Below are 56,117 nucleotides of genomic sequence, written 5' to 3'. Positions count from 1 at the left end.
CGTGTGGCCCGTGCCGCGGCGCGGGCGGGGGCGAGGCGCTTCATCTATGTCAGCAGCATCAAGGCGGTGGCCGAGATCGATCCCGGGCGTCCGCTGCGCGAGAGCGATACGCCGGCGCCGGCCGATCCCTATGGGATATCGAAGCGGGAAGCGGAGCAAGCGCTGGCCGAGCTGTGCCGGGATCACGGAATGGAATGGACCGTCGTGCGTCCGCCGCTGGTCTACGGCCCGGGGGTCAGCGCGAACTTCCGCAGCCTGCTTGGCGCGGTGGCGCGCGGCGTACCGCTCCCGCTGGCATACGCCAATGCGCCGCGCAGCCTGGTCGCCGTCGACAATCTGGCCGATGCGCTGCTGGCCTGTGCGCGTCACCCCGCCGCCGCCGGCAAGATCTTCCATGTGTCCGATGGCGAAGACGTCACGGTGGCGCAACTGGCGCGGCTGATGGGGGAGGCGCTGGACCGGCCCGCCCGCCTGGTGCCGGTGCCGTTGGCACTGTTGAAGCTGGCGGGGGCGCTGACGGGCCGGCGCGATGCCGTCGCCCGGCTGGTCGAGCCACTGAGGGTCGACAGCGCCAGGATCGTCGGCGAACTGGGCTGGCGCCCGCCACTGACGCTGCGCGAGGCACTGAAGCAGACGGCGGACTGGTATCGGCAACGAACCGGGGGCGAGATCGCGCATGCCGTTCGCTAGTCTCCTGCTGCCTCCCGCGGCGCTCGCCTTCGTCGCCAACGCGGCACTGCTCTATCTGTTGCTTCGTACCGGCCTTGCATGGCGGCTGGCCCTTGACGTGCCGAACGCGCGCTCGCTGCATCAGCGTCCGACGCCGCGGGTCGGGGGCGTCGGCGTGACGCTTGTCAGCGCGATATCGATCGCCGTGTTCGCGCCCGCGTTGAGCGCACTGGCGGGGCTCGCGCTGGCGCTCGGCATGCTGTCGCTGGCCGATGATCGATGGGGCATGCCGGCGCGCTACCGCTTCGCCGCGCATTTGGCCGCCGCCGCCGCCTTGCTGTGGCTGCTGCCGCTGCCGTCCGGGCTCTGGATGCTAGCGCCGGTGCTGGTGGTTGCCGTCGTGTGGGCGGTGAACCTGTACAACTTCATGGACGGAGCGGATGGCCTGGCCGGGGGCATGGCCGTCATCGGCTTTGGCGCCTACGCCGTTTGCGCCGGTCCCGCACATGCCGACCTGGCGGTCGCCTCGATCACCGTGGCCGCCGCCGCCGCAGGGTTTCTGGTCTTCAACTATCCGCCGGCGCGCATGTTTCTCGGCGACGCGGGCTCGGTGCCGCTGGGCTTCCTGGCCGCGGCGCTTGGTTACTGGGGCTGGCAGGAACAGGCCTGGCCGTTCTGGTTTCCCGCGTTCGTGTTCGGGCCGTTCGTGGCCGATGCGACCGTCACCTTGTTGCGGCGGCTGCTCAATGGAGAGCGCTTCTGGGAAGCCCATCGGACGCACTACTATCAACGGATGGTGCAGATGTCCGCTGGCCATCGCAGCGTGGTGCTGCGGTGGTATGTCCTGATGCTGGTCGGTACAATTCTGGCCGTCATGTCGGTCGACATGCCCGGCTGGAAAGCAGGTGCGGTGATGGTGACATGGGGATTGCTGCTGATCGGTCTTGGCCTGACGATCGATCGTCGCTGGCGTCAATTCAAGTCCGGTTAGATTTACCGAGAGATGTCCAAGATGCCGATTCTCAAAGCCTCACGCGTGGGTGCGCGCTGGTTGTCGCTGGCCGCATTCGCCTTCGATGTCGGATCCGTGGCCGTCGCGTGGCTTCTGTGCTACGTGATCCGTTTCAATGGCATGCCGCCGGACGATTTCCGCGAAAGCGGATTGTTGGCGATCGCGTGGGTCGTGCCGGTGTACGCGGTGATGTTCCGCGTATTCGGCCTGTATCTCGGCATGTGGGTGTTTGCCAGCCTGCCGGATCTGTTCCGCATCGCCAAGGCGATCATCGCCGGTGCCATTGTCGTGACAGTCGCTTCCACGATGCTGCAGCCGTCGCCGCCGATTCCGCGATCAGTGCTGCTGCTGATGCCGGTGATGCTGTTCTTCATCATGGGCGGAAGCCGGGCCGCGTATCGCGCCACCAAGGAGTTCTACCGTTACGGTGGCTTGATCGGCCAAGGCAAGCCGGTGTTGCTGCTGGGGGCCGGGGAGGCCGGCGCCAGCCTGGCCCGGGAGTTGCGCCGATCGCCGCAATGGCGGCTGGTCGGCCTGCTCGATGACGACGAGCGCAAGCTCGGGCGGGAGATCCATGGCTACAAGGTGCTCGGCCGCATCAGCGATCTGAAGGAAGTGTCGGAGCGCCACAAGATCGAACACGTGATCATCGCGATGCCGTCGGCCCCCGCTCCGATTCATCGGCGCGTGGCGCGCCTGTGCGTACGCGCCAACGTCCGTGCGCTGGTGCTGCCGGCGCTGACGCCGCTGACCCAGGGCCAGCCGTTCATGTCGCGCGTGCGGCAGATCGACCTGGAGGACCTGCTGGGCCGCGAAGAGGTGACCATCGACACGCCGCACATCGCGCAGTTGCTCGAGGGCAGGGCCGTCATGGTCACCGGCGCGGGAGGTTCGATCGGGTCGGAATTGTGCCGTCAGATTGCACGGTTCCATCCGGCTACCCTGATCGCCTACGAGATCTCCGAATTTGCCAGTTATCGGCTGGCCGAGGAGTTGCACGAGCACTTCCCGCGGCTCAATGTGATTTCGGTGGTCGGGGACGTCAAGGACACGCTTCTGCTGGAGCAGACGATGCGGCGCTTCGCGCCCTACATCGTCTATCACGCTGCCGCGTACAAGCATGTTCCGATGATGGAGGAGCTCAACACCTGGCAGGCGGTGCGAAACAACACGCTGGGCACCTACCGGGTGGCGCGCGCGGCCATCGATCACGGCGTACGGCGCTTTGTGCTGATTTCCACCGACAAGGCCGTCAATCCGACCAACGTGATGGGTGCCTCCAAGCGCCTTGCGGAAATGGTTTGCCAGGCCCTGCAGCAGACGACCGCGACCACCCAGCTGGAAACCGTTCGTTTCGGCAACGTGCTCGGCAGCGCCGGCAGCGTGATTCCGAAATTCCAGCAGCAAATTGCGCGCGGCGGTCCCGTTACCGTCACGCACCCGGAAATCATCCGTTATTTCATGACGATTCCGGAGGCGGCCCAGCTGGTGCTGCAGGCGTCCAGCATGGGCGAGGGCGGGGAGATCTTCCTGCTCGACATGGGGCAACCGGTCAAGATCGCCGATCTGGCCCGCGACCTCATTCGCTTGTATGGCTTCGACGAGAACCAGATCCGGATCGTCTATACGGGCCTGCGGCCCGGCGAGAAGCTGTACGAAGAGTTGCTGATGGATGACGAGACCACGCGGCCGACGCCGCACGACAAGCTGCGGATCGCCCGGGCGCGCGAGGTGCCGGAGCATCTTCTCAGCGAGGTGCTGCCATGGCTGATGCAACGGCGCATCCCGTCCGACGACGAGGTGCGGCGCGACCTGCGCCGCTGGATCGTCGAATACACGCCGAGTGTGCGGCCGACACTGCAGCCGGTGCCCGAGCGGGCCTGGTCACGGACGGGCTGAACGCGCTACCCGCCTCGCGTGCCAGCGCCCGCGGCACGCAGGCGGCGGTGGCGTTAGCCGATATGCCACCCCTGGCGCCAAGGGCCGGCATTGTTCAGCGGGTCGCTGGCGCCCGCGATTGCCACGCGAAACGCCGTGCCGTGCAGTGGCGGGAGCGCGATAGAGAAACCGGTATGGCTGCTGCCATAGCCTGCGGCAGCGACATCCGGACGCGGCTCGCCAGTCGTGCCGGCCGCTACCATCTCGTTCCCGCTCCACACTTCGATGGAAACCGGTCGATCGGGGCGCGTCAGGTTGATCGCCCATCCGCTGACACTGTTCTCCCGTACCGCATCGACGAAGCCCTCGTAGATGTCAGCGGGGGCGGCGATGGATTGCTGGCTATGCTGGATATAGTCGCGGATCGGGGCAAGGTCGAAACTCTGCGCGATCTCCCGCAGCTTGCCCAGATGCGCGTGGTCGTAGCCGAAGATCATCGACGCATGCTCGTGCGGGTTCTCGACCTGGTTCAGTTCGGCCTGCACGGTCCGGACCAGGGCCAATGCCTTGTCGAACAGCTCGCCGCCGGCGGTCTTGTCGCGGTCGTTCGACTCGCGGACATCCCGATACAGCGCGTAGTCCCACGCATTGTCCGCGAGGAATTTTTCGCGCGCCGACTCGCTGAGCTGTTGCTTGCGGCTGCCCGAGATGTTGGTCACGTTGGTCTCAGCGTAGAAGGGCAGGCCAAAGCCTGTCCTTCCGCACAATCTCAATAGAAACGCACTCATGTCCTCGCACAGTCCGGCGACCGGGATATGGTGCCGCAGGTTATATCGGGCCAGGTCGAGGCTGTGCTCGTTCAATGCCGGATCGCCGCTGAGCATATGAACGTACAGATTTTTGCCGGCGTACGATCCGGCCACCCATTCGTCGAGCGAAATCTCGCCGCGCCGGACCATGGCTTCTACCGTCGATACGCTGGCGCCGCGTTCGACCTCGCCGTTCTTGCCATTGAAGGCATACCAGTAGTGCGAAATCTGCCGCGCCAGCGGATCGCGCAGAATGGTGCAATAGGCCAGCGGCCTTTTCAGGAACCGGTGCATGCCAAAGGAGTGATGGCCTCCGCCTACTCCCGTTTCCACCAATCTGCCCAAGCTGGTACGCCATTCCGGATCGCGATCCCATTCGAAATGAACAAACTGGCGTTCACCTCGATTCAGCTCGAAGAAGGAAATGACGGTGGAACCGCCGCTCTTGGGCGGATGAATGAAAAAGATGGGTGATTGCATGGTGGGCATCCACGGATTCGCGAAGGATTTATCCGCGACCGGTATTGGCGAATCTCGGCAAATCGGCAACGCCTTTCGTCATCGGCAGGCGTGGACGGACATTGGCTAGCGGGAAAGACGGCCGTCCAGGAACGCGGCGAGCACTTCGACGCATTCCTCGACCTTTGTGGTGGTGGTGTCGACGGTCAAGTCCGGGGCGACCGGAGGCTCATACGGTGCGCTGATGCCGGTGAATTGGGCAATGCTGCCGCTAGCGACCTTGCGATAGAGACCCTTGGGGTCGCGTTGCCGGCAGCGCTCCAGATCCGCGTGAACGTACACTTCGGCAAATCGGTCGGCACCGACGATCTGCCGCGCCGCTTCACGATCGCGCGCGGCAGGCGAGATCAACGAGGCCAGAACCAGCACACCTTGATCGTTCAGCAGCTTCGCCATATGCGCAGCGCGCCGGACATTGGCATGGCGCTCTTCTGCGGAAAATCCAAGATCGCTGGTCAGTCCGGCGCGCAGTTCGTCGCCGTCCACGCGCAAGGCAGTGATGCCACGGTCGTAGAGCCGCCGCTGCAGATTGCGCGCAAGCGTCGTCTTGCCGGCCCCGCTCAGACCGGTCAACCAGAGCGTGATCGGGTAGGAACGCGCGGGCGGAGGAGCATCGACCGCCTCGAGAGCGGACGATGGGGGAGCTTCTTTCGTCATCGTTGTATTGGCGCTGGCTGACCGGGATAAAACGGGCGAACCTGAGCAATGCGGACTGAGCGGATCGTTCTGCCAGCCGGAAAGTCAGGAGGTCGGATAAAACGCGCCGGACGGCCGCTCCATATTGCCGTGTTAATTGATGTGCAATGCAGATTTAAACAACTGCGTTGCAGAGGGACTCGATGCTGCTTATTTTCTGGACTCGAATGTTAGCACGCGAATATCAGGATTGAGGATTGACTCCGCTTTGATGCGCGCCCGCCATTTCGGATTGTTCGAGCAGCGGAAGCCAGGCAGCTGCAATCCGGTTTGCCTCGTAATATTTGGCCCGCTCGATCCCGAGGTGCGCCATGCGGGCCGTCATGTCCGGATCGGCGATGGTCCGACAAATCGCGTGCCCCAGCGCATCGGCGTCGTCAACGGGGACCAGCGCCGCGTGCGCCGCCGCTCCGAGTACCTCTCTCGGTCCCGTCTCGCAATCGGTCGCCACGACGGGCAGGCCATGGGCCATCGCCTCGATCAGTACCAGGCCGAAGCCTTCATAGCGGGACGACAGGCAGAACAACGATGCGCCGCGATACAGGTCGGACAAATCTCGGCGCGCAGGCAGTAGCCGAACGCTTGCCGACAAGCCAAGCTCGTTCCGCAAGGTCATCAGCGCATCGTGCAACTCCCCGTCGCCAACGATATCCAGCCGCCAATCCGGATGCTCGCGCGCGACTATCTTCCAGGCGTGCAACAGCACATCGAATCCCTTGGCATGCGTCAACCGCCCAACGGCGAGCGCGATCTTCGACGTTCTGTCCGATCGCTTCTCGGGCATCGCGAACGGCAACGCATTCGGAATCGCGACCACATTGCGTGCCCCCAGCGCTTGTTCCCATTTGTCCCGATCCCGCTGCGTCAGCACCACGATATGCTCGCAAGTCCGAACCGCGAGTCGCCGAGCGACCCGCCGCGCGCCCCGTCCGAGGTCCTGGTCGAAATTGCAGTGCTCCCACGCAATGCGGCGTACGCCGAGGCCCGCGCATGCCGACAGCGTAAACAACGTCAGCATCGTATCGACCTCGATCAGCACATCGATTCGGTGCCGATTCAGATACCGTCGTATCCCTATAACGGTCGATACGAAGCGCTTCTTGAACGAAGGCCGCTGCGCAAACAGCGCCTCGTGCCGTACCCTGGGTTCGAGGTCGAAACAACTGGCGGCGTCCCACAGGCTCAGGATATGCACCGTGTAGCCGCGCCGCGCCAGCTCGTTGGCGATCACCGCCGTCATGCGTTCGGCGCCGGCGAACGCATTCAGCGTTCCGGTCAAAAAGCAGAGGGTAGGCCTAGTGCTCATGGGCTGCCGTCGCCGTTTGAAGGGCGGTAGACGACCGCCAACGCCACCACAGCGCCAATCCGATGATCACCGCGAAGCCGTTGGCGAGCGCATAGCCCGCAACCGCTCCCCAGATGCCGTAACGCGGTACCGCGATCAGGTCGAATACCAGGATCATCGCCAGCGTGCCGGCCCATTTGAGTGCAACCCATTCGGGCTTGCGCAGATACACCGGCAGCAAGGTAAGGCCAACATCGACGAACAGCAGCGCGGTGGCGAATGCCGCGACGCGCAGCAGCCCGATGGCGGCGCTGAATTGCTCGCCATAGAGCAGGTGAATGATCCAGTCCGCCGCGCCTGCGATTACCGCCGCTCCCGCGAAGCCGACCGCACCGAGCATCAGCGCAAGAAGGCCAACGTTGCGGCGGGCGAGGGCGGCGTCGGCTTGCCCGTAGACATAGACCGGCGCAGCGCCTGCCGCGATGATGGTGGCCGCCGCGGCGTAGTTGTCGAGGATCTGCATCGTCGCGGCATAGGCGCCGAAGTCGGCGAGCGGTACCAGCGGCTGCAGGATCAGCTGATCGACGCGGCGCGCGGCCATCATCATCATGAAGCTGGCCCAGAACAGCGTGCCCCCGCGCAGCAGTTGACCCGCCAGCGCGGAATCGACCGCGATGCGCCGGTGCGGCACACGGCTCAGGTAATAGCCGGCGAGCAGCAGCGCGAGTACGATCGCCTCCACCGCGAAGGCGCTGGCGAAGGCCGGTGCGGCTCGGCTGCCGGCGGCAAACAGCAGCCCGACCATGCCGGCCTTGATGGTCAGCGAGATTAGGCTGAACACGGTGCCGGGCCGGTTGTTGGTATGCGCCTGCATCCAGGCCGCGACGACGCCGAACTGCTCGCGCAGCAGGATGGCGATGCCGAGCAGCAGCGCCACGGCCCAGACCTCCGCGGCGGCGCCTGCCACGGCCAGATAGCCGCACATCAGCGCATAACCGAGCAGGCCGCCAAATGCGCGCAGCACGAAGGCATGCGCGAGCAGGCGATGCTGGGCCGCGCTCGCCGCATCGGCAACCAGCCGCGGTACCACCACTTCGCTGCCGCAGATCAGCGCGACCGACGCGGCGATGGTGACCACGGCTTGGGCATACTGGAAATGCGCGAAGCCTTCGGGTCCGAGCGCGCGCGCCAGCATCGCGACGATCGCAATGCCGGTGACGACCTGCAGCCCGCGCTCGGTCAGCATCCACAGCAGGTTGCCGGCGACCCGTCTGCGCATCAGGCGGTTCCCATGCGTGAGTGGGCCTTTGCAGCGGCAAGCGCGGCGTAGCGCGCCAGCCATTGGTCCGCGATGGCCTCGAGGCCGAGCGAATCCGCGATATGGCGGTGCCTTGCCGCTTGCTGTGCGATGTCGCCGCGTCCGTCGCGCAGGGCGCGAGCGAGGGCGGCTGCCAGCGCGTCGGCATCGCCGCGCGGTACGACCTGGCCAAAGCCGTCGACCATCTGCGCGACACCGGCCGCATCGGTCGCCACCACGGGGCAGCCGCAGGCCATCGCTTCGCCGACGACCAGCGGCATGCCCTCGATATCGGACGACAGCGCAAACACGTCCGCCGCATTGAGCAGGGCCGGGATATCGGCGCGCGTGCCGAGCAGACGGACGAGGTCGCCGATCGAGAGGGCATCAATGCGGCGTTCCAGCGCGGCGCGTTCGGGGCCGTCGCCCGCGATCAGCAGTTGTGCGGAGGCAAGCGACGACGGCAGGCGGGCAAATGCTTCCAGCAGCAAAGCCTGGTTCTTCTCCGGGACGAGTCGTCCGACATGAAGCAGCAGCGATGTGGCCGCATCGAGGCCCAGCGCCGCGCGCGTCTGCGCCCGCGCCGTGCCATCGGGCCGGAACCGTGCCGTATCGATGCCGTTGGGCAGCACCACGATGCGCCCCGCCGGCACTGCACCAGCCGTGATCATTCTTTCCCGGCCCTCGGCGCTGACATGCGTCGTCAGGCCGGCCCAGCGATCGGTCAGCCGATAGGCCAGCATGCGCGCCGTGCCGCCTTCGCGTGCGCTGTGCGCAGTGCAGACCAGCGGCGGCATGGTGTGCGCCGGACCGGTTGCGATCAGGGCGCGGCCGAACAGGTTGGCATGGACCATGTGCGCGTGGATGACGTCCGGCCGCCAGTGTTGGATGAAACGGCGCATCTGCCGCAGCGCCCGCGCCATCGACCACGGCGATTTGCGCATGGCGAGGTTCAACGTCTCGATGCCGGGCGGCAACGCGACCTCGCATCCCGGCGTCAGGCTGGCCACCGCGACGGCGTGGCCCAGTGCATCGAAGCGGCGCGCCAGCGCGGCGACCTGCTGCTCGGCACCGCCAAGGCGCAGGCCGGTGGTCAGCAGCAGGATGCGCATCGGCGACCGCGGGGACTCCGGCGGCTGCGGCAATGCCACATAGGCGGAAGATGCCGACGCGAAGGGCGACTCAGTCGGGCCCAACGAACGGGCCGCATCCGGCGACAGCCCCGGCACCGGCGCCACGCCTGGCTCACGCGCCCGCATCAACGCGCCCCGTATCCGGTCAACAACGTCCGCACCGTCTTCACCGCCACCAGCAAATCCAGCGCGAAGCTGCAATGCTTGACGTAGTACAGGTCGTAGCTGAGCTTGGTGACCGTTTCCTCGTGCGTGCCTGCATATCCCTGCTGGACCTGCGCCCAGCCCGACAGGCCGGGCCGCACCAGATGCCGGTACGGGTAGTAGGGGATCGTGTCGGCAAAGCGCTCGACCATCGGCACCTGCTCGGGACGCGGCCCGATCAGGCTCATGTCGCCGGTCAGCACGTTCCACAGCTGCGGGATCTCGTCGAGCCGGTATTTGCGGATCACGCGGCCGACGCGGGTCACGCGCGGGTCGCGCCGGGCGGCGAAGCGGGCTGCGTCCTGCGGCGCGGCTTCCATGCTGCGGAACTTCAGCATGGTGAAGGGCTTGCCCAGCAGGCCGACCCTCACCTGTCGGAACAGCGCCGGGCCTGGCGAATCGAGCCGGATTGCCACCGCAACGGCAAGGGCCGCGGGCAGCGCCAACGGGGCCAGGCACAGCACCGTGGCGACATCGATCAGCCGCTTCAGATAGCCGTAGAAATAGTGCGCGGCATGATCGTCGAGGAAATTCTCGTCGATATGGTCGAGCCCCAGCCGGCCGGTCAGCATCTCGCCGACGCGCTCGACCGAGTAGATCCGCACGTGGCTCATCTTGTAGCGCGCCAGCAGCCGCGTGCGCTCGGGATCGGCGGCGGCGCTGCGGTCCAGCATCAGGCCGTCGCAGTGCACCGCCTCTTCGATCGAGGCGATCGGCTCGAAGCGGGTGCGTCCCGGCGGCAGCGCGCCGGGCATCGCCAGCAACTGCTGCAGCTGCGCGAGCGCGGCGGGATCGGTGTAGCCGAACACCGGCACGTAATTCTGCACATAGCGCCGGTAGCCGGCCCAGATCCACGCGAGCGTGGTCAGGTAGCCGAGCAGCAGCGCGCCGCGCGAGTAGGGGATCTGGAAGGCGGCGAAGGCGAACAGCAGCGCGACGAAGGGCAGCGTCGCCGCGAGGCCGACCAGGCTGTTGCCTTCCATCGCCGGCAGATGCAGCGAGCGGTGCAGCAGCACGAAGGCCAGCAGATACGGGACGATCGACCACAGCAGCGTGCGCGGGAACACGTGGGTGACGTAGCCCGCCTGGTGCGCGGCCTCGGCCAGTCCCATGTTCAGCGCGAAAGGCAGCAGGCCGAGCAGGGCCCAGCCGAGCATACGGCTGGCGCGGCGCATCGTTTCGGAGCCGCGGGCGCGGATGGCCAGCGGTATGCGGGCGGAACGGGCGGTGCCGGATGCCTTGTTCATGCGCATCCCCTTAGGCCCTGTCCCGCGCGAGCGGCGCGTTGGCCAGCGCGGCAGCCGGCAGATGCTCGCGGTAAACCGACCAGGTCGCATCGGCCATTGCGGTCAAGCCATAGTGCAGCGCCCAGCGGTCGCGTGCGGCCGTGCCCAGCGACGTCCGCAGCGTGGCATCGCCGGCCAGGCGGGCCAGCGCGTCGGCCAAGGCCGGCACGCTGCCGGGCGCGCACAGCAAGCCGCAGCGTCCGTCGTCGAGCTGCTCGCGAATGCCGGGCAGATCGGTGGCGACGACCGGCAGACCGGCGCGCATCGCCTCCAGAATGGACAGCGGAAAGCCCTCGTGGTCGGAGGCCAGCACGAAGGCCTGCGCCGATGCCAGCAGCGCGGGCACGTCGGCGACATTGCCGCTGAACACCACGCGGCCGGGGGTGAGGCGTTCGGCCAGCGCCCGCATCGCCGGCAGTAGCGGGCCATCGCCGGCGATCACCAGCTCGCAACCGGCCAGCGCGCCATCGCCATGGGCCAGCTCGGCGAAGGCGCGGATCAGCAGATCGGCCCGTTTGGGGGCGGCGAAGCGTGCAACCATCACGATGCGATGCATCGGCGCGCCAGGCTGGGCGCGCGCCGGCACATCGGCAATGCCGTTGTGGATCACGGAGATCCGCCGCGCCGGCAGGGGCAGGCCGCGTGCCAGTTCGCGCTCGGCCTGGGCGACGCAGATCAGCCGTGCGGTCAGCGGGGCCAGCAGCCATTCGGCGGCGCGGGCGGCGAGCCGCTGCCGGCGCGGCGCAGCGGGCTTGAAGCCGAAGCCGTGCACGGTATAGACGACCGGGATGCCGAGCAGCCCACCGGCGATCCGGCCCAGCGCGCCGGCCTTGGCACTGTGCGCGTGGATCAGGTCCGGATCGGCCTGCCGCAGCGCCCGGATCAGTTCGCGCAGCGCGGCGAACGCGCGCAGCGGAGACAGCGCGTTGTCGAGCAGGGACAGCCGGACCGTGCGCGCCCCGAGCGCTTCCGCGGTCGGCAGCAGCGGACCGTCGCCGCCGGCCAGCACGATCGCTTCCACCCGGTTGCCCAGCGCTTCCAGCAGCGTGGCCACATGGGCCTGCGCGCCGCCGATCTCCGAATTGGTGATCAGGTAGGCAATGCGGGGCCGCTGTGCCTGTTCCCGATCCCCCGGCAGCGCGGGGGCAGACAAGGGCTGGGACTCGGACAAACGCTGGGACCGGCGCAGGGACCAGCGCGCCGGAGAATGGGGGAACGAGCGCGGCGACAAGGGCACGGTGGCAGGAGGGCGCGATATCGGAATGGCGGCGGGAATGGCGGCGGGCGGCGCAGCAAATCGTGGGTGCGATGGCGTGTGTCAGGACACCGAACTGCCCGGCCGAACCGATTATAACTGCCGTGCCTGATCGCAATCCGGCAAAATACAGGTTTTGGCGCGCCGTTCTGGGCACATGGCGGGGCATACGAACTGTCCGGCTCCAGGCCCTCGGTGGGGCGCCCGCTCCCTTCACTTCCAGGAAGCTGCATGCAAATCGACTCCTCCATCTTCAAGGCTTACGACATCCGCGGCATCGTCGGCAAGACCCTGACTCGCGATGTCGCCCGTGCCATTGGCCTGTCCTTCGGTTCCGCGGCCGCCGAGGCCGGCGAGACCGCGGTCGTCGTCGGCCGTGACGGGCGCCTGTCCGGGCCCGAACTGCTGTCGGCATTGGTCGAGGGCCTGCGCGCCGCCGGCATGGATGTGATCGACCTCGGCATGGTCGCCACGCCGATGGTGTACTTCGGCACCAATGTCGAGCTGGCCGGCCGCCGCGCGACCTCGGGCATCATGGTCACCGGCAGCCATAATCCGCCCGACTACAACGGCTTCAAGATGGTGCTGGCCGGCAAGGCAATCTATGGCGAGCAGATCCAGGGCCTGCGCGAGCGCATCGTCGCCGAACGCTTCGCCAGCGGTGCCGGCGACTATCAGCAGGTCGACATCCGACAGCAGTACCTGGACCGCATCGCCAGCGACGTCAAGCTGGCGCGGCCGATGAAGATCGCGCTCGATGCCGGCAACGGCGTGGCCGGCGCCTTCGTCGGCGATCTGTTCCGCGCGCTGGGCTGCGAAGTGACCGAGCTGTTCTGCGACGTCGATGGCAATTTCCCCAATCACCATCCGGACCCGGCGCATCTGGAGAACCTGCAGGACCTGATGCGCTGCCTGCGCGAAACCGACAACGAGCTGGGCCTGGCCTTCGACGGCGATGGCGACCGGCTCGGCGTGGTCACCAAGGATGGCCAGGTCATCTTCCCGGACCGTCAGCTGATGCTGTTCGCGCAGGAGATCCTGTCGCGCCATCCGGGCCAGCAGATCATCTACGACGTCAAGTGCACCGGCAAGCTGGCGCCGTGGATTCGCGAGCATGGCGGCGAGCCGCTGATGTGGAAGACGGGCCATTCGCTGGTCAAGGCCAAGCTGAAGGAAACCGGCGCGCCGATCGCCGGCGAGATGAGCGGCCACGTGTTCTTCAAGGACCGCTGGTATGGCTTCGACGATGGTCTCTACACTGGCGCACGCCTGCTGGAGATCCTGTCGCGCCACGACGATCCGAGCGCCGTGCTGAACGCGCTGCCCAATTCGATCTGCACGCCGGAGCTGCAATTGAAATGCGCGGAAGGCGAGCCCTTCACGCTGCTCGACAGGATCCGCGCCAATGCGAAGTTCGAAGGCGCGCGCGAGGTCATCACGATCGACGGCGTGCGTGTCGAATATCCCGACGGTTTCGGGCTGGCCCGTCCGTCGAACACCACGCCCGTGGTGGTGATGCGCTTCGAGGCCGATAACGACGCCGCGCTGGCCCGCATCCAGGCGGAATTCAAGCGCGTGATCCTGGCCGAGAAGCCGGATGCCCAGCTGCCGTTCTGAGCGGATGCCGGTCGAACCGGCAGTTCCGTTGCAGGACAGCGCCGCCCCCGAGGCGATCGAGGCCGCCGGCATGCCGCGCCCGCTGGGCGTGCGCATGCCGGAGCGGCCGCGCATCCTGGTGGTCAAGGTGTCTTCTCTCGGCGACGTCGTGCACAACATGCCGCTGATCCACGATCTGCGCGCGCGCTGGCCTGATTGCGAGATCGACTGGGTCGTTGAGGAGGGCTATGTCGAGCTGGTGCGGCTGCTGCCGCAGGTGCGGCGCGTGATTCCGTTCGCGCTGCGGCGCTGGCGCAAGGGCCTGTTCTCCGGCGCGGTGTGGAGCGAGCTGGCAGCCTTCCGCCGCGCGCTGCGCGAGGACGCCTACGACGCTGTCATCGAGACGCAGGGGCTGCTGAAGACCGCGGTGGTCTCGCGGATCGCGCGCCGCCATGCGGGCGCGCCGGTGATCGGGCTGGCCAATGCGACGCAGGGCTCGGGCTATGAGCCGGCCTCGCGGCTGTTCTACACCGATCCGATCCAGGTGCCGCTGCAGACCCATTCGGTGCGCCGTTCGCGCCTGCTCGGCGCCGCGCTGACCGGCGTCGCGCCGGCCGAGCCGCCGCGCTTCTTCGGCGACGAGGCGCGCGTGCTGCATGCCAACGATCCGCTGTGGTCCGATCTGCCGACGCGCTACGCGGTCTGCTTCCATGCGACCGCCGGCGCGAAGAAGCGCTGGCCGCTGGAACACTGGCATGAGCTGGGCCGGCGCCTGTTCGCCGAGGGGCTGGCGGTGATGCTGCCTTGGGGCAACGAGGCCGAGCGGCAGGCCGCCGAGCGCATCGCCGCCGGCGTGCCGGGCTCGCGCGTGCTGCCGCGCTTTACGGTGATGCAGGGCTTCGGCCTGATCAATCGCGCCGAACTGGTGGTCGGCGTCGACACGGGGCTGGTGCATATCGCCGCGGCGCTGTGCCGGCCGACCGTGGAAATCTATACCGCGACCTGGCGCTGGAAGACCGAGGGCTATTGGTCGGCGCGCATCGCCAATGTCGGCGACGACGGCGAGGCGCCGACGGTCGAGGAGGTCCATGCGGCGGCGCGCCGCGTGCGTGGGCTCGGACGGGAAGGCTGATGCTGTTGCGTGTTCTGTACAACCTGGCCTGGGGTTTGATCCTGCCGGCCGCGCTGGCGCGCCTCGCCTGGCGCGCGCGCAAGGAGCCCGGCTATCTGCGGCATGTCGGCGAACGCCTCGGGCGCTACGAGGGGCTGCCGACGCAGGGCCCATGGCTCTGGGTCCATGCGGTCTCGGTCGGCGAGACGCGCGCCGCGCAGCCGTTGATCGCGCGGCTGCTGGCCGCCTATCCGGGCCATCGCATCGTGCTGACGCATATGACGCCGACCGGCCGGCAGACCGGCGCCGAGCTGTTCGGCGCAGAGATGGCCGCCGATCCGCCGCGGCTGGTGCAGTGCTACCTGCCTTACGACGTGCCGGCGCTGGTGCGGCGTTTCCTGGCGCATTTCCGGCCGGAGGCCGGCATGCTGATGGAGACCGAGGTGTGGCCGAACCTGGTGCGCGGCGCGCGGCTGGCCGGCGTGCCGCTGTACCTGGTCAATGCGCGGCTGTCGCCGCGCAGCTTTCGCCGTACCGCCCGCTTCGGCCGCGCCGCGGCGGCGATGTATGCCGACTTCACCGAGGTACTGGCGCAGACCCAGGGCGATGCCGAACGCTTCCGTGCGCTCGGCGTGGCGGCGGTGCGCGTGACCGGCAACCTGAAGTTCGACATGCAGCCATCGGCCGAGCAGATCGAGCGCGGACAGCGGCTGCGCCGGGCCTTTGGCACGCGGCCGGTATTGGCCGCGGCGAGCACGCGCGAGGGTGAGGAAGCGATGCTGCTCGATGCCTTGTCGCGCTGGCGCAAGCTGTGCGGCGACGTGTGGGGGCAGGGCGCCGACACGGCGCGTCCGCCGGCGCTGCTGCTGGTGCCGCGCCACCCGCAACGCTTCGATGCGGTGGCGGCGATGGTCACGCAGACCGGCTTCACGCTGCAGCGCCGCAGCGCGCTGGGCGAGGACGGGCTCGATCGGCCCATCGACGCGGACGTGCTGCTGGGCGATTCGATGGGCGAGATGGCCATGTATTTTGCGGCATCGGATGTCGCCTTTATCGGCGGCAGCCTGTTGCCGCTCGGTGGCCAGAATCTGATCGAGGCCTGCGCGGTCGGCACGCCGGTGCTGATCGGCCCGCATACGTTCAACTTCGCCCAGGCCACCGACGATGCGATCGCCGCCGGTGCCTGCCTGCGCGTCGACAGCGCCGAACAGCTGATGCATACGGCCGCGGTGCTGCTGTCGGACCGCGAACGGCTGTCGCGCATGCGGACGCAGGCGCGGGCCTTTGCCGGGGAGCACCGTGGCGCCACCGCCCGCACCGTCGAGGCGCTGGTGCCGGCGCTGCCGGCGCCGGCCCAGGCTCCGGCGACCCAGGCCGGCCAAGGGACCGATGGATCGGCCCCGGCGCACAGCGAAGGCACTCGCTGACCGCCGCCCCGTCAAACCGATTGCGTACACTTGCCAGGCGCCCCGTGTGGGCGCGTCCGGCATTCTCTTTGCTTCGGGACGCATCATCGTCGTCGATACGTCCCGCCAACACGAGGAGCGAACCGATGTCCCTGTCCTTCCGCATGGGTACTGCCGCCGCGGCAGCAACGCTGCTTGGCGCGGCGATGACCGGCTGTGCCACCGCGCCGGCCCCCGATTCGCCGTCGGCCACGCCGACGCTGAGCGAGACCCGGCCCGGCGGTCCCAGCCGCTGGGAGCTGGTGCGCTGGCAGATGCCGGACGGCTCGCTGAAACAGATTCCGCATGGCGACAACGGCGAGCCGGTGCTGTTCGAGTTCAACGCCGGCATCGACGCGGCGCAGGGCACGGTGACCGGCAACGCCGGCTGCAACCGGATGACCGGCAGCTATGGCAAGACCGACAGCGGCATGCGCTTCGATCGCGTCGCCACCACGCGCCGCGCCTGCCCGCCGCCGCTGATGGAGGTCGAGAACAGCCTGCTCAAGGCGATGCAGTCGCCGTTCACGACGGTCGGCACGCAACCGTCGGCCGGGTCCACCGGGCGCCAGATCATCTGGAAGACCGCCGATGGCGATCTGCTGCATTTCGTGGAGCGCGAGGGCGTGGGCCGGCGCGGCGACCGGCTCGATGACCAGCAGGCCAAGGCCGCGCCGGGCGTCGAGAAGATTGTCTATATCGACTCGCAGCGGGTCGAATGCACGGGCGTTGGCAAGCAGACCTGCTATCGCTTCCGCGACGATCCCAATGGCGCCTGGCAGCTGTGGTACGGACCCATCGAAGGGCTCGACTTCGAGCCGGGCATCGCCTACACGCTGCGCGTGCGCGAGTACCGCGTGCCCAATCCCCCGGCCGATGCATCGGCGATCCGGTGGGAGCTGCTGGAGGTGCAGCGGCGTACGCGGGTCAATTGAAGGGAAGCTGGTTTTACCGTGGGTGGTAGTGAACCACCCCCTCTCCCCGGCCCTCTCCCCGTGAGGGGGAGAGGGAGAACCCAATCGGCGTCGCGCTAGCTACTGCTGATTCTCCCTCTCACGCCTTTAAAAAAAGGGGGCGGCAGAGGGGCGGCGAGAGGGAGAACTTGTTGGACGACATGGCCGCTACGGCGCCGGTTTTCTCCGCTCTCCCGCGCGCGGGAGAGGGGCCGGGGGAGGGGCAGCAGCACCCGAAATGTCGCCTAACGCGGCAACCAGTTCCAAGCCGGCCGCTGCAGGTCGCCAAGGCCCGCCACCTGCGTCTGCCCCAGCGCCTTCTCCAGCACGATCGCCTGGCTGTCCGGCTGCTGCTCCAGCGCCGCGATCAGCCGGGCCGCATGCGAGACCACGATGACCTGCGAGCGTTGCGCGGCCTTGCCGATCATGCGGCCCAGCGCGGGCAGCAGGTCGGCATGCAGGCTGGTCTCCGGTTCGTTGAGCACCAGCAGCGCCGGCGGTCGCGGCGTATGCAGCGCCGCGGCTAGCAGCAGATAGCGCAGCGTGCCGTCGGACAGCTCGGCGGCGCGCAGCGGCCGCAGCATGCCAGGCTGCCACAGCAGCAGCTCGAAACGGCCGTCCTGCGCGGCGATCTCGATGCGCGAGCCCGGGAAGGCATCGTCGATGCATTCGTTCAACGCGTCACGGTCGCCAATTTCGCGGATCGTCTGCAGCGCCGCGGCCAGGTCCCGTCCATCGTCGGACAGCACCGGCGTATGCGTGCCGACCTGAGGCTGGCGTGCCAGCGCATCGGCATCGGTACGGAAATGATCGTAGAAGCGCCATGAGCGGACCTGCTCGCGCACCGTCAGCATCTCCGGTGTGCTGCGGCGGTCCGCATATTCGGTCAGCATGCTGTCGAAGCCGCGCAGGGGCAGCGGCAGGCTTTGCCAGCGTCCCTTGTCGTCGCGCGCCCGCACGCCCGCGCCGCGCCGGTCGACCAGCAATGACGAAGGATGGGCCGCCTCGCCATGCCAGATGGTTTCGCGCTTGATGTCCGGGTCCAGCGTGAACATCGAATCGATTGCCTGCCGCAGCCCGAGTTCGATCGCATAGCCGAACTCATCGGAGGCAAAGCCAAGTCGCAGCGATACCGGATGCTGGCGCACCGTCCCCTGCACCGGCTGCTCGCCGCGCAGCATTGCCCGGGACACCGTCTCCGGCCCGGCCCACAGCGTCGATTGCATGCCGCCTTCGCGCGCCAGCGCCGCCACCACGCCACCTTGCGCGGTTGCCGCCAGCAGGCGCAGCGCGCGATACAGATTCGATTTGCCGGTCCCGTTCTGGCCGCTGACCACATTGAGCGGCCCGAGCGGCATCACCAGCTCCCGGATGGAGCGGTAGTTGGCGATGGCGAGCGTCGTGATCATGCCGGCCGGCTACGCTGCGGCACGAGGCCTGACGGATCGGCTCAGCCGCGCCTTGCCGTCCGCGCCGGCTTGGACGCGGGCGCCGCGGCCTTCGCCGGCTCGGGCAGCTTGTACATCGAGCCCGGCGGCAGGGTCAGCAGCGTGTTGATCTGCACCAGGTCGTCTTCGCTGAGCGAGCCGGTGGCGGCCTTCAGGCGCAGGCCGTTCATGATGGTGTCGTAGCGGGCCCGGGCCAGGTCGCGGCGGGTCGAGAACAGTTGCGCCTCGGCGTTGAGCACGTCGATGTTGATGCGCACGCCGACCTCGTAGCCGAGCCGGTTCGACTCGACCGCGGTCTGCGCCGAGCGCTCGGCCGCTTCCAGCGCGCGCACCTGGGCCAGTCCGTTCGATACGCCGGAGAAGGTCTGCCGCGCATTCTGCGCCGCCGTGCGGCGCGCGAATTCGAGATCGCTGGCGGCACGGTCGGCCAGCGCCAGCGTTTCGCGCGCACGCGACTGGATCTGGCCGCCGGCGTAGATCGGAATGGTCAGCTGCACGCCGATCTGCGCGCTGTTGTAGCGGCTGGCGACGTTGATCTGCTGCTGCACCAGGCCCGACGAATCCTGATAGCCGTACGAGGCGACCAGATCGACCGAGGGCAGGTGGCCGGCGCGCGCCTTGTTGTATTCGCGCTGCGCGGTCTCGAGGTTGTAGCGGGCCAGGCTGACCTGCGGGTTGGTCTGTTCGGCCTGCTGCGCCCACAGGTTGACGTCGGCCGGCTGCGGGCCGGGGATGTCGGCGGCGGGGCGCAGGCCCATCAGCTCGTCGACCGGCCTGCCGGTGATCTGCTGCAGCGTCGCGCGCCGGACCTCGAGCTCGTTCTGCGCGGCGATTTCGGTCGAGACGGCGAGGTCATAGCGGGCCTGCGCGTCGTTGGTATCGGTGATCGTCGCGGTGCCGACCTCGAAATTGCGCTTGGCCTGCTCGAGCTGCTCGGCGATCGCGCGCTTCTGCGCGCCGGCCAGATACAGGTTGTCCTGCGCGGCCAGCACGTCGAAGTAGGCCTGGGACGTGCGCGTGATCAGGTCCAGCTGCGCCTGGCTGAAGGTGACTTCCCCCGCCAGCGCGGCCAGTTCGCCCTGCTTGTAGGTTTCCCAGCGGTCCCAGCGGAACAGCGGCTGCGTCAGCTGCAGCGCCCAGTTCTTGTTGTTCAGGAAGCGGTTGGCGTCGATCGGCGCGCTCTGGTCGATTTTGGTGCGGGTAACGCCGGCCACGCCGTTGATTTGCGGCAGCAGGCCGGCGCGGCCCTGCGGCAGCCGTTCCTGCGAGGCGGCAAGCTGGGCGCGCGCGCTGGCGAACTGGGCGTCGTTGGACTGCGCCTCGCGATAGACCTGCAGCAGGTCGGCCGCGCTGGCAGGCGCAGGCAGCACGGCGGCCAGGCACAGCGCCAGCGCCATGCCGGAGACGGCGCGCGATGGACCGAGCGCAAGGCCATCGACCCGACCCTCCGACAAACCCTTCGACACTCCATTCGACGCAACAGCATGCGCGGCACTCCGCGCGGGACACAGCGCAAACCTCATGACGTCTCCAGCTTGTCGGACGCGGCGCGGCCGACGGTTAGCGTCCGCTCAGTACTTCGGCATCGCGGGATCGACCTGTTCGGCCCAGGCATGCACCCCGCCGCTCAGGTTGTAGACCTTGCCGAAGCCATGCTGGCGCTCCAGGAAGTTTGCCACCTGCATGCTGCGGCCGCCGTGATGGCAGACGCAGACGACTTCGGCGTCCGGGTCCAGCTCGGCGGCGCGCGCGACGATCTGGCCCATCGGGATATGCGTGATGCCGGGCAGCGCGCAGGTCTGGACTTCCCAGTCCTCGCGCACGTCGAGCAGCACCGGCTTGGCGCGGTTGGCGTCGCCCAGCCATTGGGACAACTCGGTGGCGGTAATCTGCTGCATGGTGGTTTCCGGTTCAGAACTGGAAGCGCGACGGCGGCTTGATGCCGGTCAGCGGGGCGACCGCGGTCTCGAACAGATTGACGGTCTGGTATTCGGTGTCCGACACACGCGTGATCAGCTGCGCCTCCATCACCGGCAGCGTGCCGACGAAGGCGGCGATGCGGCCGCCGACCTTGATCTGCGACAGCATCGCCTCGGGCACCGCCGGCAGCGAGCCGGAGATGCAGATCACGTCGTAGGGGGCGCCGGCGGGCCAGCCGTCGGCGGCATTGCCCTCGGCGACCTCGACGTTGACGATGCCGGCCTTGGCCAGGTTCTCGCGCGCCAGCGCGGCCAGTTCGGGGCGGATGTCCACGGTCAGCACGTGGCGGGCGCGATGGGCCAGCAGCGCGGCCATGTAGCCGGAACCGGCGCCGATCTCCAGCACGTTCTCGTGCTTGCGCACGCCCAGTTCCTGCAGCACGCGGGCCTCGACGCGCGGTGCCAGCATGTTCTGGCCGCCCGGCAGCGGAATTTCCGTATCGACGAAGGCCAGCGCCTGGTACGCCGCGGGCACGAACTGCTCGCGCTTGACCACGGCCAGCAGGTCGAGGATTTCCTGATCCAGCACGTCCCAGGGCCGGATCTGCTGTTCGATCATGTTGAATCGGGCTTTTTCGAGGTCCATCTTGCCTTCCTTGCTATGCCAACCGCTATCTGTTTCGTATTCCGGCCGCGCGGTGCCAGGGGCCGGGGAATTCCGTCAAACCCGACATTTTAACTCCCCGGCGTGACGCCGGGGCATCCGACGGCAGCAGGGGGCCGGGCGCCTGGCGGCGGCGGGACTGGCTGTCATTCCGCGCTCGCGGGCCGGCCCGAAGCGGGCAGCGCGGGGTCCGCGGCGTCGTCGCCCTGTCCGGCGACCGTCCCGGCCCCCGTCCGGGTTCCCTCCGCCGCCGCCTTGCCCCGCCAGCGCCGGGCCAGCCAGCCACCAAAGTCGTCCAGGTAGGTGTAGATCACCGGCACCACCACCAGCGTCAGGATCGACGAGGTGATGATGCCGCCGATCACCGTCTGGCCCATCGGCGCGCGCTGCTCGGCGCCTTCACCGAGGCTGAAGGCCAGCGGCACCATGCCGAAGATCATCGCCAGCGTGGTCATCAGGATCGGGCGCAGCCGCACGCGGGCCGCCTCGACCAGCGCGGCCTCGCGCGACAGCGGCGCCTTGCCGTGCTCGCCGCGCCGCGCCTGATTGGCGAAGTCGACCAGCAGGATCGCGTTCTTGGTCACCAGGCCCATCAGCATGATGAAGCCGATGATCGAGAACATGTTCAGCGTCGAGCCGAACAGCAGCAGCGCCGCGAACACGCCGATCAGCGTCAGCGGCAGCGACGTCATGATGGCGATCGGCTGGAAGAAGCTGGCGAACTGCGAGGCCAGGATCATGTAGATGAAGATCACCGCCAGCGCGAGCGCCGACACCGCATAGCCGAACGATTCGTTCATCGACTTGGTCGAGCCGCCGAAGCGGTACTTGTAGCCGACCGGCCACGTCATGCCGTCGAGCGCGTGCTGGATGTCGCGCGCGACCTCGCCCTGCGACCGTCCGGCCGTATTGGCCGTCAGTTCGACCTCGCGGTTCAGGTCGCGCCGGCTGATCTGATTGGCCCCGGTGGTCGGCACCAGCTCGGCGATCTGGCGCAGCGGCACCATCCGCGGCGAGCCGTCGGGGTTGGTCTGCGTGCTGGCGATCATCAGCGCCGACAGGTCCGCCATGCCGGTGCGCGCGTCCTTCGGCAGCCGCACGCGGACGTCGTAGTTCTCGTCGTCCGGCGCGCGCCAGCTGCTGATCGCATCGCCGGCCAGCAGTGGCCGCAGCGCATTGCCGATCTGCGTGATGCCGATGCCCAGGTCCGAGGCTAGCTCGCGGCGGATCCGCACCTCGACGGTGGGACGGTCGTCCTTCATGCTGGAATCGAGATCGACCAGCCCGGGGATCGCCCGCATCCGGCGCGATGCCTCCTCCGACAGCCGCTTCAGTTCACCCAGGTCGTCGCCCTGCAGCGAGACCTGGATCGCCTTCTGCCCGCCGGCGCCATCGGGCATGCCGACCATCGTCAGCGTGATGCCGGCGATGCGGTTCATCCGCTCGCGGATCAAGGGATTGAGCTGCGTGGTGGTCCGCTCGCGCTGCTTGCGGTCGACCAGCCGCACCGACACCAGCGCGTTGTTGCGGCCCGAAGTGTTGCCGGCATTGATGGTCGCGTAGGTGTAGGCGACTTCGGGGAATTCGCGCAGCGCTGCCTCGACCTGCCGCACCTTGGCTTCGGTGACCTCGAGCGCGGTGCCGACCGGCGTGGTGAAGCCGATCTGCGTCTCGCCGAGGTCGGCGTTCGGTACGAACTCGGTGCCGATCAGCGGCACCAGCGCGAAGCTGCCGAAGAAGGTCACCACGGCGATCAGCGCGGTCGCCAGCCGGTGCTTCAGCGCCCAGCCCAGCATTGCGCCATAGCCGTGGCCGAGCGCGTCCATCCGCGCCGAGAACCAGTCCAGCAGCCGGCCGATGCTGCGGCCGTACCAGCTGCGCTTGTTGCCGGTGCCGTGCAGGTCCGGGTCGTGCCAGACCGACGACAGCATCGGGTCCAGCGTGAACGACACGAACATCGAGATCATCACCGCGGCGACCACGGTGATGCCGAACTGATGGAAGAAGCGGCCGATGATGCCGCCCATGAAGCCGACCGGCAGGAACACCGCGACGATCGAGAACGTCGTCGCCAGCACCGCCAGGCCGATCTCCTCGGTGCCGTCCAGCGCCGCGGCGCGGTGGTTCTTGCCCATCAGGTTGTGCCGCACGATGTTTTCGCGCACGACGATGGCATCGTCGATCAGCAGGCCGACGCACAGCGACAGCGCCATCAGCGTGATCACGTTCAGCGTGAAGCCGAACAGGTACATCACGCCGAAGGTGCCGATCAGCGCGATCGGCAGCGTCAGGCCGGTGATCACCGTGCTGCGCCACGAGCCGAGGAACAGGAAGACGATCGCCACCGTCAGGAACGCACCCTCGAGCAGCGTCGAGCGGACCTCGTCGACGCTGCGGCGGATGCCGCGCGCGCTGTCGTTGATCACGGTCAGCTGCACGCCGGCCGGCACCAGCTTGCGCACCTCGTCGGTCATGCGCACCAGACCGTCGACGGTATCGACGGTGTTCTGCCCCTGCGCCTTGACCACCGACAGGAACAGCGCGCGCTTGCCGCCGAGCAGGGCCAGGCTTTCCTGTTCCTGTTCGCCGTCGCGGACCTCGGCCACCTGCTCGAGCGTGACCGGCTGATTGCCCCGGCGCGCGACGATGATCTGCCTGAACGCGGCCGGATCCACCACACGGCCCTTGATCTGCACCACGGTCTCGGTCGCCGACGAACGCAGCTCGCCCGCGGGCAGCTCCTGGTTCTCGTTGCGGATCGCGGTCATCACCTGGTCGACACCGATGCCCAGCGCCTCCAGCTGCGCCGGGCGGATCCGGATCTCGATCTCGCGCTTGGTGCCGCCGACGATGCTGATCGCGCCGACCCCGCGCACCGTCTCCAGCCGCTTGCGCACGATCTGGTCGGCGATGGTGGTCAGCTCGCGCTGGCTGCGCGCGGAGCCGGGCGCGTTGGAGACCGACAGATGGAAGATCGGCGCGTCCGACGGGTCGTAGCGCAGCACGCGCGGTTCCTCGACCTCGTCGCGGAACTGCGGCCGAATCAGCGCGATCTTGTCGCGCACGTCCTGGGCGGCCTGCGCCACGTCGACCGACAGGTCGAACTTGATCACGACGACCGAGGTGCCCTGGTACGAGTGCGAGAAGATCTCGTCGATGCCCGAAATCGTATTGACGATCTCCTCGACCTTGCGCGTGACATCGGACTCGACCGACTCGGGCGGCGCGCCCGGATATTCGGTCTGCACCACGACGATCGGGAAGGTGATGTCCGGGAACTGGTCGACCGGCAGCCGCTGGTACGAAAACAGCCCGATCACGATGAAGGCCATCATCATCATCGTGGCCATCACCGGGTTGCGGATCGACAGACGCGTGAACCACATATCGGGCGCTCCGCTCGTTCAGGCCTTGGTCAGGCGAACCTGACTGCCGACCCGCAAGGTGCCGAGGTTGCTGCGCACGACCTGCGCGCCGCTCGCCAAGCCGCCGGCGATCTCGACCAGCCCGGTGCTGTCGTCGCGGATGCCAAGCTGCACCGGCCGCTCGGCCAGCACGCCGTTCTCGATCACATAGACGAACGCGCGCTCGCCCTCGGTGCGCACCGCGGTGATCGGCACCGATACCACGCCGGCGCGCTGTCCCAGTACCAGGCCGCCCTGCGCGAACATGCCGGCGCGCAGCCGGTGCTCGGGATTGTCGACGCGCACGTAGACCATGATGCTGCGCGTGCCCTGCGTGACGGCCGGGTTGATCCGCACCAGCTTGCCCTCGAAGCGGCCCGCGCCCTCGACCTCAAGCTGGACCGGCTGGCCGATCGCCACGCGGCCGACATCGGCCATCGGCACCGGCGCCTCCAGTTCGAGGACGCGCAGGTCGACCACCTCCAGCAGCGCGGTGTCCGGCGACACCTTCTCGCCCGGCTGCACCGAGCGCACGGCGACCATGCCGTCCAGCGGCGACTTGACCACGGTGTCGGTCAGCGCCTTCTGTGCGACCGCCAGCCCGCCCTCGGCCGCATCGAGATTGGCCTTGGCCACGTCGAGCTCGGACTGGAACTTGTCGAAGGCGGTCTTCGAGATGAAGCCGCGTCCGACCAGGTCGCGATTGCGCTCGTATGTCTGGCGCGCGTTCTCGTACTGCCCGCGCTGGGCCAGCATCTGCCCGCGCGCCTGCGTGACCTTGGCCTGGTATTCGGTCGGATCGATGCGCACGATCACCTGGCCCGCGCGCACCGGTTCGCCTTCGCGCACCAGCACGTCGCGGACCTCGCCCGAGACCTTGGCCTTGACCGCGGCCTGGTTCAGCGCGCGCAGGCTGCCCGACAGCGGCAGCGTCACGCGCAGGTCGTGCGCCGCGGCGGCGACCACGTCGGCCTGCAGCAGCTCGATCACGTTGGCCGCCGGGGCAGGGGCCACCGCTGCAGGGGGCTGCTTGCTGCCGCTGGCCTTCCGCACCATCGCGCCGGCGCCGACCAGCACGGCCAGGCCCAACACCACGAGCAGCAGCTTGTTACGCGAAATCTTCATCGTCAGGGGCGCGGCCGGTACGGCGGCGTTTCGGTTTCGGTTCGGGAGTGGCCGCCGGGGTGGGGCGGCCGTTTGCCCGCACTGCACGCACGGGGTGGCGCACGGTATCGTGCGGCGATCCGTCGACGCGAGCGTCGCCTTGCAGACGGGCTTGTTCCTGCATCTCGTCGCGGATCTGTTCCCAGACGTAGGGACCGGCCTGCGGCGGCAGCGGCGTATCGCGCGCGGCGCCGGCGGTCAGGCCGAACAGCAGCACCTGCAGCAGGTTGTCCAGAAACGCCTCCGGATCGATGTCGACGTCCGAGCCGATGCGGAACGCGCGCTGCCACAGCATCAGGAAAACCAGCGGCGCGCAGATCAGCGTGGTGGTCGGGTTGGCCGGCAGCGAGCGGAACTCGCCGCGGGCGACGCCACGGGCCAGCACGCGCGCGAACAGCTCGTCGCCGGGCACCATCACCTCCTCGTGGTAGAAGCGCGCGATATCGGGGAAGTTGGCCGATTCCGCCATGATCAGCTTGGTCAGGCCGGCCACCGGCGTCGCGCCGATCAGTCCCCACCAGCCGCGCAGCAGCTCGCGCAGCAGCTCCGGGGTCGAACCCTCGTAGGTGTCGACCAGATCGGTGCCGCGCACCAGCGCCGGCACCAGGTTCTCGCGCACCACGGTCTTGAACAGTTCCTTCTTGTTGGCGAAGTACAGATAGACCGTGCCCTTCGATACCCCGGCCGCCGCGGCGACGTCTTCCAGCCGCGTGGCCGCGTAGCCGCGCTCGACGAACAGTTCGAGCGCCGCCGCCACCAGCTCCTGCGGACGGGCGGATTTGCGGCGCGACCAGCGCCGCGCTTCGGGGGCGCCGTCGTTGGGCCCGGTGTTGGCACCAGCGGTGGCGTCGAGGCGTCGGACTTGGGGTGGATTCACTGCAGGGGAGCGCCGCGCCAGGACGGGCGGCGAAATAAATAACCGATGGGTCAGTAATGTAGTGTGCACGCCCGGGAGCGGTCAAGCGCGGCGCCCGGATGTGGGCCGGAACACAGGCCACGGCCGGGCGGTGGTGCACAATGGCGGCTTTGGCGCCGGGCGATCGCCTCCGCCAGGCCGTTCTGAACCATTGCGATGTCTTGCCAGTCTGACGTTTCCTGCCGTGCCGGTTGCGGCGCCTGCTGTATCGCGCCGTCGATCGCCTCGCCGCTGCCGGGCATGCCGCGGGGCAAGCCGGCCGGCGTACCGTGCGCGCAGTTGCTGCCCGACATGCGCTGCGCCGTGTTCGGCCGCCCGGAGCGGCCTGCCTTCTGTGGCGGCCTGCGACCCTCGGCCGAGATGTGCGGCGAATCGCGCGAGGCGGCGCTGCACTGGCTGACGCAACTTGAGGTCGCGACCGCGCCGACATCGGCCCGCGGCGCCTGACCGAACCTGGAGAACAGTGGATGGCCACGATTTCTCGCCGGCGCTGGCTGGCGGCCTGCGGCACCGCCGCGCTGACCGTGTCGCTCGCCTGGCTGGCCGGCTGCGGCTGGGTCGGCAACGAATACACCTTTTCGCAGAGCCAGCTGCAGTCCGCGCTCGAGCGCAAGTTTCCGTTCAGCCAGCGCTACATGCAGCTGTTCGACATCCAGCTGGCCAACCCGCAACTGGTGCTCGATCCGCAGCGCAATCGCGTCAGCATCGCGTTCGACGCCACGCTGGACAACCGGCTGTTCTTCCGCGAGGCGATGAAGGGACGCTTTGCCCTCGACAGCGCGCTGCGCTACGACCCGGCGACGAAGTCCGTGGTGCTGCAGGATCCGGAGGTCAAGCAGTTCGACGTGGCCGGGCTGCCGCAGCAGTACTCGCGTCAGCTGAACGCGCTCGGCGGCATTCTGGCCGAGCAGCTGCTGCAGGACTATCCGCTCTATACGTTCAAGCCCGACGAGCTCAAGTTCGGCGGCTCGCGTGTCGAGCCCGGTACAATCACCGTGCTGCCGGACGGCATCAACGTCAAGATCAACCGGCAGTAGCAGCAAGAACAATATTCGATGCGGGGCCGGCGTTCGCCCGGCCTTCGCGGGGCGGCATGGTCGTGCCGCCCTGGGTCGTCCCCTGGAATCGACGCTGTCAACAACGCTATCAACGCGTGCCCGTGTGGCTGCGCCAATGCGCCGGCCGGCGGGCGCCTTGTCCCTGAATCGCTTCAATCGTCCGCTATCGCATGGATATCGCCATCGCCCTCAAAGCCCTGATCCTCGGCATCGTCGAAGGACTGACCGAGTTTCTCCCGATCTCCAGCACCGGGCACCTGATCCTGGCCGGCGAGCTGCTGAACTTCAACGACGAGAAGGGCAAGATCTTCGAGATCGTGATCCAGTTCGGCGCGATCCTGGCCGTCTGCTGGGAATTCCGCCGGCGCATCGCCGACGTCGTCGGCGGGCTCGCGACCGAGCCGCGCGCGCAGCGTTTCGCGATCAACGTGATCATCGCGACGGTGCCGGCGATCGTGCTGGCCTTCCTGCTCGGCAAATGGATCAAGGCCTATCTGTTCAACCCGATCACGGTGGCGACGGCGTTCATCGTCGGCGGACTGGTGATCCTGCTGGCCGAATGGCGCGAAAGCCGGCGCGGGCAGGTGTCGCATCCGCAAGGCAATGCGCTGCTCGAGGCGGCCAAGGCCAGCGCGCCGCGCATCGAATCGGTCGACGACATGAACTGGCGCGACGCGCTGAAGGTCGGCATCGCGCAGTGCTTCGCGCTGGTGCCGGGCACCTCGCGCTCGGGCGCCACCATCATCGGGGGCATGCTGTTCGGACTGTCGCGCCAGGTCGCGACCGAGTTCTCGTTCTTCCTGGCGATCCCGGTGATCTTCGGCGCCAGCGTCTACGAACTGTACAAGGCGCGCGATCTGCTGTCGGCCGACGACATCGGCGTGTTCGCGATCGGCTTCGTGTTCGCCTTCCTGTCGGCCTTCCTGTGCGTGCGCTGGCTGCTGCGATTCGTCGCGACGCACGACTTCAAGCCCTTCGCCTGGTACCGGATCGTGTTCGGCGTGCTGGTGCTGGCCACCGCGCAGCTGGGCATCGTGGCCTGGCACGGTTGAACGTCTTTGCCGCGTGGTTGCTCCCCTCTCCCGCTTGCGACAGAGGGGCGGGGGGAGAGGGCATGCGGCGGTGGTCATGCCGGCATGGTTTGAAACCACCTCCCTCTCCCCAACCCTCTCCCCCATGAGGGGGAGAGGGAGAACACATTGGGTTTGCCAAGCCCCGTAGTGCTGCATTCTTTCTCCCCTCTCCCGCTTGCGGGAGAGGGGCGGGGGAGAGGGCATGCGGCGGTGGTCATGCCAATGCCGATTGAAACCACCTCCCTTTCCCCGGCCCTCTCCCATGAGGCGGAGAGGGAGAACGCAATAGGCCGCCTGAGGGTCAGGTCAGCTATCCTTCAGCCTCCGCTCATCCCCGCTTGCGGAACACCACATCCCAGACGCCGTGTCCAAGCCGTAGCCCGCGGCGCTCGAACTTGGTCACCGGCCGGTAGTCGGGCCGCTCGGCAAAGCCGCCCGGCGCGTCCGAAGTATTGGCCAGCGTCGGCTCGCCCGACAGCACCTCGACCATCTGGTGCGCGTACTCCTCCCAGTCGGTCGCACAGTGCAGATAGCCGCCGGACTTCAAACGGCTCGCCAACAGCTTGACCAGCGGCGGCTGCACCAGCCGGCGCTTGTTGTGGCGCTTCTTGTGCCACGGATCGGGGAAGAAGATGTGCACCCCATCCAGGCTCTGCTCGGTCAGCATGTGGGCGACCACTTCGACCGCGTCGTGCTGCAGGATCCGGATATTGCCGATGCCGCACTCGCCGATCAGCTTGAGCAGTGCCCCCACGCCCGGCTCGTGCACCTCGCAGCCGAGGAAGTTGTCCTGCGGCCGCAGCTGCGCGATATGCGCCGTCGTCTCCCCCATGCCGAAGCCGATCTCCAGGATCGATGGCGCTTCTCGCCCGAACGCCGCCTGCCAGTCCAGCGGCTGGCCGGTGTAGGGCAGCACGAAGCGCGGGCCCAGCTCGTCGATGGCGCGCTGCTGGCCGGTCGAGGTCCGCCCCGCCCGGCGCACGAAGGAGCGGATGCGGCGCGGATGGGCGACATTGGCGGCGGGGTCTTGCGCGTGGCTGATCGGCTCGCCGGCAGTGCCGGACATCTCGTCGTCGGGCAGGGTAGGGGTGGATTCGTCGGGAAGCATGGCAACAAAAAGGCCGCCGGGCGATTCACCGAACAGGGCGAGAGCGGCGGCCAGAGGATACGTTTGTCAGGGGCGCCATTTTACCGCAGGCGTACCGGCGCAATAGCCGCGCCGCTGTTTGTCCCGGGACGATACTTTCGGTCTGCGGTGGGGCCTGTCTTTCAGCGCTGGAATGGGTGCAATGAGCTGCAACGGGCCGAAATGGGCCGAAATGGGCTGCAATGAGCTGGAACGAGCTGGAAATGAGCTGCAATGAGCTAGAATGGGCCAAAACTGCCCGGACGAGGCCAATGACAGTCAGAGATGAGGTTCTTGCTGCACTTCAACAGCAAAGCCGTACGAACGCCCCATGGCTCAGCTCTACCGAACTTAAAAGTAAAGTCCGGGCGAGCTGGACCACGGTCAAGCGTCAACTCGACGCGCTCGTCCGAGACGGCCAGGTGGTGCGCGAGGGGCGGTCACGCGCCACGCGATATCGCCTTGCCGAGGGCGGCCAGCCGGTCGCGACGGTGGCGCCGCGGCCCGCGGACCGTCGCGGACCGGCGTGGTCCGACGAAAGCCAGGCGATCCTGGCGATACTGTCGCTTCCCTTGGGCATGCGAGAGCCGGTCACCTACGATCGATCGTTCGTCGACGCCTATGTGCCCAACGTCAGCACGTTGCTGTCTCCGAGACTTGCGGCCGCGCTGGCAGAGGAAGGCCGGATGAGCGGCCAGCAGCCTGCCGGCACCTATGCGCGCAAGGTGCTGGAACCGCTGCTGATCGATCTGTCCTGGGCGTCGTCGAGGCTCGAAGGCAACCGCTATTCGCTGCTGGCCACGGAGCAGCTCTTCAAGAGCGGGATCACGGACGGCGACCTCGATGCGGTCATGCTGCTCAATCACAAGGCCGCCATCGAATTCATGGTCGATGCGGTGCCCGAGTATGGGTTGACCACCGTGCTCGTCCGAAACGTGCATGCCATCCTGATGCGCGACCTGCTGGCGGACGCCAGCGGACTCGGCGGCATTCGTCGCAAGGTGGTCAATATCACCGACACGACCTATTTGCCGGCCCAGGTGCCGAACCTGCTCGAAGAGATGCTGGGCCAGATCATCGAGAAGGCCCGAAGCATCAAGAACCCCGTCGAAGCCTCGTTCTTCCTGTGGGTCAATCTCGCCTACCTGCAGCCGTTCGAGGACGGCAACAAGCGCACCAGCCGGCTGTCCGCCAACATTCCGTTGATGCTCTACAACTGTGCGCCGCTGTCGTTCCTCGATATCGAGGTGCGCGACTACGCGCTGGCCATGATGGGCGTCTACGAACACCGCAACATCGCCTTGGCCGCCGACCTGTTCGAATGGGCTTACCGGCGTTCGATCCGGAAATACGCCGTGATGCTGGAAGCGATGGGCGTTCCCGACCCTGTGCGGCTGCAGTTCCGCGAAGCCTTGAACGAGGCGATCGGCCGCGTGGTACGGGAGCGCCAAACCGCTGAGGAGGCGATCGCCGCCATGTCGCTGCAGCAAGACCAAAGCGAGGTCTTCCGAACCCTGCTCGATGCGGAGCTTCGCAGCCTGGACCTTCATAACTGCGCGCGCTATCGCCTGACCCTGCGACAGGTCGAGCAATGGATCAGCGCAGGCAGGCCGCGGTAGCGGTGGAGGCGGGCTCCGAGGTGGCGCACCGGGCGGCGCGCGGTCAGCGCCCCGAGGATGGCGGCGATGTTTCCCGGCTACCACCTCTACTATCCGAGTCGCCGCCATTCGTCGCGGGCGATGCGATCGCTGATCGGGGCACTGCGTTATTCGGGGAAACGGCCGGCATCGCGAGAGAACACCGACAGGCGCTCATACAACCGGAAGGAACTGCAGGAGGGAAGGGTGGAGCGGGCGATGGGAATCGAACCCACGTCTTTGGCTTGGGAAGCCAAGGTAATAGCCATTATACGACGCCCGCGCGAGGCGGCCATTTTATGCGCGATCCGGCTGCGCGCGCAAGGCGGCTAGGTGGGAAGCAGCCGGCAAACCGCCTCGGTGCGGTCGCCTGGCGCAACCCACAGCGTTTCGCCGGGCCGATGAATCGCGTCGGGCAAGGCCAGCCACGGCTCGACGCAATAGAAGTCCGAATCCTCGCGTTCGCTCCAGGTCGTCACGGCTTGCCAGGGGACCGTGCTTCCGTTGGCATCGAGATCGATCCGGATGGCGCGGCCCGTGCCGCCGCCATCGCTTGACGGAATCGCCAGCTGGCACGCGCGGGCCACGGGCGCATGCAAGCGGTGGAAGGTGTCCTGCAAGCGCGGGTCGTCCAGTGCGTAGACCGCTTCGCCGGGCTCGGCCGCGGTCAGGCTGCCATCGGGGCGCTGCCGTAGCCATTCGGCCGGCGGCATCGTCAGCCGGCATTGGCCGCGCAATTCGTGAGGCACGGCGAAATAGAAGTGGTGGCCCGCATAGAAGGGCAGCGGCTCGCGGCCGGTATTGCGCACCGCCAACGTGACTTCGAGTCCGTCTTCCAGCAGCCGGTAGCTTGCCTCGAAGCGGAACGAAAACGGATAGGCGTCGCGCGTCGCATCGGAATCGGTCAGCACCATCGTGATCGACCGCGCCGGATCGCAGTGCTCGATCTCGAACGGCAGGTCGCGTGCGAAACCGTGCTGCGGCATCGTCCGTACCACGCCGCCGGCATCGCGCCATTTGCCTGCTTCGCCGTCGACGAAATGGCGGCCGATAAAGGGAAACAGCAGCGGATTGCCGCCGCGGATCTTGGCCGGGCGCGACCAGTCGGCGTGGTCCGGCCAGAACAGGATGTCGGCGCCGCGATGGATCCAGCGCACCAGGCGGCCACCGGCCCGCGGCGCGAGCAGCAGCGCGTCGTGGTCGTCCCCGATGCGGATCAGGTCCTGGTCCTGGAAGCGAAACGTCGGGTAGCTGGGCATGGTAGTCGCGGAACGGGGACAGGCGGGCGAAGCCGCATGATACCGGCACGGCGCCGCCCGCCCTTCGATACGTCGATGGCGTCGATGCCGCGATACGCTAGGCCGTCGCCGCGCTGGTCTCGCTCAAGTACCGCCGCGCGTAGTCGAAGTACCAGTCCAGCGTGTCCGGATTGGCCATCGCATCGCGATTGGCGATCTTGTCGGGGTCGTGGCCGAGCAGCAGCTTCTTGATCGGCACCTCCATCTTCTTGCCCGACAGCGTGCGCGGAATGCCCGGCACCTGCAGGATCGCGTTGGGCACGTGCCGTGACGACAGCGCCTCGCGGATGCGCGCGCGGATCGTGTCGACCAGCGTGTCGTCGAGCGCGATGCCTTCGCGCAGCACGACGAACAGCGGCATATACGAGTCGCGGCCGAGATATTCGAGGTCGACCACCATGCTGTCGAGCACCTCCGGCAGTTCCTCCACCACGCGATACAGCTCGCTGGTGCCCATGCGGATGCCGTGCCGGTTGATGGTGGCGTCCGAGCGGCCGTAGATGATGGCGCCGCCGCGCGAGGTGATCTTGATCCAGTCGCCGTGGCGCCAGACGCCGGGGTAGGTATCGAAATAGCTGTCGCGGTAGCGCTTGCCGTCGGCGTCGCCCCACAGGTACAGCGGCATCGAGGGCATCGGCTCGGTGCAGACCAGTTCGCCGACCTCGTCGATCCGCGCATGGCCGGCCTCGTCGAAGGCCTCGACCTTGGCGCCGAGGCAGCGGCATTGCATCTCGCCGGCGTAGACCGGCAGCAGCGGGCAGCCGGCGACGAACGAGCCGGCGAAATCGGTGCCGCCGGACATCGGGGCCAGCCAGATATCGGCGCGCACGTTGCGGTAGATCCAGTCGTAGGCCTCGGCGGGCAGCGGCGAGCCGGTCGAGCCGATGCCGCGCAGGCGGCTCAGGTCGGCCTCGCGCGACGGCACCACGCCGGCCTTGATGCCGCCGGTGAAGAACGCCGCGCCGGCACCGAACACCGTGATGCCGGCCTGTTCGGCAAAGCGCCACAGCACGCCGGCGTCGGGCCAGGCCGGATTGCCGTCGTAGATCGCGATGGTGGTGCCGAGCAGCAGCCCGGCCACCTGCGCGTTCCACATGATCCAGCCGCTGCTGCTGTACCAGTGGAAGACATCGTCGGGGCCAAGGTCGTTGTGGAACGCCATCAGCTTGAGCTGCTCGATCACGATGCCGCCGTGGCCGTGGACGATGGGCTTGGGCATGCCGGTGGTGCCGGACGAATAGACGATCCACAGTGGGTGGTCGAACGGCACGCTGTCGATCTGCAGCGGCACCTGGTGGGCGAGTGCGTCTTGCCAGCGATGGCGGCGCAGGGCGTTTGCAGTGCCCGACGACGTGGCCGGTGCGGGTGCGGTTGCAGGTGCGGTTGCCGGCGCGGCCGGCAACATCTCGTCCGGCGTACCCAGCAGCGGCACGACGATCAAGTCCGTCAGCGATGGCAGCGCATCGACCAGCTGCGCGACGACCGGCGCACGGTCGTAGGTCTTGCCGCCGTAGCGGTAGCCGTCGACGGCGATCAGCACCTTCGGTTCGATCTGGCGGAAGCGGTCGATCACCGCGACCTGTCCCATGTCCGGGGCGCAGCCCGACCAGACCGCGCCGACGCTCGCGGTGGCGAGGAAGGCAACGATGGTCTGCGGGATATTGGGCAGATAGCCCGCGACGCGATCGCCGCGCTCGACGCCGAGCTGGCGCAGCGTATGCGCCAGCGCCGCGACCTGCGCCTCGAGCGCGTCCCAGCTCAGTTCGGCCAGCGGCTGCGCTTCTCCGGCATGGCGAATCGCGGCGCGCTGGCGCGCCGGGCCTTCGCCCGCATGGCGGAAGACCTGCTGCACATAGTTCAGCGTGGCGCCCTCGAACCAGCGCGCCCCCGGCATCTCGCGGCGCGCCAGCACTTGCCTGGCCGGCGTGTCGAAGCGGACGTCGAAGTAGGCGCGGATCGCGTCCCAGAACGCTTCGATCTCGGTGACCGACCAGCGCCACAGGCTGTCGTAATCGTCAAAGGCAAGAGCGCGCTCGTCGCGCAGCCACTTCATGAACTGGGTCAGCTGCGCGCGCTCGCGCACCGCGGGCGACGGCGTCCAGACCAGCTTGCCTTCTTCCAGCGTCGTCATGTCTCCTCCTCTGCCTTGTTTTTACGCCGGCTTGCCGATGGCAGCGCGGGCTTCGGTGTGGCGCAAGGGATGCGGGATGGCGGCGGGCGCCGCCGGCGCCCGCGCGGCGGTCAGATGCCGCCGAGGCAAAGGTACTTCAGCTCGAGGTACTCGTCGATGCCGTAGGTCGAACCCTCGCGGCCGAGGCCAGACTGCTTGACGCCGCCGAACGGCGCCACCTCGTTCGAGATCAGGCCGGTGTTGATGCCGACCATGCCGTATTCGAGCTGCTCGGCGACGCGCCAGACGCGGCCGATATCGCGGCTGTAGAAATACGAGGCGAGGCCGAACTCGCTGGCATTGGCCAGCGCCACGGCCTCCTGCTCGTCGCGGAACTTGAACACCGCGGCCACGGGGCCGAAGGTCTCCTCGCGCGAGATCAGCATCTCGGGGGTCGCGTCGGCCAGCACGGTCGGCGCGATGAAGCGGCTCGACCCCAGGCCCTCGACCAGCTTGCCGCCGGTCAGCAGGCGTGCGCCGCGCGAGGTCGCGTCGTCGATATGCTGGCGCACCTTCTGCACCGCCTGGTCGTCGATCAGCGGGCCCTGCGCCACGCCGGCATCGAAGCCGTTGCCCACGCGCAGCCCCTCTGCCTGGCGCGCCAGCTTGGCGACGAACTCGTCGTAGATCGACTCATGCGCATAGAAACGGTTGGTGCAGACGCAGGTCTGGCCCGCGTTGCGGTACTTCGACGCGATCGCGCCTTCGACCGCGGCATCGATATCGGCATCGTCGAACACGATGAAGGGCGCGTGGCCCCCCAGCTCCAGCGCGATCTTCTTGACCGTCGGCGCGCACTGCTCCATCAGGATGCGGCCGACCGGCGTCGAGCCGGTGAATGACAAATGGCGGACCACCGGCGACGCGCACAGCGTCTTGCCGATCGCGATCGACTGGTCGGCATCGCCGGTGACGATATTGATCACGCCGGCCGGAATGCCGGCGCGGTGCGCCAGCTCGGCCATCGCCAGCGCGCACAGCGGCGTCTGCTCGGCCGGCTTGACCACGATGGTGCAGCCGGCGGCCAGCGCGGGCGCGCACTTGCGCGTGATCATCGCGATCGGGAAGTTCCATGGCGTGATCGACGCACAGACGCCGATCGGCTGCTTCAGCACCACCATGCGCTTGTCGGCCCAGGTCGAGGCCGGCACGTCGCCGCTGACGCGCTTGGCTTCCTCGGCGAACCACTCGATAAAGGACGCGCCGTAGACGACCTCGCCCTTCGATTCGGCCAGCGGCTTGCCCTGTTCGGCCGTCATCAGCGCGGCCAGGTCGTCGGCGTTCGCGATCAGCAGATCGAACCAGCGGCGCATCAGATTCGCGCGCTCCTTGGCCGTCTTCGCGCGCCAGGCCGGCCAGGCCGCGTCGGCGGCGGCGATCGCGCGCTCGGTCTCGGCGGCGCCCAGGTTGGCGACCTGCACCAGTTGCTGGTTGTTCGCCGGGTCGATCACCGGGAAGGTCGTGCCGTTGTCGGCGCCGACCCATTCGCCATTGACATAGGACTGGCTGCGGACCAGGGCACGGTCCTGGATTCGGTCTAGCGCATTGGCCATCGTGGTCTCCTGTAATCGGTTCTCGTATCGGTTCTGGTTGCAGATGATAGCGGGGGATGGCGGCGGCCGCGTCCGGGCCGCCGGGCGCGCGCGGCGCTCAGCCGCCGGACGGGCGCTCGAACAGCGTCTCCCACATGCCGTCGACGCGGGTCTTGGTCGCCGCGTCCATCTGGATCGGACGCCCCCATTCGCGCGTGGTTTCGCCCGGCCACTTGTCGGTGGCGTCGATGCCCATCTTCGAGCCCAGGCCCGACACCGGTGAGGCGAAGTCGAGGTAGTCGATCGGCGTATTGTCGACCAGCACCGTATCGCGCGTCGGATCGACCCGCGTGGTGATCGCCCAGATCACCTCCTTCCAGTCGCGCACGTCGACATCGTCGTCGACCACGACGATGAACTTCGTATACATGAACTGCCGCAGGAAGCTCCAGACGCCGAACATCACGCGCTTGGCGTGGCCGGCGTACTGCTTCTTCATGCGGACCACCGCCATCCGGTAGCTGCAGCCCTCGGGCGGCAGATAGAAGTCGGTGATCTCGGGAAACTGCTTCTGCAGCAGCGGCACGAACACCTCGTTCAGCGCGACGCCGAGCACTGCGGGTTCGTCGGGCGGCTTGCCGGTGTAGGTCGAGTGATAGATCGGATCGCGCCGCATCGTGATGCGGTCGATCGTGAAGACCGGGAACCAGTCCTGCTCGTTGTAGTAGCCGGTATGGTCGCCGAACGGGCCCTCCAGCGCGTGCTGATAGCCGGACGGATGGGTGGGGTCGGGCTGGATATGGCCTTCGAGCACGATCTCGGCCGAGGCGGGCACGCTCAGTTCGGACAGCGTCGGCGTCAGGCAGCCGGCCAGCGCGGTACGGCTGCCGCGCAGCAGGCCGGCGAACTGGTATTCGGACAGCGTGTCGGGCACCGGCGTCACCGCGCCGAGCATCGTGGCCGGATCGGCGCCCAGTGCGACCGCGATCGGAAACGGCTTGCCCGGATTGGCCAGCGCGTGCTCGCGGAAGTCGAGCGCGCCGCCGCGGTGCGCGAGCCAGCGCATGATGACCTGGTTGCGGCCGATCACCTGCTGGCGGTAGATGCCCAGGTTCTGCCGCTTCTTGTGCGGGCCTTTGGTGACCACCAGGCCCCAGGTGATCAGCGGTGCGGCGTCGCCGGGCCAGCACTTCTGGATCGGCAGGCGCGCCAGGTCGACGTCGTTGCCTTCCCAGACGATCTCCTGGCAGGCCGGGCTGGACACCTTCTTCGGCGCCATGTCCCAGACCGACTTGACCAGCGTGAACAGCTTGCCGGCCTCGCGCAGGCCGCGCGGCGGTTCGGGTTCCTTCAGGGCCGACAGCACGCGCCCGATGTCGCGCAGATCGGCCAGCGATTCCGCGCCCATGCCCAATGCGACCCTGCGTGGTGTGCCGAACAGATTGGCGAGCACCGGCATGTCGAAAATCGCCTCACCAGCTGCCGTGCCGTTGCCCGCCGCCGTCTTCTGCGTGGGGCGTTTGAACAGCACGGCGGGACCTTCGGCACGCAGCAGGCGATCGCAGATCTCGGTCATTTCGAGGTCGGGCGACACCGGCGCCGCGATGCGCCGTAACTCGCCCTGTTGTTCAAGCTGACCGATGAAATCGCGCAAGTCTTTGTATTGCATCAGGAATTTGTGGTTTGGCGAGGGGCGCGGCAATGGCGCCGCGCTCATCGGAGTGTCGATCTGAGTGAACTACGATCCATATTGGACCGCTTCGGAAGAAAAATTTTGCGGCACAGCGTACCGGCAAATTGTAAGTTTTTTTGAAAGACAGGCGGACGAGCAGCGCGGGGCATCCTAGGCCAGCACTACGATTGCGGCCAGCCGAGTGATTCTTTCACCCCACAATAGCGGGGTTTTGATATAACGAAAAGGAATTGTTTTCGATTTCTTAATTCTTGACTCGATATAAAACGGTTTTTACAATCGCGTCTGCTCAAAGGTGTGCTGCGTTGCAACAACGAACTTTTCGATCCTGTCAAGGGGTGTAACGCAGATCACCACGTTGGATCAACCAGAGCGGACCGCTACATGGGAGGTCCCTCCGATCACCGCCGGCAACGACCGGCGCGTCTTGAGTCTTCGCAGCAGGGCAGGCTACCCCAAGAGCCTCCTCTGCTAATCGCTGGGCGCTTGGGGAGCGCCCACCAACAACAGATGCCGGTCGTCCCTGCAAGGCGGTGCGGTGTCCTTACTTGACTACGTTGCCAGAGCACGGTGATGCGTGGGCGAATGCCCTGCAGGACCGGGAGACGGCGGCGCATGGAGGTAAGCATGAGTGGTTGGAAAACCCTTCATCTTCCCGGTGTCGGGCGGGCGTTGCAGGTCCGCTTCAGGCAACCGGTTCCCGGTGTGCGGCGTGCCTTGCAGGTTCGTCTCGCGCATCCGGTGGCCGGCCGCGCACTGCGCGGCGGCCGTGCAACGTTGAAGTACGCGCTGAACGGCGCGGGTCTGATCGCGGTGGTGGCCGGCATTTCGCTGTCGGTCAGCCAGGAATGGCGCACCGCGCTGGCCGGCATGCTGGCCGGCGATGAAGCGCCCGCCATCCTGCTGGAGGCGGCGACCGCGTCGGCGCCGGTCCATGCCAGCACGGCGGATGTGGCGGCGGCCAAGCTGCTGCCGGCCGTCAAGGTGCCGGCAGGCGGCGGCGCCGCTTTGCCGGTCGCCACGGCCGGCCTGCCGAGCGTCTCGGGCGTTAGCGAGTGGGCCAATGCCGGCCAGTCGAAGGTGCCGTCGGTCGCCCATCTGGCGGCCCGTATCCCGGCCCAGCGCGTGGCGCTGGACGCGCGCTACAGCAGCACGCTGGCCAACGCGCGCGAACAGGCCGCGGTGGCCGAGTACATCGCGCGCAAGTACCGCGTGGCCGCGCAGGCGACCGCGCAACTGGTCAAGGCCGCCTATCTGACCGGCCGCGAGGTCGGCATCGATCCGCTGCTGATCCTGGGCGTGATCGCGATCGAGTCCAGCTTCAATCCGTACGCGGAGAGTGGCGTGGGCGCGCAGGGCCTGATGCAGGTCATGACCAAGGTCCACCAGGACAAGTACGAGCACGTCGGCGGCGTGGCGGCCGCGCTCAATCCTTACGCCAACATCAAGATCGGCGCGCTGGTGCTGAAGGACTGCATCGCCCGCGCGGGTTCGATCGAAGGCGGCCTGAAGTACTACGTCGGCGCCACCACGGCGACCGATGGCGGCTATGGCGCCAAGGTGCTGGCCGAGCGCGCGAAGCTGCGCCAGGTGCTGGGCATCCGGGGCAAGGCGGCGACGCCGGACGCGACCGAGTCGCTGCCGGGTCCGTCGTCGACCAAGACGCAGGCCGAGCACACGCCCGAGCCGCAGGACGGCATCGAGCTGGAGGCGGCGCAGACGCCCCGCAAGGCCTGATAGCCGGATTGCGGCGCGGGTTTGTCCGCGCAGGGCCCAAAGAAAAGCGGCGCAGCCTGATTGGCTGCGCCGCTTTCGTTTTGGCGGGCCGCGGCGATGGCCGCCGCGATTGCGCTATCTCTATTTCCCGAACAGCTTGCCGAGCCGCCGCATCGCTTCCTCGATATGCGCCAGCGACGTGGCGTACGAGATGCGGATGTACTCGCGCGCGGTATGCGGACCGAAGTCCAGACCGGGCACCAGCACCACGCCTGCATCGTGCAACATCGCCTGCGTCAGCCGGTCCGAATCGCCGGCGGCCGCATGCTGGACGCCGCGGCAATCGGCGTAGACATAGAACGCGCCATCGGGCCTGACCGGCACGCCGAAGCCCAGCGCTTTGAGCGCGGGCACGATGGCGTCGCGGCGGCGCTGGAATTCCGCCTTGCGCTCGTCGTAGATCGCCAGCGCCTCGGGCGTGAAGCACGCCAGCGCCGCGTGCTGCGCCACCGCCGACGCACAGATGAACAGGTTCTGCGCGACCTTCTCGAAGTCCGCCACCAGCGCGTCCGGCACCACCAGCCAGCCCAGCCGCCAGCCCGTCATGTTGAAGTACTTGGAGAAGCTGTTGACCGTGACGGCATTGTCGTCCAGCGACAGCGCCGACACAGGCCGGCCGTCATACGACAGTCCCTGGTAGATCTCGTCGACGATCGCGAAGCCGCGGCGCTGCCGCACCTCGGCGAGGATGCGCGCCAGCTCGTCGGGCAGGATCGAGGTGCCGGTCGGGTTCGACGGCGAGGCCAGCAGCACGCCGCGGGTCGATTCTCCCCAGTGTTCGCGCACCTGATCGGCGGTCAGCTGGAAGCGCGCCTCCGGGCCGCTGGGAATCATCCTGGCGACGCCGTCGAATGCCGCGACGAAGTGACGGTTGCAGGGATAGCTCGGGTCCGGCATCAGCACCTCGGCGCCGATCTCGACCAGCACCGCGCAGGCCAGCAGCAGCGCACCGGAGGCGCCGGCCGTGACGATGACCCGGCGGGCCGGGATATCGAGCCCGTAGGCGGTCTTGTAGTAGCCGGCGATCGCCTCGCGCAGCGCATGGATGCCGAGCGCGCCGGTGTATTGCGTCACGCCGCGACGCATGGCCGCTTCCGCCGCCCGCACCACGGGCTCGGCCGCGGTAAAGTCCGGCTCGCCGATGCCCATATGGATGATGTGGCGGCCGGCTCGTTCGAGCTCGGCGGCCTGCTTGGCCAGCTCCATCACGTGGAAGGCGCGGATATTGGCGAGGCGGGAGGCGGTGGCGAGGCGCTGTGGGTCCATGGCGGGAAACGTTGGAATCGGTGGAATGGGTTGAATCGGTGGAGTCGGTGGAGTCGGTGGAGTCGGTGGAGTCGGTGGAGTCGGCGGAAAAAGCGGTGCTTGAAAGAGGGCAGGCGAGGCGCGGGCCCAGCCGCAATCATCGCCGGAAATGAAAACACCCGCCTGGGCGGGTGTCGGTCCGGCGCATGCCGCGGGCAGGGCGCCGGTCAGCGTCGGGCGGCGACCTCGGTCGCGCGCACCTGGGCGGCAACCTTGTCGAGCACGCCGTTGACGTACTTGTAGCCTTCGACGCCGCCAAAGGTCTTGGTCAGCTCGACGGCCTCGTTGATGACGACCTTGTACGGGATGTCGATGCAGTGCACCAGCTCGTAGCTGCCGATCAGCAGCGCGGCGCGCTCCACCGGCGACAGCTCGTCCACCGTGCGGTCCAGGAACGGCGAGAAGGCCGCGGTCAGCCGTTCTTCCTCGCGCACGGCGCCGTTGAGCAGCGCGTCGAAATGCTCGCGATCGGCCTTGTTGAAGCCCTGGGCATCGTGCAGGTGGGCCTGGATCGCGCCGATGTCGTTGCGGTTCAGCAGCCACTGGTACAGGCCCTGCAGCGCCAGTTCGCGCGAGCGGCGGCGCGCGCTCTTGGGCGGCGCCTTGGCGTCGGAGCGGCCGGACTTGGCGGCAGGCTTGCCGCCCTGTGCTGCATCACTCATCGTCGTCCTCGTCCTCGTCGTCCTGGCCACGCAGCGAATCGAGCGCCGCCACCAGGTTCGCCATTTCGACCGCCGCACGGGCGCAGTCGCGGCCCTTCTCGCGGGTGCGGGCGTGGGCCTGGGCGTCGGTATCGACGGTCAGGATGCCGTTGGCGATCGGCAGGTTGAAGTCCAGGCCGACGCGCGTGATGCCAGCGCCCGACTCGTTCGAAACGAGCTCGAAGTGGTAGGTTTCGCCGCGCACCACGGCGCCCAGCGCGATCAGCGCATCGAACTGGCCGCTCTCGGCCATCTTCTGCAGCGCCAGCGGAACTTCCAGTGCGCCGGGCACCGTCACCACCAGCGTGTCTTCGCCTTCGATGCCCAGCGTTTCCAGCTCGGCCAGGCAGGCTTCGCGCAGTTCGTCGCAGACCGGTTCGTTGAAACGCGCCTGCACGATGCCGATGCGCAGGCCTTCGCCGTCGAGGTTGCTCGGGTAGAAACCGTGATCCATATCGTTCTCCAGGGTTCGGTGGGCGGCCGCGCCCGGGATGGGCCGGCCGCCGGTGTTTGGGGGGACGCTCAGTCGTCGTCGCCGTTCATCGGCTGGTAGCCGGTCACTTCGAGATCGTAGCCGGTCATGCTCGGCATCTTGCGCGGCGAGGCCAGCACGCGCATCTTGCCGACGCCCACGTCGCGCAGGATCTGCGCGCCGATGCCGTAGGTGCGCAGGTCCGGCTTGCGCGGGGTGCGCGTCTGCGGCTCGTCCAGCGCGCTGAATTGCGCGAACAGGCGCTCGGCGCTGTCGCCGCAGTTCAGCAGCACCATCACGCCGCTGTCGGCCGCGCCGATCGCTTCGAGCGACGCCGGCACGGTCCACGAGTGGGTGGTGCGGGAGACTTCGAGCAGGTCCAGCACCGACAGCGGCTCGTGCACGCGCACCAGCGTTTCGCGGTCGCGCTGCGGCTCCCCCTTGATCAGCGCCAGATGGGCGTGGCCGCTGGGCTTGTCGCGGTACGCGATGCTGCGGAAGATGCCATACGGCGTCTGCATCGTGCGTTCGCCGACGCGGTCGACGATGCATTCGGTGCGGCTGCGGTAGTGGATCAGGTCGGCGATGGTGCCGATCTTCAGGCCGTGCAGCTCGGCAAATTCGATCAGGTCCGGCAGCCGCGCCATGGTGCCGTCGTCCTTCATGATTTCGCAGATCACCGCGGCCGGGGTCACGCCGGCCAGCGCGGCCAGGTCGCAGCCCGCCTCGGTATGGCCGGCGCGCATCAGCACGCCGCCGGGCTGGGCGGTCAGCGGGAAGATGTGGCCGGGCTGGACCAGATCGCTGGGCCTGGCGTCGCGCGCGACGGCGGCCTGCACGGTACGGGCGCGGTCGGCCGCGGAAATGCCGGTGGTCACGCCTTCGGCCGCCTCGATCGACACCGTGAAGGCCGTGCCGTGCGGGGTGCCGTTGCGGCTGACCATCGGATGCAGTTCCAGCTGGCGGCAGCGCTCGGGCGTCAGCGTCAGGCAGATCAGGCCGCGGCCGTACTTGGCCATGAAATTGATGGCCTCGGGCGTGACGAAATCGGCCGCCAGCACCAGATCCCCCTCGTTCTCGCGGTCTTCCTCGTCGACCAGGATGACCATGCGGCCGGCACGGATCTCGGCAATGATGTCTTCGGTTGGGGCGATCGTCATGAGGTAGGCAAAGGAAAGTCTGGCGGGGCGGCCCCGGGCGGTACCCGTGAGGCGACTGCGGCGCGCCGGGGCGGCGCGCGGTTTAACCCGGCATTGTACGCGATGCGAGCCGGGGGCAAGGGGCCCGGCGGCGGGCCCGAGCACGGGAGCCGGGCCGGCCCGCGTGGCCCTCAGAGGGGTTGGCCCGCCTTGCCGTCGGCGCTCAGCATCCGCTCCACATAGCGGGCGATCAGGTCGATCTCCAGATTGACGCTGGCGCCGGGACGCAGGTCCTGCAGCGTGGTCACCTCGATCGTATGGGGGATCAGGTTGATCGAGAATTCGCAGCCGTCGGGCTGGTCGACCACGCGGTTGACCGTCAGCGAGACGCCGTTGACCACCACCGAGCCCTTGTAGGCCAGATAGCGCGCCAGCTCGCGCGGCGCCCGGACGCGCAGCTCGTGCGATTCGCCGACCGGCGCGAAATGGGTGACCTCGCCGAGCCCGTCGACATGGCCGGACACCAGGTGGCCGCCGAGCCGGTCGGCCAGCCGCAGCGCCTTTTCCAGATTGACGCGGCCCGGCTGCGCGAGGCCGGTGGTCTTGTCCAGCGATTCGCGCGAGACGTCGACGTCGAAGCGGCCGGGCTGCAGCGCCACCACGGTCATGCAGGCGCCCTGGATGGCGATGCTGTCGCCGATCTGCACGTCGGACAGGTCGAGCCCGCCGGCGTCGATCCGCAGGCGGACGCCGGCGTCGTCGGAGTTCTGGTCGCCCAGCGGCGTCACGGAGTCGATGCGGCCGACGGCCGCCACAATGCCAGTAAACATGGTCTGGTCAGCAGGAATAGAAGGGATAGCGAAAGGGGGAAAGCGAAAGCGGCATGCTAGCAGCCCGAAGAAAGACGTGCCGCTCAGCCCGCCGGATGGCGGCGCGCGATCAGCCGCAGGTCGTCGCCGATCTGCCGCACGTCGTGCCAGCGGAAGGCCGGGGCATCCTGCAGCCGGGCCAGTGGCGGCAGGTTGAACATGCCCTGGGCGTCGCCGAGCAGCCGGGGCGCCAGATAGACCAGCAGTTCGTCGGCGCAGCCCTCGCGGATCAGCGACCCGTTCAGCTTGAAGCCGGCTTCGACATGCAGCTCGTTGATGCCGCGCCGGCCCAGTTCCTCGAGCATGCGGCGCAGCTCGACCTTGCCGTGCGCGTTGGGCAGTACCACCACTTCGGCGCCGCGCGCCTCCAGCGCCGTGCGGCGCGCGTGGTCATCGATCGCGCAGAACACCAGCACGGGCTTGGCGAACTCGCCGGTGTCCGGCGTCAGCATGCGCGCGTCCAGCGGCACCTCGAGGCGCGAGTCGATCAGCACGCGCTGCGGCTGGCGCGGCGTGTCGATGGCACGCACGGTCAGCTGCGGGTCGTCGTCGCGCACCGTGCCGATGCCGGTCAGGATCGCGCAGGCGCGCGCACGCCAGGCATGGCCGTCGTCGCGCGCGGCCTGGCCGGTGATCCACTGGCTGGTGCCGTCGTGCAGCGCGGTGCCGCCATCGAGCGAGGCCGCGACCTTGACGCGGACCCACGGCAGGCCGCGGGTCATCCGCGAGACGAAGCCGATGTTCAGATCGCGCGCCTCCTTCTCCAGCAGGCCGCAGCGCACGTCGATGCCGGCATCGCGCAGCCGCTGCAGGCCGCGTCCCGACACCGTGGGATTCGGATCTTCCATCGCCGCCACCACGCGCTTGATGCCGGCGCGCACCAGCGCATCGGCGCACGGCGGCGTGCGGCCGAAATGGCTGCACGGCTCCAGCGTGACGTAGGCGGTCGCGCCGGCGGGGTCGAAGCCGCGCGCCGCGGCGTTCTTCAGCGCCTGGATCTCCGCATGGTCCTGTCCCGCGGGCTGCGTATAGCCTTCGCCGATCACCTTGCCGCCCTTGGTCAGCACACAGCCCACGCGCGGATTCGGCGTGGTGATGAACATGCCGCGCGCGGCGAGCGCGAGGGCCTGCTGCATGGCGGCGTGATCGGTTTCGGAGAACATGAGTGGGCGGTTTCCTGCCGGTTGTCTTGACGGGCCTGACTGGCGTGATGGGTGGCGTATCGGTCGGGCGTATTGGTCGGGCGTATCGGTCGGGCGTATTGGTCGGGCGTATCGGTCGGGCGTATTGGTCTGGCGCACTTGGCTGGCGTGGACGGATCCGGCATGCCGGGCCGTGCTTCCGGGCCGGCGTGGCTCAGGGCCCGGCGTCGGTCCGGCTGTCGCAGTCGGCGTCCTGCCCGGGCGTACAGATGCGCAAGCGGCCCAGCGCGCCGAGCCTGACCTGACGCTGCGCATCGCCGCAGCGCAGGGTAAAGGTGGCCGCGTAGAAGCCGCCACGTTCCGACCGAGAGTATCCCACAGGCGCCAGCCGCAGCGCGCGGCTGCCGTCGGTGGCGCGCAGCGCGACGCGCAGGCAGGCGGCGCCGAGGGTCACCACCGACAGCGTCGGGGCCTCGCCGGTCTCATCGGCGTCGTTTGCTTCCACCGCCACGATACGCCAGCCGCGCGAGAAGTCGGCGATGCCTGGACGCGGCGCCAGCAGGACGGTGCCGCGCCTGGCCAGCGCGAACGCGCGCGCCGTCTCGATCGAGGCCGCCAGCAGGTCGGCGGCCACCCGGACCTGCTGGCGCTCCAGCGCATCGCGATACGACGGGTAGCCGGCGGCGGTCAGCAGTGCCGTCATCGCCAGCGCGGCCAGCGATTCGATCAGCGTGGTCCCCGTATTGTCCTGGCAGGCCCACCAGCGATCGCCGCGGCGCGCGCTCAGCACCCTTCGGGCCATGGTACCGGGCGCCCCGTGCCAGGCGGATTCATCAGCCACTCACCGGTGCTGCGCAGGATCAGCGTGCCGCAGTCGGGGTCGGGCCATTGCGGCACGGCATGCAGTTCGATGCAACGGTCGAGGTCGGCATCGCGCGGGCTGGCATCGATGCAGGCCAACGCCGCCAGACGGTATTGCGGGCGCGCCGGCGGTGCCGGTACCCACTGTGGCCAGCTTCCGGCGGGACGGTGCCCGCTGTCGTCGGCGAAGCTGCCGCGCGTCATCGCGTGGCGCTGCAGTTCGAGCATCGCCGCGATCAGCGCCGTGCGCGCCTGCGCGCGCCAGCTGCGCTGCAGGTGCCGATGCCAGCTGGCGGCTGCGATGCCGGCGACGATGGCGGCGATGGTGATCGCGACGAGCAGCTCGATCAGCGTGAAGGCGGCGGGGCGGGGTACCGTCATGGCGGATATGGCGGCACGAGTTCGCGCCAGCCGAGGCGTCGGATTCCGGCGCGTCCCGGCTGGCCTGCGGCTCCGTCGCGTGGAGACGGATCGATCCATTCGGTTTGCAGCACCACGCGGGCGGCCGGATCGCGGCCCTGGCCGAGTGCGGTGATCCGGTAGCGCCGCGCGGGCACGCCGGCGGGCGCCGATGCGCCGGTGTCCGATGCGCCGGTGTCTTTCTGCGGCAGGCGTTCGATCAGATAGCGCGGCACCGTGGTCGCGCCGGCCATCTCCGCAGGGATGACGGGCAGCGTCGCGCCGCTCTCCGTTCCGATCGGGATGCCGATGTCGTCGGCAGGCAGGCCCACCCCCATCCAGGCTCGCCACGGTGGCGGCTGGCCCACGGCGGCGCTGCACAGGCCGCGCTGTGCCTGCGTGCCGCAACGACCGGGCGCAGGCCATGTTGCGAAGCGATGGTCAGGCTGGGCCGATGCCGCGCTGGCGGCGGCGTCCGCCATTACCTTCGTGATGTCGCGCAGATTGCGCTCGCCGTCGATCAGCGCAAGCTCGGCGGCGCGGAACGCAATCTCGCGTTCGAGCCGCTGGCCGATCGCCTGATGTCCTGCCAGCAGCAGCACGAACAGCGCGCCCGCCAGGGCCATCGTCAGCGTCGACATCACGACCACGGAAATCAGCGTGATGGCGCCGCGTTGCGCTTGCCGAGACATCGCCTCGTCGTTGGCTTTCAACATGGCGACCCCGCGCGGAACGGCGCATTGCGCAGCCATACCGTGGTGGCGAAGACCCGCCGCGAAGCGTTGGGGCGCGAGCGCGGCCGGAACACGATATCGTCGCCCTGCTCGCCGGCCATGCGCGCCGGCAACAGTGGCAGCGGTAGCGGCGGCGGCAGCGCGGCGGTGGTGCCGACCCCGGTGCGCAGCACCAGCGCGATCTGCACGGCCAACACGCCGCACCACGCACCGGGTCCGGCCGCCGCAAGCTCGCTCGCGCGCAGGAAGGTGTCGACGCGGCCATCGCCATCGCGGTCGATGCCATAGCGCAGCTGCAGGGTCTCGACGCCGCGGGCCAGCGCCCCGGTGCTCCAGGTCCTGCCAGCGCTGCCGCCACCGCTGCCTCCATCGCCGCGCCCCGGGTAGCGGCACAGCAACTGCGGCTCGCCGTCGGCACCGTCGGCGACGTAAAGCAGATTGGCGGTCAGATAGTCGGCCGTTCGCGCCGACGACGCCGGCCTGGTTTCCGCAGGAACGGCCGCGATGGGGACGGGATATCCGCTGCAGTCGGTCAGATAGCGGTCCGGCAGCGCCGGATCGCCGGCCGGATGATCGCCGCCGAAGCGGATCAGCAGCGCATCGCTGCCGGCGACGCCGGGTTTGTCGCAAGCGAGCGTGCCGCCGAGCCTCGGTTGGCCGCAGTCGTCGCGGCCGCTCAGCGGCGCAGGCAGGGCAGTGGTCGGATCCGGATGCCAGCCCGCATGGCGCAGCAGCGCGGCAATCGCGTCGAGCAGGGCGGCGCCGCGCTGTTCGAGCTCGCGCTGCTCGGCGGCGATTGCGTAGGCGGAACGCACGGTCAGGAACACCATCGCCGCAGCGCCGGTCGCCAGCGTGCCGAGCAGCAGGCCGACCATCGCGTCGACCAGCGACGATCCGGCGGGCATACGCGCGGGCCGTGGTATCGCCGTGACTTGGGTCGAGGCCGATGCGGCCCGGCGCGGGCCAGGCACGATCGCGATCATGGCCGCAACCGCAGCGCGATCGCGCGCAACGCGATCCGGGGATGGGCGACACCGGTTTCGCCGCGCGGGCTGGGCGACGAAGGCAGGGGGCCGACCACCACGACGCGCTGGCCGGCCGGACAGTGCGACTGCGCCGCGTCGGTCGGCACCGACGCGCACCAGCGTGGCCGCGGCAGGCCGTCGGCATGCGCGACCGGGGGCAGCCTGGCGGGATCGGGCACGGCATCCGGCCCCGCCAGCCCGGCCAGTTCCGCGCCCTCGGCGGCGAGCCGCAGGGCTTGGCCGATCAGCAAGGGATCACGCCACCATTGCAGCGCGGTCGGGCCGAGCCGGGCCAGCGGCAGCAGGCCGATGCCGAGCACGGCCAGCGCGACCAGCGATTCGAGCAGCAGGTAGCCGCGGTGGGGCACGCGCCCGCGGTTGGAACGGTAGAGAACGGAAGGGGAAGCCGCCGAAGGGATCGCAACCATCGCTCTGGTCCTGTCGTGACAAGCGGGGACCAGATTAATCGTCAGCGGGCGGGGATCCGGTGTCGAATCGTGGAGGATTCGACAAGGTTTGCAACAGCGCAGGCCGCAACGGCAACCAGCAAGGCGCCGCTGCCCGTCATGCAGCGCCTCAGCGCTTGCCGTTGGGCGTGCTGACTTCGGCCAGCACGTCGGAGAACTCGGACACGTCCTCGAAGCTGCGATAGACCGAAGCGAATCGGATATAGGCGATCTTGTCGAGCTTGCGCAGCTCGCGCATCACCAGTTCGCCGACCTGGCTGCTGGGAATTTCCTTCTGTCCCAGCGCCAGCAGCTTTTCCTCGATGCGCGCGATCGCCTCGTCGATGGCCTCGGCCGATACCGGCCGCTTGCGCAGGGCCAGCCGCATCGAGTCCTTCAGCTTGCTGCGTGCGTAATCGACGCGGCTGCCGTTCTTCTTGACGATGGCCGGGAAGAACAGCTCGATCCGCTCATAGGTGGTGAAGCGCCGGTCGCAGGCCTCGCAACGGCGGCGCCGGCGCACGGTATCGCCTTCCTCGGACATGCGGGTGTCGAGCACCTGGGTATTGGAGTGACCGCAGAAGGGACATTTCATCGGACCACCTGGAGGCGGAGGTTGAGCGGCCGCGCGCCGCCCGGCAAGGCGGCGGCGCGCGGCGACGGCCGATCAGCCGTAGACCGGGAAGCGCTTGGTCAGCGCCGCGACCTGCTCGCGCACGCGCGCGATGTTGGCGGCGTCGTGCGGGTTGTCCAGCACGTCGGCGATCAGGTTGGCGACCTGGCGCGCTTCCTCTTCCTTGAAGCCGCGCGTGGTCATCGCCGGCGAGCCCAGGCGGATGCCCGAGGTCACGAACGGCTTTTCCGGATCGTTGGGGATCGCGTTCTTGTTGACCGTGATGTGCGCGTCGCCGAGGATCTTCTCGGCTTCCTTGCCGGTGATCTGCTTGGCGCGCAGGTCGACCAGCATCACGTGGCTCTCGGTGCGGCCCGAGACGATGCGCAGGCCGCGCGCGATCAGCGTGTCGGCCAGCGCCTGGGCGTTCTTGACGACCTGCTGCTGATAGGCCTTGAACTCCGGCGACAGCGCTTCCTTGAACGCGACCGCCTTGCCGGCGATCACATGCATCAGCGGGCCGCCCTGGATGCCGGGGAAGATCGCCGAGTTGATGGCCTTCTCATGCTCGGCCTTCATCAGGATCACGCCGCCGCGCGGGCCGCGCAGGCTCTTGTGCGTGGTGGTGGTGACGAAGTCCGCGTGCGGCACCGGGTTCGGGTAGACGCCCGCGGCGATCAGGCCCGCGTAGTGCGCCATGTCGACCATGAAATAGGCGCCGACCGACTTGGCCACCGCGGCGATGCGCTCGAAGTCGATGCGCAGCGAGAAGGCCGACGCGCCGGCGATGATCAGCTTCGGCTTCTTTTCCTGGGCCAGCTTTTCCAGCGCGCCGTAGTCGATGTCCTCGTCGGCGTTCAGGCCGTAGCTGACCACGTTGAACCACTTGCCGCTCATGTTCAGCGCCATGCCGTGGGTCAGGTGGCCGCCTTCGGCCAGGCTCATGCCCATGATGGTGTCGCCCGGCTTCAGAACGGCGAAGAACACACCCTGGTTGGCCTGCGAGCCGGAGTTCGGCTGCACGTTGGCGGCCTCGGCGCCGAACAGCTGCTTGACGCGGTCGATCGCCAGCTGCTCGACGACGTCGACATATTCGCAGCCGCCGTAGTAACGCTTGCCGGGATAGCCCTCGGCGTACTTGTTGGTCAGCTGCGAGCCCTGCGCGGCCATCACGGCCGGCGAAGTGTAGTTTTCGGAAGCGATCAGCTCGATATGGTCTTCCTGGCGCTGATTTTCCTGCTGGATGGCGGACCAGAGTTCGGGATCGATCTGGTCGATCGTGTAGCGGCTGCGTTCGAACATGGCGAAAACTCGTCTGTAGAAGGATCGGTGAAAACCGTGCAATGACGGCGGATGACCGAAGGATACGGGAACGGAACGACGGTAGGGCGCGCGGGGAAGACGCATGCGAACCGCGTCGCCGGCCTGGACGCGGGGCCCGGAGCTGGCGGCGCAGGGCGCACCCTGCTTCCCATTCGCTGGCCCAGGCGAGCGGCAGGCGCGGCGGCTATCGCAAGGGGCCGGAGCCGGGCATCGCGCCCTGGCATCGGACCGCTTCCGGTGGCGTGGCGCCAGAGATCTTGCGCTTCCTCGTGGTAGTACCCACTGACTTCGCCAGTCGCGCAAGGTGGAATGGTTGGCCGGAGTTTACGCGAGGCCCCGGCTCGCCGCAAGCCGGCCGGACCGCCTGGGTCAAGGCGCCGGCGGGCAGGCAGCGGCCGTTCGTCTGTAGGACGGTCCCGGCGTTGCGTTGTCGGACGCCGTGTGACACCGGGGCCGCGCCCGCGTCCGTTACAATCGCGGCCATGACGAATTTCGTATGGCCCCTGCGCGTCTACTGGGAAGACACCGACGCCGGCGGGGTGGTGTTCTACGCCAACTACCTCAAGTTTTTCGAACGCGCGCGCACCGAATGGCTGCGCTCGCTGGGTATCGAGCAGCAGGCCCTCGCCGACGAATCCGGCGTGGTCTTTGTCGTGCGCAGCACGGCGGTGGAATACAATGCGCCCGCCCGGCTGGACGATCTGCTGGAGATCCGCACCCGTATTGAACGGGTCGGGCCCGCCTCGGTCCAATTCGCCCAGGAAGCGTGGCGCGGGCCGCTGATGCTGGCCGCGGGCACGATCCGGGTGGGATGCGTGGACCGCAACAGCTTCCGCCCGGCCCCGATTCCCGCACCAGTCCTCGCAACCATCAAGACCGCTCGATGAATCCCGTGACCGTCACGCAAGACATGTCGATCCTTACGCTGGTGATGCACGCCAGCTTCCTGGCGCAGGCCGTGATGGCCTTGCTGGTCGTCATGTCCTTGTTCTCCTGGACCTATATTTTCCGCAAGCACATGGCGCTGCGCGCCGCGCGCACCCAGACCGAAGGCTTCGAGCGCGATTTCTGGGCGGGCGGCGACCTGCAGGCGCTGTATCACAGCGCGGCCAACAACCGGCACAGCACCGGCGCGCTCGAGCGGATCTTCGAGTCCGGCATGGGCGAATACCTGAAGGCGCGCGAGCGCAGCAACGACGCCGGCGCGCTGCTCGACGCGGCCCGCCGCGCGATGCGCGCCGCCTACCAGCGCGAGATGGACGTGCTCGAGTCCCACCTGCCGTTCCTGGCCTCGGTCGGCTCGGTCAGCCCGTACATCGGCCTGTTCGGCACGGTCTGGGGGATCATGAACGCGTTCCGCGGCCTGTCCAACGTCCAGCAGGCCACGCTGGCCTCGGTCGCGCCGGGCATCGCCGAAGCGCTGGTGGCCACCGCGATCGGCCTGTTCGCGGCGATTCCGGCGGTGATCGCGTACAACCGCTACGCGACCGAGATCGACCGGCTGGCGATCCGCTTCGAGAGCTTCATGGAAGAATTCCTCAACATCCTGCAGCGGCAGACCCGCTGAAGGCCAGGCCAAGGAGAAGCGCAGCATGGCAGCCATTCAGCGCCGCGGCGGCTCGCGCCGCCGGGCCAGCGCCGACATCAACGTCGTGCCGTATATCGACGTGATGCTGGTTCTGCTCGTCATCTTCATGGTGGCGGCGCCGATCGTCAGCCCCGCCGTGGTGGACCTGCCGACCGTGGCCGACGCCACGCCGCAGCAGAAGACCCCGCCGATCGTCGTCACCGTGCACGAGGACGGCACGCTGACCGCGCGCGGCAAGAATCCCGAGGGCGGATCGTTCGAGCGCAAGCTCGACACCAAGGGCCTGCTGGACTTCGTGCACCAGCGCCAGAACGAGAACCCGGACCAGCCGGTGGTGATTGCCGCCGCCCGCGCGGTCAAGTACGAGGCGGTGCTCGACGTGATGTCCGAACTGAAGGCCGATGGCGTCAAGCGCGTCGGCCTGATGGTCAAGTCCAAGTAACCGCTGGATGACGACCGGATGTCGCCCGGAACCCTGCCGTTAGCCTTTCCGATGAAGACCGCCGACTCCTACCCGTATCAGCCGGTCAAGGAACGCGGCACGCTGCGCTCCTTCCTGCTGGCGCTCTTCATGCATCTGCTGCTGGGCATCGTGCTGTACTACGGTGTCAACTGGCAGATCAGCACCCCGGCCGGCGTCGAAGCCGAGCTGTGGGAGGAAGTCCCCGATACCCCGGCTCCCGAGCCGACCCCGCGGCCGCAGCCCCAGCCAACCCCGGCGCCGCCGGCGCCGGTGGCGCAGCCCAAGCCCGAGGAAGACGCCGACATCGCGCTGGAGCGCCAGAAGCGCCGCGAGGCCGAGGCGCGCGAGGCCGCGCGCAAGCAGGCCGAGCTGAAGGCCCGCCAGGAGCGCGAGGAACGCGAGGCCGCCGAGCGCCGCGAGGCGCAGCGCAAGGAAGAGCAACGCAAGGAAGCCCTGCGCAAGGAAGAGCAGCGCAAGGAAGAGCAGCGGAAAGAGGCCCAGCGCAAGGAAGACCAGCAGCGCGCCGAGGAGCAGAAGCGCAAGGAACAGGCCGAGCGCAAGGAAGAGCAGGCGAAGAAGGCCAAGGCGGACGCCGAGGCGAAGGCCAAGGCCAAGGCCGATGCGGACGCGAAGGCCAAGCGCGAGGCCGCCGCCAACGCCCAGCGCCAGGCCGAGCTGGCTCGCCTGAAGGCGCTGGCCGGCGGCAGCGGCTCGGGCGGCGGCACCTCGGACAACGCCGGTTCGGGCGGCCGCGCCTCGCCGGGCTACGCCGACAAGGTGCGCCGCCGGGTCAAGCCGAACATCGTCTTCACCGAGGACGTGCAGGGCAACCCGACCGCGGTGGTGTCGGTATCGCTGGCGCCGGACGGCTCGCTGCTGTCGGCCCGCCTGTCGAAGTCCAGCGGCAATTCGGCGTGGGACAACGCCGTGCTGCGCGCGGTCGAGCGCTCCGACCCGCTGCCGCGCGACGACAACGGCAAGGCGCCGTCCAGCTTTACGATCACTTTCCGGCCCAAGGACTGAGGCAGGCAAGCGTATGATTTGCAACATAGTGCAACCGGGATCGCTGGCCGCCGGGCGGCTGGCTACCATCGGCGGTTGCCTGGCGCGGCCCGGCGGCGCCTCGCTCCGCGCGCCGTTGCCGACGCGTCCGATGCATCGATTGACGATCTCGTTATAGATAGAGGAGCAGCATGCGATCGCTATTGACCCCGCTTTGGGCCCCGCTTTTGGCTCATTTGGCCCATCCGGCCCATGGGGGCTTCGCCTATCGGGCGGCCGACGCCCGCCAACGCACCCTGGCCACCCTCGCCAGCCGGCGCACCGGCCGTTCGGCCGTGCTGGCCTGGATCACCATGGCGCTGGCCATGGTGCTGACGATGGGTACGGCCCACGCCCAGTTGAACGTCGAGATCTCCGGCGTCGGCTCCAGCCAGTTCCCGATTGCCGTTGCCAATTTCCAGAATGAAGGCGCGGCGCCGACCAATCTGACGGCGATCATCCGCGCCGACCTGCAGCGCAGCGGCCGCTTCCGCAACGTGGACGTGGCCGGCGCCACCGTGCCCGAGACCGCCAACGTCGACCTGGCCGGCTGGAAGACCCGCGGTGCCGACGCCTTCGTGGCCGGCAGCGTGACCCCCGCCGGCGGCGGCCGCTACGAGGTGCGCTTCCGCCTGTACGACACCGTCAAGGGCGCCAGCCTGGGCGGCCTGGCCTTTACCGTCGGCCAGGACCAGCTGCGCGTGACCGCGCACAAGATTGCCGACTATATCTACGAGAAGCTGCTCGGCGAGCGCGGCGTGTTCGCGACCCGGCTGTCCTACGTCTCGCGCGTCGGCAACCGCTTCCAGCTGCTGATCTCGGACTCCGACGGCCAGAATTCGCGCGTCGCGCTGACCAGCAACGAGCCGATCATCTCGCCGTCGTGGTCGCCGGACGGCGCCAAGGTGGCCTACGTCTCGTTCGAGGCGAAGAAGCCGGTCGTCTATGTCCATGACCTCGCCACGGGCCGCCGCACGCTGGTGTCGAACCAGAAGGGCAACAACAGCGCCCCGGCATGGTCGCCGGATGGCCGCCATCTGGCGCTGGCGCTGTCGCGCGACGGCAATACGCAGATCTATCAGGTCAACGCCGACGGTTCGGGGCTGCGCCGCCTGAGCCGCAGCAGCGCGATCGATACCGAGCCGCAGTATTCGCCGGACGGCCGCCATATCTACTTCACCAGCGACCGCGGCGGCGCGCCGCAGATCTACCGCATGCCGGCCGCCGGCGAGGAGTCTGGCGCGGCGCAGCGCGTGACCTTCAAGGGCAACTACAACGTCAGCCCGCGGGTTTCGCCGGACGGCAAGCAACTGGCGTACATTAGCCGCGGCGGCGGCTTCAAGCTGCAGCTGATGGACCTGGGCAGCGGCGATGTCACCGCGCTGACCGATACGGCCAACGACGAGGCGCCCAGCTTCGCGGCCAACGGCAAGTACATTCTCTACGCCACTCGCGTCGGCGGTCGCGCGGTGCTGGCGGCGGTGTCGACCGATGGACGTACCAAGCAGGTTTTGTCGCTCCAGTCCGGCGAGGTTCGCGAGCCGTCCTGGGGACCCTTCATGCAATAACAGAAACAGGAGCCTCCTACCATGTCCAACATGATGACCAAGTCTCTCGCCATCGCCGTTCTGCTAACCCTCGGCGCCTGCTCGTCGGGCGTCAAGCTCGACGACTCCGCCAAGGCCGGCGCCGGTACCGGCGGCGCCGCGACCACCGACCCGCGCGCCGTCGCGCCGGTCGACGTTTCGCGCGATCCGCTGAACGACCCGAACAGCCCGCTGGCCCGCCGCAGCGTCTACTTCGACTTCGACAGCTACAGCGTCAAGCCGGAATACCAGGGCATGCTGAACGAGCACGCCAAGTACCTGCAGGGCAACCGCAGCCGCCGCATCCTGATCCAGGGCAACACCGACGAGCGCGGCACCAGCGAGTACAATCTGGCGCTGGGCCAGAAACGTGCCGAGGCGGTG

General features: G+C 68.3%; 50 protein-coding genes, 1 tRNA gene and 1 riboswitch (2 of these 52 running past the window's edge). Of the genes, 18 read left to right on the top strand and 33 right to left on the bottom strand.

What is annotated here, in order from left to right; genetic code table 11:
• The 3 genes in view from M1D55_RS21780 to M1D55_RS21770 are tightly spaced (at most 12 nt apart) and all read left to right on the top strand, a layout consistent with a single transcriptional unit that may run on beyond the window.
• A protein-coding gene (locus tag M1D55_RS21780; protein WP_456281812.1) for an NAD-dependent epimerase/dehydratase family protein crosses the window boundary here: on the top strand, positions 1-690 show its 3' portion. It extends 294 nt beyond the left edge of the window; only the last 690 of its 984 coding nucleotides appear in the window; its start codon lies beyond the left edge, outside the window; it ends in the stop codon at positions 688-690.
• Positions 677-1,660: an MraY family glycosyltransferase gene (locus M1D55_RS21775; protein WP_006575864.1), complete on the top strand. Its 984-nt coding sequence runs from the start codon at positions 677-679 to the stop codon at positions 1,658-1,660. The genes M1D55_RS21780 and M1D55_RS21775 overlap by 14 nt, the downstream gene beginning before the upstream one ends.
• 12 nt (positions 1,661-1,672) lie before the next feature.
• Complete coding sequence (locus M1D55_RS21770) at positions 1,673-3,580, top strand: polysaccharide biosynthesis protein (protein ID WP_456281811.1); 1,908 nt, start codon at positions 1,673-1,675, stop codon at positions 3,578-3,580.
• A 53-nt stretch (positions 3,581-3,633) separates the two neighbouring features.
• Here M1D55_RS21770 and M1D55_RS21765 read toward each other — a convergent pair whose 3' ends face one another.
• The 7 genes from M1D55_RS21765 to M1D55_RS21735 form a co-directional block, all read right to left on the bottom strand.
• Positions 3,634-4,848 (bottom strand): chondroitin 4-O-sulfotransferase, encoded by a 1,215-nt coding sequence (locus tag M1D55_RS21765; RefSeq protein WP_456281810.1) that lies wholly within the window; start codon positions 4,846-4,848, stop codon positions 3,634-3,636.
• Between the two features lie 105 nt (positions 4,849-4,953).
• The gene (gene cysC / locus M1D55_RS21760) at positions 4,954-5,544 is read right to left on the bottom strand and encodes an adenylyl-sulfate kinase (RefSeq protein WP_023264920.1); all 591 of its coding nucleotides are present in this window, start codon (positions 5,542-5,544) and stop codon (positions 4,954-4,956) included.
• A gap of 223 nt (positions 5,545-5,767) precedes the next feature.
• Complete coding sequence (locus M1D55_RS21755) at positions 5,768-6,889, bottom strand: glycosyltransferase family 4 protein (protein WP_456281809.1); 1,122 nt, start codon at positions 6,887-6,889, stop codon at positions 5,768-5,770.
• Positions 6,879-8,147, bottom strand: a complete 1,269-nt coding sequence (locus tag M1D55_RS21750) for a lipopolysaccharide biosynthesis protein (RefSeq protein ID WP_456281808.1) — start codon at positions 8,145-8,147, stop codon at positions 6,879-6,881. The genes M1D55_RS21755 and M1D55_RS21750 overlap by 11 nt, the downstream gene beginning before the upstream one ends.
• Positions 8,147-9,277, bottom strand: coding sequence for a glycosyltransferase (locus tag M1D55_RS21745; RefSeq protein ID WP_456281807.1), 1,131 nt, complete (start codon positions 9,275-9,277; stop codon positions 8,147-8,149). The genes M1D55_RS21750 and M1D55_RS21745 overlap by 1 nt, the downstream gene beginning before the upstream one ends.
• A 146-nt stretch (positions 9,278-9,423) precedes the next feature.
• Entirely contained in the window at positions 9,424-10,749 is a 1,326-nt protein-coding gene (locus M1D55_RS21740; protein WP_456281806.1) for an exopolysaccharide biosynthesis polyprenyl glycosylphosphotransferase, read from the bottom strand.
• Between the two features lie 10 nt (positions 10,750-10,759).
• Positions 10,760-11,941, bottom strand: a complete 1,182-nt coding sequence (locus M1D55_RS21735; protein ID WP_456281805.1) for a glycosyltransferase family 4 protein — start codon at positions 11,939-11,941, stop codon at positions 10,760-10,762.
• 333 nt (positions 11,942-12,274) lie between these two features.
• Here M1D55_RS21735 and M1D55_RS21730 point away from each other — a divergent pair, with 333 nt between their 5' ends.
• The 4 genes from M1D55_RS21730 (at position 12,275) to M1D55_RS21715 (ending at position 17,130) form a co-directional block, all read left to right on the top strand.
• Positions 12,275-13,660, top strand: coding sequence for a phosphomannomutase/phosphoglucomutase (locus M1D55_RS21730; protein WP_006575856.1), 1,386 nt, complete (start codon positions 12,275-12,277; stop codon positions 13,658-13,660).
• Entirely contained in the window at positions 13,641-14,771 is a 1,131-nt protein-coding gene (gene waaC / locus M1D55_RS21725; protein ID WP_456281804.1) for a lipopolysaccharide heptosyltransferase I, read from the top strand. Before M1D55_RS21730 ends, waaC begins: the two co-directional genes overlap by 20 nt.
• 2 nt (positions 14,772-14,773) lie before the next feature.
• On the top strand, positions 14,774-16,177 hold the full coding sequence (gene waaA / locus M1D55_RS21720; protein ID WP_456282749.1) for a lipid IV(A) 3-deoxy-D-manno-octulosonic acid transferase: 1,404 nt from the start codon (positions 14,774-14,776) through the stop codon (positions 16,175-16,177).
• Between the two features lie 125 nt (positions 16,178-16,302).
• Entirely contained in the window at positions 16,303-17,130 is an 828-nt protein-coding gene (locus tag M1D55_RS21715; RefSeq protein ID WP_232204856.1) for an META and DUF4377 domain-containing protein, read from the top strand.
• Between the two features lie 263 nt (positions 17,131-17,393).
• Here M1D55_RS21715 and M1D55_RS21710 read toward each other — a convergent pair whose 3' ends face one another.
• The 7 genes from M1D55_RS21710 to M1D55_RS21680 all read right to left on the bottom strand — a co-directional run bounded on the left by M1D55_RS21710 (position 17,394) and on the right by M1D55_RS21680 (position 26,624).
• Positions 17,394-18,557 carry an AAA family ATPase gene (locus M1D55_RS21710; RefSeq protein WP_456281803.1) on the bottom strand — a complete coding sequence of 388 codons (1,164 nt, stop codon included), beginning with the start codon at positions 18,555-18,557 and terminating at the stop codon, positions 17,394-17,396.
• A gap of 41 nt (positions 18,558-18,598) precedes the next feature.
• Positions 18,599-19,993, bottom strand: coding sequence for a TolC family outer membrane protein (locus tag M1D55_RS21705; RefSeq protein ID WP_456282748.1), 1,395 nt, complete (start codon positions 19,991-19,993; stop codon positions 18,599-18,601).
• A gap of 174 nt (positions 19,994-20,167) precedes the next feature.
• The gene (locus M1D55_RS21700; RefSeq protein WP_006579501.1) at positions 20,168-20,494 is read right to left on the bottom strand and encodes a rhodanese-like domain-containing protein; all 327 of its coding nucleotides are present in this window, start codon (positions 20,492-20,494) and stop codon (positions 20,168-20,170) included.
• A 13-nt stretch (positions 20,495-20,507) separates the two neighbouring features.
• The gene (locus M1D55_RS21695) at positions 20,508-21,161 is read right to left on the bottom strand and encodes a protein-L-isoaspartate O-methyltransferase family protein (protein ID WP_006579502.1); all 654 of its coding nucleotides are present in this window, start codon (positions 21,159-21,161) and stop codon (positions 20,508-20,510) included.
• Between the two features lie 164 nt (positions 21,162-21,325).
• A complete protein-coding gene (locus M1D55_RS21690) occupies positions 21,326-24,565 on the bottom strand; it encodes an efflux RND transporter permease subunit (protein WP_456281802.1) in 3,240 nt (1,079 codons plus the stop codon).
• A gap of 18 nt (positions 24,566-24,583) precedes the next feature.
• Complete coding sequence (locus M1D55_RS21685; protein ID WP_006576561.1) at positions 24,584-25,639, bottom strand: efflux RND transporter periplasmic adaptor subunit; 1,056 nt, start codon at positions 25,637-25,639, stop codon at positions 24,584-24,586.
• 52 nt (positions 25,640-25,691) lie between these two features.
• Positions 25,692-26,624: a TetR/AcrR family transcriptional regulator gene (locus M1D55_RS21680; protein ID WP_231906235.1), complete on the bottom strand. Its 933-nt coding sequence runs from the start codon at positions 26,622-26,624 to the stop codon at positions 25,692-25,694.
• A 195-nt stretch (positions 26,625-26,819) separates the two neighbouring features.
• Between M1D55_RS21680 and M1D55_RS21675 the strand changes: the two genes are divergently transcribed.
• From M1D55_RS21675 to M1D55_RS21665, 3 genes are all read left to right on the top strand, one after another.
• Positions 26,820-27,110, top strand: a complete 291-nt coding sequence (locus M1D55_RS21675; RefSeq protein ID WP_064572794.1) for a YkgJ family cysteine cluster protein — start codon at positions 26,820-26,822, stop codon at positions 27,108-27,110.
• Positions 27,111-27,130: 20 nt separating this feature from the next.
• Positions 27,131-27,700, top strand: a complete 570-nt coding sequence (locus M1D55_RS21670) for a DUF1439 domain-containing protein (protein WP_064572795.1) — start codon at positions 27,131-27,133, stop codon at positions 27,698-27,700.
• Positions 27,701-27,891: 191 nt separating this feature from the next.
• A complete protein-coding gene (locus M1D55_RS21665) occupies positions 27,892-28,773 on the top strand; it encodes an undecaprenyl-diphosphate phosphatase (protein ID WP_064572797.1) in 882 nt (293 codons plus the stop codon).
• A 349-nt stretch (positions 28,774-29,122) separates the two neighbouring features.
• Here M1D55_RS21665 and trmB read toward each other — a convergent pair whose 3' ends face one another.
• Positions 29,123-29,902: a tRNA (guanosine(46)-N7)-methyltransferase TrmB gene (gene trmB / locus M1D55_RS21660; RefSeq protein WP_456281801.1), complete on the bottom strand. Its 780-nt coding sequence runs from the start codon at positions 29,900-29,902 to the stop codon at positions 29,123-29,125.
• Positions 29,903-30,123: 221 nt separating this feature from the next.
• Between trmB and M1D55_RS21655 the strand changes: the two genes are divergently transcribed.
• A complete protein-coding gene (locus M1D55_RS21655; RefSeq protein WP_456281800.1) occupies positions 30,124-31,539 on the top strand; it encodes a Fic family protein in 1,416 nt (471 codons plus the stop codon).
• Positions 31,540-31,765: 226 nt separating this feature from the next.
• Here the strand turns inward: M1D55_RS21655 and M1D55_RS21650 are convergent.
• The 5 genes from M1D55_RS21650 to ubiD form a co-directional block, all read right to left on the bottom strand.
• A tRNA-Gly gene (locus tag M1D55_RS21650) sits at positions 31,766-31,840 on the bottom strand.
• Positions 31,841-31,886: 46 nt separating this feature from the next.
• Positions 31,887-32,816 (bottom strand): aldose epimerase family protein, encoded by a 930-nt coding sequence (locus M1D55_RS21645; protein WP_456281799.1) that lies wholly within the window; start codon positions 32,814-32,816, stop codon positions 31,887-31,889.
• A 97-nt stretch (positions 32,817-32,913) separates the two neighbouring features.
• Positions 32,914-34,986, bottom strand: a complete 2,073-nt coding sequence (locus M1D55_RS21640; protein WP_456281798.1) for an acetoacetate--CoA ligase — start codon at positions 34,984-34,986, stop codon at positions 32,914-32,916.
• 110 nt (positions 34,987-35,096) lie between these two features.
• The gene (locus M1D55_RS21635; RefSeq protein ID WP_456281797.1) at positions 35,097-36,578 is read right to left on the bottom strand and encodes an NAD-dependent succinate-semialdehyde dehydrogenase; all 1,482 of its coding nucleotides are present in this window, start codon (positions 36,576-36,578) and stop codon (positions 35,097-35,099) included.
• Between the two features lie 97 nt (positions 36,579-36,675).
• Complete coding sequence (gene ubiD / locus M1D55_RS21630) at positions 36,676-38,226, bottom strand: 4-hydroxy-3-polyprenylbenzoate decarboxylase (RefSeq protein WP_456281796.1); 1,551 nt, start codon at positions 38,224-38,226, stop codon at positions 36,676-36,678.
• A gap of 651 nt (positions 38,227-38,877) precedes the next feature.
• Between ubiD and M1D55_RS21625 the strand changes: the two genes are divergently transcribed.
• Entirely contained in the window at positions 38,878-39,987 is a 1,110-nt protein-coding gene (locus M1D55_RS21625; protein ID WP_456281795.1) for a transglycosylase SLT domain-containing protein, read from the top strand.
• 120 nt (positions 39,988-40,107) lie between these two features.
• Here M1D55_RS21625 and M1D55_RS21620 read toward each other — a convergent pair whose 3' ends face one another.
• The 13 genes from M1D55_RS21620 to glyA form a co-directional block, all read right to left on the bottom strand.
• Positions 40,108-41,292, bottom strand: coding sequence for a pyridoxal phosphate-dependent aminotransferase (locus tag M1D55_RS21620; protein ID WP_456281794.1), 1,185 nt, complete (start codon positions 41,290-41,292; stop codon positions 40,108-40,110).
• A gap of 206 nt (positions 41,293-41,498) precedes the next feature.
• A complete protein-coding gene (gene nusB, locus M1D55_RS21615) occupies positions 41,499-41,993 on the bottom strand; it encodes a transcription antitermination factor NusB (RefSeq protein ID WP_006579655.1) in 495 nt (164 codons plus the stop codon).
• On the bottom strand, positions 41,986-42,486 hold the full coding sequence (ribH, locus tag M1D55_RS21610) for a 6,7-dimethyl-8-ribityllumazine synthase (RefSeq protein WP_006579654.1): 501 nt from the start codon (positions 42,484-42,486) through the stop codon (positions 41,986-41,988). The genes nusB and ribH overlap by 8 nt, the downstream gene beginning before the upstream one ends.
• Positions 42,487-42,554: 68 nt before the next feature.
• Positions 42,555-43,664: a bifunctional 3,4-dihydroxy-2-butanone-4-phosphate synthase/GTP cyclohydrolase II gene (gene ribBA, locus M1D55_RS21605; protein WP_456281793.1), complete on the bottom strand. Its 1,110-nt coding sequence runs from the start codon at positions 43,662-43,664 to the stop codon at positions 42,555-42,557.
• A 170-nt stretch (positions 43,665-43,834) separates the two neighbouring features.
• Positions 43,835-44,473 (bottom strand): riboflavin synthase, encoded by a 639-nt coding sequence (locus tag M1D55_RS21600; protein WP_006579653.1) that lies wholly within the window; start codon positions 44,471-44,473, stop codon positions 43,835-43,837.
• Positions 44,474-44,556: 83 nt separating this feature from the next.
• Positions 44,557-45,675 (bottom strand): bifunctional diaminohydroxyphosphoribosylaminopyrimidine deaminase/5-amino-6-(5-phosphoribosylamino)uracil reductase RibD, encoded by a 1,119-nt coding sequence (ribD, locus tag M1D55_RS21595; RefSeq protein WP_456281792.1) that lies wholly within the window; start codon positions 45,673-45,675, stop codon positions 44,557-44,559.
• Positions 45,676-45,868: 193 nt separating this feature from the next.
• Positions 45,869-46,456: a GspH/FimT family protein gene (locus M1D55_RS21590; protein WP_456281791.1), complete on the bottom strand. Its 588-nt coding sequence runs from the start codon at positions 46,454-46,456 to the stop codon at positions 45,869-45,871.
• Complete coding sequence (locus M1D55_RS21585; protein ID WP_456281790.1) at positions 46,438-46,896, bottom strand: prepilin-type N-terminal cleavage/methylation domain-containing protein; 459 nt, start codon at positions 46,894-46,896, stop codon at positions 46,438-46,440. The genes M1D55_RS21590 and M1D55_RS21585 overlap by 19 nt, the downstream gene beginning before the upstream one ends.
• Positions 46,893-47,630, bottom strand: a complete 738-nt coding sequence (locus tag M1D55_RS21580) for a pilus assembly protein (protein WP_232204842.1) — start codon at positions 47,628-47,630, stop codon at positions 46,893-46,895. Before M1D55_RS21580 ends, M1D55_RS21585 begins: the two co-directional genes overlap by 4 nt.
• Positions 47,624-48,553, bottom strand: coding sequence for a PilW family protein (locus tag M1D55_RS21575; RefSeq protein ID WP_456281789.1), 930 nt, complete (start codon positions 48,551-48,553; stop codon positions 47,624-47,626). The genes M1D55_RS21580 and M1D55_RS21575 overlap by 7 nt, the downstream gene beginning before the upstream one ends.
• Positions 48,554-48,627: 74 nt before the next feature.
• Positions 48,628-49,101, bottom strand: a complete 474-nt coding sequence (locus tag M1D55_RS21570; RefSeq protein ID WP_456281788.1) for a type IV pilus modification PilV family protein — start codon at positions 49,099-49,101, stop codon at positions 48,628-48,630.
• 148 nt (positions 49,102-49,249) lie between these two features.
• On the bottom strand, positions 49,250-49,714 hold the full coding sequence (gene nrdR / locus M1D55_RS21565; RefSeq protein WP_006577789.1) for a transcriptional regulator NrdR: 465 nt from the start codon (positions 49,712-49,714) through the stop codon (positions 49,250-49,252).
• A 72-nt stretch (positions 49,715-49,786) separates the two neighbouring features.
• The gene (gene glyA / locus M1D55_RS21560; protein WP_006577788.1) at positions 49,787-51,034 is read right to left on the bottom strand and encodes a serine hydroxymethyltransferase; all 1,248 of its coding nucleotides are present in this window, start codon (positions 51,032-51,034) and stop codon (positions 49,787-49,789) included.
• Between the two features lie 228 nt (positions 51,035-51,262).
• A riboswitch (ZMP/ZTP riboswitch) is annotated at positions 51,263-51,364 on the bottom strand.
• A gap of 173 nt (positions 51,365-51,537) precedes the next feature.
• On the opposite strand from glyA, the gene ybgC reads away from it, so the two are divergent.
• The 6 genes from ybgC to pal form a co-directional block, all read left to right on the top strand.
• A complete protein-coding gene (gene ybgC, locus M1D55_RS21555; RefSeq protein ID WP_006577787.1) occupies positions 51,538-51,942 on the top strand; it encodes a tol-pal system-associated acyl-CoA thioesterase in 405 nt (134 codons plus the stop codon).
• Entirely contained in the window at positions 51,939-52,622 is a 684-nt protein-coding gene (gene tolQ / locus M1D55_RS21550) for a protein TolQ (protein ID WP_023264902.1), read from the top strand. Before ybgC ends, tolQ begins: the two co-directional genes overlap by 4 nt.
• A gap of 25 nt (positions 52,623-52,647) precedes the next feature.
• Complete coding sequence (gene tolR, locus M1D55_RS21545; RefSeq protein WP_006577785.1) at positions 52,648-53,085, top strand: protein TolR; 438 nt, start codon at positions 52,648-52,650, stop codon at positions 53,083-53,085.
• Positions 53,086-53,136: 51 nt separating this feature from the next.
• Positions 53,137-54,129, top strand: coding sequence for a cell envelope integrity protein TolA (gene tolA / locus M1D55_RS21540; RefSeq protein WP_232204952.1), 993 nt, complete (start codon positions 53,137-53,139; stop codon positions 54,127-54,129).
• A 332-nt stretch (positions 54,130-54,461) separates the two neighbouring features.
• Entirely contained in the window at positions 54,462-55,715 is a 1,254-nt protein-coding gene (gene tolB, locus M1D55_RS21535; RefSeq protein WP_052511336.1) for a Tol-Pal system beta propeller repeat protein TolB, read from the top strand.
• Positions 55,716-55,736: 21 nt separating this feature from the next.
• On the top strand, positions 55,737-56,117 hold the 5' portion of the coding sequence (gene pal / locus M1D55_RS21530) for a peptidoglycan-associated lipoprotein Pal (RefSeq protein ID WP_023264086.1). 135 nt of this gene lie beyond the right edge of the window; only the first 381 of its 516 coding nucleotides appear in the window; it begins with the start codon at positions 55,737-55,739; the stop codon falls past the right edge of the window.

It is taken from the genome of Cupriavidus sp. JZ107 (assembly GCF_053903255.1).
This window is presented reverse-complemented; position numbering and strand designations above follow the sequence as displayed.

Bases quoted from the DNA above. Each gene is read 5' to 3' on its own strand.
- tolA (WP_232204952.1), top strand. From the start codon at position 53,137: ATGAAGACCGCCGACTCCTACCCGTATCAGCCGGTCAAGGAACGCGGC.
- M1D55_RS21575 (WP_456281789.1), bottom strand. From the start codon at position 48,553: ATGCCCGCCGGATCGTCGCTGGTCGACGCGATGGTCGGCCTGCTGCTC.
- M1D55_RS21730 (WP_006575856.1), top strand. From the start codon at position 12,275: ATGCAAATCGACTCCTCCATCTTCAAGGCTTACGACATCCGCGGCATC.
- M1D55_RS21675 (WP_064572794.1), top strand. From the start codon at position 26,820: ATGTCTTGCCAGTCTGACGTTTCCTGCCGTGCCGGTTGCGGCGCCTGC.
- waaC (WP_456281804.1), top strand. From the start codon at position 13,641: ATGCCCAGCTGCCGTTCTGAGCGGATGCCGGTCGAACCGGCAGTTCCG.
- glyA (WP_006577788.1), bottom strand. From the start codon at position 51,034: ATGTTCGAACGCAGCCGCTACACGATCGACCAGATCGATCCCGAACTC.
- M1D55_RS21750 (WP_456281808.1), bottom strand. From the start codon at position 8,147: ATGCGCAGACGGGTCGCCGGCAACCTGCTGTGGATGCTGACCGAGCGC.
- M1D55_RS21700 (WP_006579501.1), bottom strand. From the start codon at position 20,494: ATGCAGCAGATTACCGCCACCGAGTTGTCCCAATGGCTGGGCGACGCC.
- M1D55_RS21655 (WP_456281800.1), top strand. From the start codon at position 30,124: ATGAGCTGGAACGAGCTGGAAATGAGCTGCAATGAGCTAGAATGGGCC.
- tolR (WP_006577785.1), top strand. From the start codon at position 52,648: ATGGCAGCCATTCAGCGCCGCGGCGGCTCGCGCCGCCGGGCCAGCGCC.
- M1D55_RS21625 (WP_456281795.1), top strand. From the start codon at position 38,878: ATGAGTGGTTGGAAAACCCTTCATCTTCCCGGTGTCGGGCGGGCGTTG.
- M1D55_RS21635 (WP_456281797.1), bottom strand. From the start codon at position 36,578: ATGGCCAATGCGCTAGACCGAATCCAGGACCGTGCCCTGGTCCGCAGC.
- M1D55_RS21580 (WP_232204842.1), bottom strand. From the start codon at position 47,630: ATGTTGAAAGCCAACGACGAGGCGATGTCTCGGCAAGCGCAACGCGGC.
- nrdR (WP_006577789.1), bottom strand. From the start codon at position 49,714: ATGAAATGTCCCTTCTGCGGTCACTCCAATACCCAGGTGCTCGACACC.
- M1D55_RS21715 (WP_232204856.1), top strand. From the start codon at position 16,303: ATGTCCCTGTCCTTCCGCATGGGTACTGCCGCCGCGGCAGCAACGCTG.
- trmB (WP_456281801.1), bottom strand. From the start codon at position 29,902: ATGCTTCCCGACGAATCCACCCCTACCCTGCCCGACGACGAGATGTCC.
- ybgC (WP_006577787.1), top strand. From the start codon at position 51,538: ATGACGAATTTCGTATGGCCCCTGCGCGTCTACTGGGAAGACACCGAC.
- M1D55_RS21690 (WP_456281802.1), bottom strand. From the start codon at position 24,565: ATGTGGTTCACGCGTCTGTCGATCCGCAACCCGGTGATGGCCACGATG.
- M1D55_RS21775 (WP_006575864.1), top strand. From the start codon at position 677: ATGCCGTTCGCTAGTCTCCTGCTGCCTCCCGCGGCGCTCGCCTTCGTC.
- M1D55_RS21600 (WP_006579653.1), bottom strand. From the start codon at position 44,473: ATGTTTACTGGCATTGTGGCGGCCGTCGGCCGCATCGACTCCGTGACG.
- M1D55_RS21740 (WP_456281806.1), bottom strand. From the start codon at position 10,749: ATGAACAAGGCATCCGGCACCGCCCGTTCCGCCCGCATACCGCTGGCC.
- M1D55_RS21685 (WP_006576561.1), bottom strand. From the start codon at position 25,639: ATGGTGCGGAAGGCCAGCGGCAGCAAGCAGCCCCCTGCAGCGGTGGCC.
- M1D55_RS21770 (WP_456281811.1), top strand. From the start codon at position 1,673: ATGTCCAAGATGCCGATTCTCAAAGCCTCACGCGTGGGTGCGCGCTGG.
- M1D55_RS21670 (WP_064572795.1), top strand. From the start codon at position 27,131: ATGGCCACGATTTCTCGCCGGCGCTGGCTGGCGGCCTGCGGCACCGCC.
- M1D55_RS21765 (WP_456281810.1), bottom strand. From the start codon at position 4,848: ATGCAATCACCCATCTTTTTCATTCATCCGCCCAAGAGCGGCGGTTCC.
- M1D55_RS21590 (WP_456281791.1), bottom strand. From the start codon at position 46,456: ATGGCCCGAAGGGTGCTGAGCGCGCGCCGCGGCGATCGCTGGTGGGCC.
- ribH (WP_006579654.1), bottom strand. From the start codon at position 42,486: ATGGATCACGGTTTCTACCCGAGCAACCTCGACGGCGAAGGCCTGCGC.
- ribBA (WP_456281793.1), bottom strand. From the start codon at position 43,664: ATGACGATCGCCCCAACCGAAGACATCATTGCCGAGATCCGTGCCGGC.
- M1D55_RS21705 (WP_456282748.1), bottom strand. From the start codon at position 19,993: ATGGCGCTGGCGCTGTGCCTGGCCGCCGTGCTGCCTGCGCCTGCCAGC.
- M1D55_RS21710 (WP_456281803.1), bottom strand. From the start codon at position 18,557: ATGATCACGACGCTCGCCATCGCCAACTACCGCTCCATCCGGGAGCTG.
- M1D55_RS21755 (WP_456281809.1), bottom strand. From the start codon at position 6,889: ATGAGCACTAGGCCTACCCTCTGCTTTTTGACCGGAACGCTGAATGCG.
- M1D55_RS21570 (WP_456281788.1), bottom strand. From the start codon at position 49,101: ATGGTTGCGATCCCTTCGGCGGCTTCCCCTTCCGTTCTCTACCGTTCC.
- M1D55_RS21745 (WP_456281807.1), bottom strand. From the start codon at position 9,277: ATGCGCATCCTGCTGCTGACCACCGGCCTGCGCCTTGGCGGTGCCGAG.
- ribD (WP_456281792.1), bottom strand. From the start codon at position 45,675: ATGTTCTCCGAAACCGATCACGCCGCCATGCAGCAGGCCCTCGCGCTC.
- M1D55_RS21640 (WP_456281798.1), bottom strand. From the start codon at position 34,986: ATGACGACGCTGGAAGAAGGCAAGCTGGTCTGGACGCCGTCGCCCGCG.
- tolB (WP_052511336.1), top strand. From the start codon at position 54,462: ATGGCGCTGGCCATGGTGCTGACGATGGGTACGGCCCACGCCCAGTTG.
- nusB (WP_006579655.1), bottom strand. From the start codon at position 41,993: ATGAGTGATGCAGCACAGGGCGGCAAGCCTGCCGCCAAGTCCGGCCGC.
- ubiD (WP_456281796.1), bottom strand. From the start codon at position 38,226: ATGCAATACAAAGACTTGCGCGATTTCATCGGTCAGCTTGAACAACAG.
- M1D55_RS21665 (WP_064572797.1), top strand. From the start codon at position 27,892: ATGGATATCGCCATCGCCCTCAAAGCCCTGATCCTCGGCATCGTCGAA.
- M1D55_RS21695 (WP_006579502.1), bottom strand. From the start codon at position 21,161: ATGGACCTCGAAAAAGCCCGATTCAACATGATCGAACAGCAGATCCGG.
- M1D55_RS21620 (WP_456281794.1), bottom strand. From the start codon at position 41,292: ATGGACCCACAGCGCCTCGCCACCGCCTCCCGCCTCGCCAATATCCGC.
- M1D55_RS21585 (WP_456281790.1), bottom strand. From the start codon at position 46,896: ATGACGGTACCCCGCCCCGCCGCCTTCACGCTGATCGAGCTGCTCGTC.
- tolQ (WP_023264902.1), top strand. From the start codon at position 51,939: ATGAATCCCGTGACCGTCACGCAAGACATGTCGATCCTTACGCTGGTG.
- M1D55_RS21645 (WP_456281799.1), bottom strand. From the start codon at position 32,816: ATGCCCAGCTACCCGACGTTTCGCTTCCAGGACCAGGACCTGATCCGC.
- cysC (WP_023264920.1), bottom strand. From the start codon at position 5,544: ATGACGAAAGAAGCTCCCCCATCGTCCGCTCTCGAGGCGGTCGATGCT.